General features: G+C 58.1%; 48 protein-coding genes and 1 tRNA gene (1 of these 49 running past the window's edge). 40 read left to right on the forward strand and 9 right to left on the reverse strand.

Translation table 11 applies throughout. The features are described 5' to 3' along the window. Positions 1-211 precede the first annotated feature (211 nt). The 3 genes from RCI20_RS11790 to RCI20_RS11800 all read right to left on the reverse strand — a co-directional run bounded on the left by RCI20_RS11790 (position 212) and on the right by RCI20_RS11800 (position 6,929). Positions 212-2,008 (reverse strand): UvrD-helicase domain-containing protein, encoded by a 1,797-nt coding sequence (locus RCI20_RS11790; RefSeq protein ID WP_306605732.1) that lies wholly within the window; start codon positions 2,006-2,008, stop codon positions 212-214. Positions 2,009-2,010: 2 nt separating this feature from the next. After that, positions 2,011-4,146, reverse strand: a complete 2,136-nt coding sequence (locus RCI20_RS11795) for an ATP-dependent endonuclease (RefSeq protein ID WP_306605734.1) — start codon at positions 4,144-4,146, stop codon at positions 2,011-2,013. Between the two features lie 587 nt (positions 4,147-4,733). Beyond that, complete coding sequence (locus tag RCI20_RS11800; protein ID WP_306605736.1) at positions 4,734-6,929, reverse strand: UvrD-helicase domain-containing protein; 2,196 nt, start codon at positions 6,927-6,929, stop codon at positions 4,734-4,736. Positions 6,930-7,288: 359 nt separating this feature from the next. Here RCI20_RS11800 and RCI20_RS11805 point away from each other — a divergent pair, with 359 nt between their 5' ends. Beyond that, positions 7,289-7,639, forward strand: a complete 351-nt coding sequence (locus RCI20_RS11805) for a hypothetical protein (protein WP_306605738.1) — start codon at positions 7,289-7,291, stop codon at positions 7,637-7,639. An 8-nt stretch (positions 7,640-7,647) separates the two neighbouring features. Here RCI20_RS11805 and RCI20_RS11810 read toward each other — a convergent pair whose 3' ends face one another. After that, the gene (locus RCI20_RS11810; protein ID WP_306605740.1) at positions 7,648-8,535 is read right to left on the reverse strand and encodes a FecR family protein; all 888 of its coding nucleotides are present in this window, start codon (positions 8,533-8,535) and stop codon (positions 7,648-7,650) included. Between the two features lie 79 nt (positions 8,536-8,614). On the opposite strand from RCI20_RS11810, the gene leuS reads away from it, so the two are divergent. Genes leuS through RCI20_RS11845 form a run of 7 tightly spaced genes read left to right on the forward strand, consistent with a single transcriptional unit; the run spans position 8,615 to position 19,039 of the window. Then, positions 8,615-11,236: a leucine--tRNA ligase gene (gene leuS, locus RCI20_RS11815; RefSeq protein ID WP_306605742.1), complete on the forward strand. Its 2,622-nt coding sequence runs from the start codon at positions 8,615-8,617 to the stop codon at positions 11,234-11,236. 11 nt (positions 11,237-11,247) lie between these two features. Next, a complete protein-coding gene (gene lptE, locus RCI20_RS11820; RefSeq protein WP_306605743.1) occupies positions 11,248-11,757 on the forward strand; it encodes an LPS assembly lipoprotein LptE in 510 nt (169 codons plus the stop codon). Then, positions 11,757-12,788: a DNA polymerase III subunit delta gene (holA, locus tag RCI20_RS11825; RefSeq protein WP_306605745.1), complete on the forward strand. Its 1,032-nt coding sequence runs from the start codon at positions 11,757-11,759 to the stop codon at positions 12,786-12,788. The genes lptE and holA overlap by 1 nt, the downstream gene beginning before the upstream one ends. A gap of 32 nt (positions 12,789-12,820) precedes the next feature. Then, complete coding sequence (locus RCI20_RS11830) at positions 12,821-14,962, forward strand: TonB-dependent siderophore receptor (RefSeq protein WP_306605748.1); 2,142 nt, start codon at positions 12,821-12,823, stop codon at positions 14,960-14,962. Between the two features lie 8 nt (positions 14,963-14,970). Then, a complete protein-coding gene (locus tag RCI20_RS11835) occupies positions 14,971-15,480 on the forward strand; it encodes a YfiR family protein (protein ID WP_306605750.1) in 510 nt (169 codons plus the stop codon). Beyond that, complete coding sequence (locus RCI20_RS11840) at positions 15,477-18,107, forward strand: ATP-binding protein (protein ID WP_306605752.1); 2,631 nt, start codon at positions 15,477-15,479, stop codon at positions 18,105-18,107. The genes RCI20_RS11835 and RCI20_RS11840 overlap by 4 nt, the downstream gene beginning before the upstream one ends. Further along, a complete protein-coding gene (locus RCI20_RS11845) occupies positions 18,104-19,039 on the forward strand; it encodes a diguanylate cyclase (protein ID WP_306605754.1) in 936 nt (311 codons plus the stop codon). Before RCI20_RS11840 ends, RCI20_RS11845 begins: the two co-directional genes overlap by 4 nt. Before the next feature lie 54 nt (positions 19,040-19,093). Here the strand turns inward: RCI20_RS11845 and RCI20_RS11850 are convergent, their stop codons facing one another. Continuing rightward, positions 19,094-19,321: a hypothetical protein gene (locus RCI20_RS11850; RefSeq protein ID WP_306605756.1), complete on the reverse strand. Its 228-nt coding sequence runs from the start codon at positions 19,319-19,321 to the stop codon at positions 19,094-19,096. 115 nt (positions 19,322-19,436) lie between these two features. Between RCI20_RS11850 and RCI20_RS11855 the strand changes: the two genes are divergently transcribed. The 8 genes from RCI20_RS11855 (at position 19,437) to RCI20_RS11890 (ending at position 28,134) form a co-directional block, all read left to right on the forward strand. Beyond that, the gene (locus RCI20_RS11855) at positions 19,437-20,693 is read left to right on the forward strand and encodes a glutamate-5-semialdehyde dehydrogenase (protein WP_306605758.1); all 1,257 of its coding nucleotides are present in this window, start codon (positions 19,437-19,439) and stop codon (positions 20,691-20,693) included. Next, positions 20,686-21,858: an acyl-CoA dehydrogenase gene (locus RCI20_RS11860; RefSeq protein ID WP_306605759.1), complete on the forward strand. Its 1,173-nt coding sequence runs from the start codon at positions 20,686-20,688 to the stop codon at positions 21,856-21,858. The genes RCI20_RS11855 and RCI20_RS11860 overlap by 8 nt, the downstream gene beginning before the upstream one ends. A 75-nt stretch (positions 21,859-21,933) precedes the next feature. Further along, positions 21,934-22,440 carry a methylated-DNA--[protein]-cysteine S-methyltransferase gene (locus RCI20_RS11865; RefSeq protein ID WP_306605761.1) on the forward strand — a complete coding sequence of 169 codons (507 nt, stop codon included), beginning with the start codon at positions 21,934-21,936 and terminating at the stop codon, positions 22,438-22,440. Further along, positions 22,403-23,359 (forward strand): site-specific tyrosine recombinase XerD, encoded by a 957-nt coding sequence (xerD, locus tag RCI20_RS11870; protein WP_306605763.1) that lies wholly within the window; start codon positions 22,403-22,405, stop codon positions 23,357-23,359. The genes RCI20_RS11865 and xerD overlap by 38 nt, the downstream gene beginning before the upstream one ends. Positions 23,360-23,368: 9 nt before the next feature. Beyond that, positions 23,369-23,860 (forward strand): Cys-tRNA(Pro) deacylase, encoded by a 492-nt coding sequence (gene ybaK, locus RCI20_RS11875; protein WP_306605765.1) that lies wholly within the window; start codon positions 23,369-23,371, stop codon positions 23,858-23,860. A 137-nt stretch (positions 23,861-23,997) separates the two neighbouring features. Then, positions 23,998-24,825: a phosphate/phosphite/phosphonate ABC transporter substrate-binding protein gene (locus tag RCI20_RS11880; protein ID WP_306605767.1), complete on the forward strand. Its 828-nt coding sequence runs from the start codon at positions 23,998-24,000 to the stop codon at positions 24,823-24,825. After that, positions 24,822-27,170: an ATP-binding protein gene (locus tag RCI20_RS11885; RefSeq protein WP_306605769.1), complete on the forward strand. Its 2,349-nt coding sequence runs from the start codon at positions 24,822-24,824 to the stop codon at positions 27,168-27,170. Before RCI20_RS11880 ends, RCI20_RS11885 begins: the two co-directional genes overlap by 4 nt. An 88-nt stretch (positions 27,171-27,258) precedes the next feature. Then, positions 27,259-28,134: a ZIP family metal transporter gene (locus RCI20_RS11890; protein WP_306605771.1), complete on the forward strand. Its 876-nt coding sequence runs from the start codon at positions 27,259-27,261 to the stop codon at positions 28,132-28,134. On the opposite strand, the gene RCI20_RS11895 is transcribed toward RCI20_RS11890, so the two are convergent. Continuing rightward, complete coding sequence (locus RCI20_RS11895; protein ID WP_306605773.1) at positions 28,131-28,481, reverse strand: dihydroneopterin aldolase; 351 nt, start codon at positions 28,479-28,481, stop codon at positions 28,131-28,133. The two genes, RCI20_RS11890 and RCI20_RS11895, sit on opposite strands and share 4 nt — an antisense overlap. A gap of 67 nt (positions 28,482-28,548) precedes the next feature. On the opposite strand from RCI20_RS11895, the gene plsY reads away from it, so the two are divergent. After that, positions 28,549-29,145 (forward strand): glycerol-3-phosphate 1-O-acyltransferase PlsY, encoded by a 597-nt coding sequence (gene plsY / locus RCI20_RS11900; RefSeq protein WP_306605774.1) that lies wholly within the window; start codon positions 28,549-28,551, stop codon positions 29,143-29,145. Positions 29,146-29,410: 265 nt separating this feature from the next. After that, positions 29,411-30,853, forward strand: coding sequence for a catalase (locus RCI20_RS11905; RefSeq protein WP_306605775.1), 1,443 nt, complete (start codon positions 29,411-29,413; stop codon positions 30,851-30,853). A 156-nt stretch (positions 30,854-31,009) separates the two neighbouring features. Here the strand turns inward: RCI20_RS11905 and RCI20_RS11910 are convergent, their stop codons facing one another. Together RCI20_RS11910 and tsaD are read right to left on the reverse strand one after the other, a co-directional pair. Continuing rightward, positions 31,010-33,217 carry a SulP family inorganic anion transporter gene (locus RCI20_RS11910; RefSeq protein WP_306605777.1) on the reverse strand — a complete coding sequence of 736 codons (2,208 nt, stop codon included), beginning with the start codon at positions 33,215-33,217 and terminating at the stop codon, positions 31,010-31,012. A 121-nt stretch (positions 33,218-33,338) separates the two neighbouring features. Further along, complete coding sequence (tsaD, locus tag RCI20_RS11915; protein WP_306605842.1) at positions 33,339-34,382, reverse strand: tRNA (adenosine(37)-N6)-threonylcarbamoyltransferase complex transferase subunit TsaD; 1,044 nt, start codon at positions 34,380-34,382, stop codon at positions 33,339-33,341. 139 nt (positions 34,383-34,521) lie between these two features. On the opposite strand from tsaD, the gene rpsU reads away from it, so the two are divergent. From rpsU to RCI20_RS12025, 22 genes are all read left to right on the forward strand, one after another. Further along, a complete protein-coding gene (gene rpsU, locus RCI20_RS11920) occupies positions 34,522-34,734 on the forward strand; it encodes a 30S ribosomal protein S21 (RefSeq protein WP_028995140.1) in 213 nt (70 codons plus the stop codon). Between the two features lie 102 nt (positions 34,735-34,836). After that, on the forward strand, positions 34,837-35,283 hold the full coding sequence (locus RCI20_RS11925) for a GatB/YqeY domain-containing protein (RefSeq protein WP_306605781.1): 447 nt from the start codon (positions 34,837-34,839) through the stop codon (positions 35,281-35,283). Between the two features lie 90 nt (positions 35,284-35,373). Then, positions 35,374-37,110 (forward strand): DNA primase, encoded by a 1,737-nt coding sequence (gene dnaG / locus RCI20_RS11930; protein ID WP_306605783.1) that lies wholly within the window; start codon positions 35,374-35,376, stop codon positions 37,108-37,110. Between the two features lie 46 nt (positions 37,111-37,156). After that, positions 37,157-39,133, forward strand: coding sequence for an RNA polymerase sigma factor RpoD (gene rpoD, locus RCI20_RS11935; protein WP_373691519.1), 1,977 nt, complete (start codon positions 37,157-37,159; stop codon positions 39,131-39,133). Positions 39,134-39,140: 7 nt separating this feature from the next. Beyond that, positions 39,141-39,217: transfer RNA gene (locus tag RCI20_RS11940), tRNA-Ile, on the forward strand. A 58-nt stretch (positions 39,218-39,275) separates the two neighbouring features. Then, positions 39,276-40,397: a peptidylprolyl isomerase gene (locus tag RCI20_RS11945; protein WP_306605787.1), complete on the forward strand. Its 1,122-nt coding sequence runs from the start codon at positions 39,276-39,278 to the stop codon at positions 40,395-40,397. 280 nt (positions 40,398-40,677) lie between these two features. Beyond that, positions 40,678-40,896 carry a YdcH family protein gene (locus RCI20_RS11950; protein WP_306605789.1) on the forward strand — a complete coding sequence of 73 codons (219 nt, stop codon included), beginning with the start codon at positions 40,678-40,680 and terminating at the stop codon, positions 40,894-40,896. Between the two features lie 61 nt (positions 40,897-40,957). Then, positions 40,958-41,845, forward strand: coding sequence for a lysophospholipid acyltransferase family protein (locus RCI20_RS11955; protein ID WP_306605791.1), 888 nt, complete (start codon positions 40,958-40,960; stop codon positions 41,843-41,845). A gap of 19 nt (positions 41,846-41,864) precedes the next feature. Beyond that, the gene (locus RCI20_RS11960) at positions 41,865-42,527 is read left to right on the forward strand and encodes a lipopolysaccharide kinase InaA family protein (RefSeq protein WP_306605793.1); all 663 of its coding nucleotides are present in this window, start codon (positions 41,865-41,867) and stop codon (positions 42,525-42,527) included. A gap of 81 nt (positions 42,528-42,608) precedes the next feature. Then, positions 42,609-44,366 carry a carbamoyltransferase gene (locus RCI20_RS11965; RefSeq protein WP_306605796.1) on the forward strand — a complete coding sequence of 586 codons (1,758 nt, stop codon included), beginning with the start codon at positions 42,609-42,611 and terminating at the stop codon, positions 44,364-44,366. Positions 44,367-44,369: 3 nt separating this feature from the next. Then, positions 44,370-45,488, forward strand: a complete 1,119-nt coding sequence (locus tag RCI20_RS11970) for a glycosyltransferase (RefSeq protein WP_306605798.1) — start codon at positions 44,370-44,372, stop codon at positions 45,486-45,488. A 30-nt stretch (positions 45,489-45,518) separates the two neighbouring features. After that, positions 45,519-46,310, forward strand: a complete 792-nt coding sequence (locus RCI20_RS11975; protein WP_306605801.1) for a glycosyltransferase family 2 protein — start codon at positions 45,519-45,521, stop codon at positions 46,308-46,310. Further along, positions 46,307-46,930, forward strand: coding sequence for a CatB-related O-acetyltransferase (locus tag RCI20_RS11980; RefSeq protein WP_306605803.1), 624 nt, complete (start codon positions 46,307-46,309; stop codon positions 46,928-46,930). Before RCI20_RS11975 ends, RCI20_RS11980 begins: the two co-directional genes overlap by 4 nt. Before the next feature lie 8 nt (positions 46,931-46,938). Beyond that, positions 46,939-47,655 carry a CatB-related O-acetyltransferase gene (locus RCI20_RS11985; RefSeq protein WP_306605806.1) on the forward strand — a complete coding sequence of 239 codons (717 nt, stop codon included), beginning with the start codon at positions 46,939-46,941 and terminating at the stop codon, positions 47,653-47,655. Further along, positions 47,652-48,608, forward strand: coding sequence for a glycosyltransferase (locus tag RCI20_RS11990; RefSeq protein ID WP_306605807.1), 957 nt, complete (start codon positions 47,652-47,654; stop codon positions 48,606-48,608). Before RCI20_RS11985 ends, RCI20_RS11990 begins: the two co-directional genes overlap by 4 nt. A gap of 1 nt (position 48,609) precedes the next feature. Then, complete coding sequence (locus RCI20_RS11995) at positions 48,610-49,491, forward strand: DUF6625 family protein (protein WP_306605808.1); 882 nt, start codon at positions 48,610-48,612, stop codon at positions 49,489-49,491. Beyond that, positions 49,488-50,246: a glycosyltransferase family 2 protein gene (locus RCI20_RS12000; protein ID WP_306605810.1), complete on the forward strand. Its 759-nt coding sequence runs from the start codon at positions 49,488-49,490 to the stop codon at positions 50,244-50,246. The genes RCI20_RS11995 and RCI20_RS12000 overlap by 4 nt, the downstream gene beginning before the upstream one ends. Then, positions 50,243-51,409 carry an O-antigen ligase family protein gene (locus RCI20_RS12005; RefSeq protein ID WP_306605812.1) on the forward strand — a complete coding sequence of 389 codons (1,167 nt, stop codon included), beginning with the start codon at positions 50,243-50,245 and terminating at the stop codon, positions 51,407-51,409. The genes RCI20_RS12000 and RCI20_RS12005 overlap by 4 nt, the downstream gene beginning before the upstream one ends. Next, positions 51,406-52,311, forward strand: coding sequence for a GNAT family N-acetyltransferase (locus RCI20_RS12010; RefSeq protein ID WP_306605815.1), 906 nt, complete (start codon positions 51,406-51,408; stop codon positions 52,309-52,311). Before RCI20_RS12005 ends, RCI20_RS12010 begins: the two co-directional genes overlap by 4 nt. Before the next feature lie 2 nt (positions 52,312-52,313). Continuing rightward, the gene (locus RCI20_RS12015; RefSeq protein WP_306605817.1) at positions 52,314-53,717 is read left to right on the forward strand and encodes a PIG-L deacetylase family protein; all 1,404 of its coding nucleotides are present in this window, start codon (positions 52,314-52,316) and stop codon (positions 53,715-53,717) included. Beyond that, positions 53,714-54,313 (forward strand): toluene tolerance protein, encoded by a 600-nt coding sequence (locus tag RCI20_RS12020; RefSeq protein ID WP_306605819.1) that lies wholly within the window; start codon positions 53,714-53,716, stop codon positions 54,311-54,313. The genes RCI20_RS12015 and RCI20_RS12020 overlap by 4 nt, the downstream gene beginning before the upstream one ends. A 37-nt stretch (positions 54,314-54,350) precedes the next feature. Beyond that, positions 54,351-56,354, forward strand: coding sequence for an acyltransferase family protein (locus tag RCI20_RS12025; protein WP_306605821.1), 2,004 nt, complete (start codon positions 54,351-54,353; stop codon positions 56,352-56,354). A 69-nt stretch (positions 56,355-56,423) separates the two neighbouring features. Here RCI20_RS12025 and RCI20_RS12030 read toward each other — a convergent pair whose 3' ends face one another. Further along, a protein-coding gene (locus RCI20_RS12030; RefSeq protein ID WP_306605823.1) for a lipopolysaccharide kinase InaA family protein crosses the window boundary here: on the reverse strand, positions 56,424-57,671 show its 3' portion. Its footprint extends 975 nt past the window's final position; 1,248 of the gene's 2,223 nt are visible here — the last part of the coding sequence; its start codon lies off the right edge, out of view; it ends in the stop codon at positions 56,424-56,426.

A 57,671-nucleotide genomic window follows, 5' to 3' on the forward strand; every position in this document is an offset into this window, starting at 1 on the left:
TCGCGGCCGAACACAGGGCAAACACCTCCGCCCAACCGGTCACCGAAGAATGTCTTTAATGGTGCAACCTAAGGACTTTTACTAAAACGCCCTTGGCACTAAAACCGGGGGCACCTCAGTAGGTCGTATGATATCTGTGGCCTTTTTGACTACGAAGCTGGTACAAATTCAAGGGGCAGCCTTGCCTGTGTCCATCTGATGCGAATAAAGGCTACGGGATTTGGTCGTAGCTAAATTTGCACTGGGCGAGTTTTATGGTCGCGACGTAGTCATCACCAGAAAATTGCTTGCGGCCTCGCTCTGAAATTAGGTGCAAGTGTTTTCTGGCGCGTGATCCGATGACATAGAGCATCTTCATCGCACTCTCTTGACCATTCGGATCATTGAAGTGAGGAACCATTTTCTCCAAGAGCGCGTAGGCAATCACGGTGTCAAACTCTGCGCCTTTCACGCCATGGATTGTTGAAATCGTAATTCCAGTCCTGGTCTGAAATACCTTCCTGAAAGCATCAATATCTGCGATGAACGCTGTTCCTTCTTTCGTTAAACGGTCAATTCTGGCTTGGGAGCTTTCAAAGAAGGCGTTGTGATGTTCTTGGAGCAGTGGGAATAATTTGTAATCAATGGACAGCCTGGAGAATATAGTCTCAAAAAATGTCCGAAGGTAGGCTAGGCCGTCTTGCTCATCAATTTGAATGGCATTGCATTCCCTGAGTAAGGACTTGCGAGTCAAGCCTGAGGTACTTGCGCCGACCATCTCCAGATCCTTCAAGATATCTCCTGCCCAGCGAAGTCTGCGGACATACATGCTGGGCGATGCTTGCGTCAGAGCAACTTTTGAGAGCTTGTACCAGAAGTTCTCGGTGTCCCTGGCGAAAGGAACCATGCCTGGGCCATCGAAGGAGTATTCAGGCATGCTGGCTACTAGGCGGCGAGTCATGCTGGCAAGATGCACCCATTGCGGAGCAAGAACACAAATTTCGTTTGGCGAAATTCCGGCTGTTTCAATGCTGAATCGGATGAGTCGAATCAGTTCATCCTCTAGATCGTCTTTGCTGACCGCAGCGTTGAATGTGATCAGACTTTCGTAGGTTTTGTCCTTGGAAGCCGATTCAATCTTTGTCGCGTGAACGTTGAAGTTTCCGAAGTAGTCGATGATGCGTTCTGATGAACGATAGTTTTTTGAGAGTTCAAGTTCGTCAATCTCGATTCCGGCTAACATCTTGAATTCGTTGTAGGCCATCGGATACCCGCCAAGCGTTTGATAGATTGCCTGGTTGGGGTCTCCAACAATGAATGCCTTGGTCGTACCTTGGCTAGCTTTCAGAATGGACGTTATGATCGAGTACTGAATCTGCTTGGTGTCTTGGTACTCGTCCACCAGCACAAACGCGAACAATTGACTCAGAATTTTACTAATGACAGGACGATCAGTAATCAGTTGATAGGCATAGAACAGGATGAATTCAAAGTCGATGGCCCTGTTCTCCTGCAGTATAGTGAAATACTTCTCAAGTATTTCGTGCAGGCCATCATGCTTCCATTCTTGCTGGCAGCCAAGTATGTATCTGGTTGCAGTGAAATAGAAATCGCAGTCCCAGAAAGTGATCTTGGGCTTTTTGTAAGGCGCGCATAACTGCTCTAGGATTTTCTCGCGCTCATGTTGGTCAATTACGCGAAAGCCGTTCTTCAGGGCATCGTGATAGATGCCATACGGTTTTATGATCCATTCCAAACAGAAGGAGTGGATGGTCCCAATCCAAAGTTGGGATGTGTCGACTCCTAAATCCTCGATGCGCTCGTGAATCTCATCAGCCGCACGGTGTGTATAGGTTATGGCGACGACAAACTGTTTTTTTGACGCCAATCTGGATAGCTCATAGGCTATCTTGTAGGTCAGGGTTCGCGTTTTACCACTTCCAGGGCAGGCGACAAGAAAGACGCTGCCGGGGCGCAAGATCGCCGTCTCCTGTTCAGGATTCAGCTCGTCCTTATCCCAAGGGAACATGGTCAGAAGACCTTGAGAACGTCGTTGATACGATCGTCGGGGAATGCGGAAAGCATTTCGTTGCGGATGCCAACGAAATCGATTTCCCCCTTCATGAAGGCAGTCAGCTTCTGCCGAAACTCGTTGCACTGCTCAGTGGTTGTAACGAGGTCGTCTTCCAAAAGTTTCAACCGATAATCTAGAACGTTGAACCAGACTTCCTTTTTGACCGTTGGGTGCGCAAAAGCAATAGCACGCAGAATATATTCAGGGATGGCTATGTCAGGGTCAATTTTCTTGCCCAGCAGGATCGCCAGCCAGCCTTTCCCGTAGTTGTTGGCGATCGTCAAGGCTCTCTGGCCGTAAAGAGCCACATCGGCGGATTCGAGTTCCGCCTTAGCTGTCGCAATTGTGGCTTTGTTCTTATATACGTCAGGAAGAATGCCGACCATCTTTCGGGCGTTGCCCGCTGAGACGAAGTCAACCTCAAACGTGTGGGGCGCAAAGAACGATGAAATCCATTGATTTCCATTGAACGCCGCCTCCAAGTACGCCTTTCTTGCAATCCCCTTTTCCTGTGAGCCTAAATACTTCTTCTTGCGATTTTGTACGTCTTCGGTATCGCCGGCCAAGATTGCTGTGTCGATAATAGACTTGTCGAGATCGGTAACGATACTGCACCGCTTCCGAATTCGATCATCGTGAAAAAGGACTGCAACATTCTGAAATCCAGTGCTCCGAATGTTGATGAGGCTAATGCCGAGTTCATCCAGGCTGACGCCCAGTACTTTCTTCACAAGCGTCGGGATGAGGATTTCTTCGGCATCGCCTTCAACCAATATCACACTCTTGGCGAAAAGCAGATTGCTGCGTACCGCATCCAGGTAGCGTTGAACGTTCCCGATCTCTTCTTCGCTGAGGCCAATAGAGGGTTGGTAGGCTTCGCAGCGGTTAGCCTCCCGCCCAAGAATGTTTACGTTCTGAACATTGCTGACCTCTGAAATATGGGTTGAATGAGTCGAATAAATGATCTGCGTTTCGTCGTACTGGAGCTTGTCGAATAACGTTTTTTGAATGTGCGTGTGAATATGGGCTTCCGGCTCTTCAATCAAAAGGAAATTCGCGATTGACTGCTTGGCCTTCTGGTACTTGAACTCCAGCAATTTCAGGGTAAGGAAAATCAGGTTGGCTCCGCCCAAACTTAGTTCGTGAATTGGGCCTTCATAGCCTTCGCCTGACTCCCCGACAAACAGTTTGAGCGATTGGAAAAGCTTGTCGGCTTCATCGGGCAAATCAGACTTGATCGACAATGAAGCAGGGGAGTACGCCTCACCGGCCGCATCCTTGATCGTGTCCCTAATGTCAGATCGAACAGCCTGAACATCCTGCAGAGCTTCAATCGAATCGTTCAAAGCCTTCACACCGTCGGTGATGGACTGAAAGGCGACGGGGTCAATATCACCACTCTTCCCTTTCAATAGGGAGAAGAGAGGGTTAGTCCTGTTGTTGTGAAACTCCGATACGACATCGCGTAGCGCTTGAACAAAGGTAAAGGAAATTTCCTTTGAAACCGAAAGGACGCTCGGGATCTTGGCACCGATAATGGGAAATTCAATTTCCTCACTGAATCTGACGTTGTCAAAATCGCCGACCACTTCTTTGTAGAAGTTTTCGTCGCTAAAGTCAGCTTCACTGCGCCCTGTGAAGATCGTTTCGTAGTCTTCGATGGAAATGTCTTTTTGGATTGCAGCAAGTCCTGCATGGTCGCCGTCATCCAGTTCGGATAGACGAAGACGGATGTCTTTCTTGGGACGAAAAATAAGGTTGTAGGTGGCCTTGCCTACCGCGTCGTCATCAACGATACCCGTTCCATGCCGAAACAGCGCTTGCACTGCTTCATCCGCCGAAATTTCCTCGAATTCAAGGCTGATGATGATCCAGTGCCCTTGCCATTTTGCCAATCCACGGTGGAAGTCAGTCGTATCCAGTCGATAAGCCGAGCGGATCATGTTGTCATCGAGGAGCAGTCTGATCGCGCGAAACACGTTGGTTTTTCCAGAACCGTTTTCACCGATGATGGTGTTAATTCCCTTCTGGAATAGCAGTTTGGTATTCGCGAAGTTTCTGTAGTTGACCAAACTGAGTTTTGAAATGTGCATGAAGGGTCCCGATTCTGTCGAAGTAAGCGCGTTAGTGGTTTGATTCCCCTAGATACTTGTCATGTTACAAGGTGTCGCTTTTTCTGGACACTTGGTTGGCCAGAATTTCGTGGTGGTTTCGTCGTTTGCGCGTCTCAGGCTTCAACGTCAGCAACTTGCACGACAACTGCCATTAAACTGTCGTGGCGCCAGCGGCTGTTTTGGCCGATGAGCACGAATTGCCGTTTCGGCCAGTATCGGAGCGGAACAGCCGTTTGAGCGTCAGCGTCAAGAAGCGCTCAATGGCTTCGCCTTCGTCTCATCCCCTCTGAAACCTCCAGAACCCGGCGGCACTGGTCTCGGAGGTGGGGCCGGACATGCTGAGTACGGCCCCGCCCTGGTGAGGGTTCTTGACCTTGTAATCGCTCATGGACACCAGATCGGCGAGACCTTCAAGCTCGGTCGGGCTTTTCGACTGAAGTGCATTGATGCTTCTCCGCCGCACAGCGTAGCCGAGGAAGCGGGCGTCCCCTGCGGAGAGGTAACGGGGTCAGACGGTCAAATTCGTCGATATTTTGCGGTCGACCGCAGAATTTCGGCAAAAACCCTCAAAGCGGCGTCAGCTTGGCGTATTCCAGCGCCAGCCACTTCATGCCGCAGCCGCCAAAATTGACTTGTACCCGCGCATCACCGCCCCGCCCTTCGGTCGCCACGATGACGCCGATCCCGAACTTGGCATGCTCGACATTCTGGCCGATGCGCAGCCCGCCCGGCATCGGCTCGGCGGCGTATCCAGCACTGGCGCGGCCCGAAGAAGCCGTGCCAGTGCCTGCACCGCGCCCCCCGGCGCGTCCGCTCCAAGCCGGCTCGGGCGCTGCCCGCTTGTTCAGTTTCAGCAACAGCTCGGCCGGAATCTCGTCGAGGAAAGACGACGGCGCGCAATAACGCGTCTGGCCGTGCAGCATGCGCGTCTGCGCACACGACAGATACAGCCGCTGGCGGGCGCGGGTAATCGCCACATACATCAGCCGCCGTTCTTCCTCCAGACCTTCGCGCCCTTCATTCACTGAATTCTCGTGCGGAAACAGCCCCTGCTCGAGGCCGCTGATGAAGACCACGTCGAATTCCAGCCCCTTGGCCGCGTGGACGCTCATCAACTGCACCGCCTCCTGGCCTTCGCCGGCCTGATGCTCGCCGGACTCCAGCGACGCGTGGGCAAGGAATGAAGCCAGCGCACCGCCCTCACCTTCGACGCTCATCACCACGCCATCGTCGTCGACGAAGGTCGCGGCGGCGTTGATCAGTTCATCCAGATTCTCCAGGCGCTCCTGGCCTTCCTTCTCGGTCCGGTAATGCTGGGCCAGCCCGGATTTCTCGATGACATGTTCGATGATCTCGGGCAGACGCAGATTGGCCGTTTCCTGGCGTAGCGCCTCGATCAACCGGATGAAGGCACCGACCGTCTGGCCGGCCTTGCCGGTCAGCGATGCCGCCGCGTTGTACAGACTGGAATTCATCTGGTGCGCGCTGGCTTGCAGATTTTCCAGCGAACGGGCGCCGATGCCGCGCGTCGGGAAATTGACCACGCGGAGAAATGCCGTGTCGTCGTCCGGGTTGCCCAACAGGCGCAGGTAAGCCATGGCGTGCTTGATTTCCTGCCGCTCGAAGAAGCGCAGGCCGCCATAGACCTTGTACGGCACGCCCTTGGTGAACAACTCATGCTCAAGCACCCGTGACTGCGCATTCGAGCGGTAAAGAATGGCGCACTGCGTGGCCGGCACGCCGTCGCGGATCAATTCACGGATTTCATCGATGATGAAGCGCGCCTCATCGAGATCGGAATAGGCCTCGAAAGCCCGGATCGGCTCGCCCTCGCCGGCATCGGTCCACAGGTTCTTGCCCAGGCGTTCGCGGTTATTCTTGATGATGGCGTTGGCGGCGGCCAGGATGTTGCCGTGCGAGCGGTAGTTCTGCTCCAGCCGGATGATGTTGTTGCCGCAGTAGTCGCGCTCGAAATCGCGCATGTTGCCGACCTCGGCGCCGCGAAAACGGTAGATCGACTGGTCGTCGTCGCCCACCGCCAGCACCTTGGCGCCGCCACCGGCCAGCAGTTGCAGCCAGGCGTATTGCAGCGTGTTGGTGTCCTGGAACTCGTCGACCAGAATGTGCCGGAAACGCTGCTGGTAATGGGCGCGCAGGGGTTCGTTGCGCTGTAACAATTCGTAGCAACGGAGCAGCAATTCGGCAAAATCGGCGACACCTTCACGATTGCATTGCGCTTCGTACTCGGCATACAACTCGACGCGCTTCTGCGTGTAATTGTCGTAAGCCTCGGCCTGCGCTGCCCGCACGCCCTGTTCCTTGTGCGCGTTGATGAAATGGCACAGTTCACGCGGCGGATACTTCTCATCGTCGATATTCAGGTTCTTCAGCAAGCGCTTGACCATCGACAACTGGTCGGCCGAATCGAGAATCTGGAAGGATTGCGGCAAGCCGGCTTCGCGGTAATGCGCCCGCAACAAGCGGTTGCACAGGCCGTGGAAAGTGCCGATCCACATGCCACGCACGTTGATCGGCACCAGCGAGGCCAGGCGCGCCGTCATTTCCTTGGCCGCCTTGTTGGTAAAGGTCACGGCCAGAATGCCATGCGGCCCGACCTGCCCGGTGGAAATCAGCCAGGCGATGCGGGTCGTCAGCACCCGCGTCTTGCCGCTGCCGGCGCCAGCCAGGATCAGTGCGTGGACCGGGGGCAGCGTGACGGCCTGCAATTGGGGGGAATTCAGATTGGCGAGCAGATCAGACATGTTTGTTGACTTCAATCCACGCCCGTGACCGGGCAAAACAGCCGGGAAGCGCTTGCAACGCGCCCTGGCAAATTAACAAGGCGTCAGTTTACCTTGCCGACAGGATACGGCGGGGCAGGACAAGTGATAGCGCAGGTGCCGGCGCAGGAAAAATGAGCGGGAGACGAGAAAAGCAGCCGGCCAGCAAGCCGCCGTTGTTATTGTGCAACGCAACATTCGACATCGTACAATTCGTTACACACAGCGCCAGCACTCAAAAGTATACTGAACACAAATATATTGCAGTGCACAAAACTTTTTGCCCACAAGGCAGTCTATCGAACAGGTGGTTACCGCCACTGGCCATGAGGAGTAACAGCATGAACAGCATGAAATCCCCAAAGATCCTCCCCTGGATCGCCAAAAAAGCCGGCATCAGCGATGAACTGGCACTCAAGCTCTGGCGTCGCGCCGTCGGCGAAGCCGAATATCTGACCGGCAAGACCGAAGGTTCGGAATTCTGGGGCCTGGCTATCGAACGCTTCCTGTTTATCGTCGAAGACGAAGTCGGCAGCATTCCGAGCAATACGCTCAGCCCGGCACCACAGCTGACCTGGATGTGGCGCCATCAGACCCGGATGTCCCTGCTCTCGCTGATGGCGGCACAGAATGCCTACCGCTACTGGCAAAGCACCTGGGGCAGCATGGTCGGGCCAAAGAAAGCCGCCTGATTCACCTGCTATTGCCGGCGCACCGCTGGTGTCGGGACGTGCAGGTCCCGCACCAGCCGGTCTGCCAGTGATTGAGCCGCAAACTGGCTGACCAGCTTCGACAAATGCAGCTCGTACCAGTAAACGCCATCAACCATCACAGGCCTGATGCGCACCGGGTAACCGGCATCCGACAACCGATCGTACAGTCCAAGCACGCCGTCCTTGTCCATCCGCTCGAAGCGCAAGGACCAGCGACCACCCGCCTGCAAGCTGGCACCGCCTGGCTGCAGTTCGGTTTCTTGGGCCCATTGCGCCAACTGGACGGGATCGACCTGCCCGACCGGATTGGGTAATTGCCCCTTGTCCGCCGTGTAAAACTGCAGCGGCTCGTTCAGTTCCGCCGCCCCGCCTTCCGGATGATGCAGGCTGATTCGTCCTTCGATCAGGCACACCAGATCCTGCGCCTCATTCGAACGCCCCCACAAATCGGTGCCACGAATCCCGATGGTGACCACACCGGTACGGACATTGATCGCCCGCTGCGTCGTGTATTGCCGAAACACCCCGGTAGTCAGGCGAAACGCCCCCTTGGCGAGGTCGAGCGCGGCAGTGAATAGTTGATTGTCGTCGCGCGAATTTTGCGCTTTCAAGGCGTTGACCGCGACATTTGCCCCTTCGCCAAACTTCACGGCGCTGCCATCGGCCAGTTTGACGATGGCGCGGGCGCCTTGCCCGGTCAGCAAGCGATCCCGGTTCTCCAGCACCATGCCCGGTGCCAGGGGCAAGCGACGTTCCCCGCGCTCCAGCCAGGCCGGCGCCTGCACCACTTCCACCACGGCACTGGGCACGGCGGCTGCGGTCAACGTCGAAAACAGCCCCAAAACCGCCAAGACACTTGTTAGCTTCGCCCGCATAGCCTCTCCAAAGTAGTTCAACCGGTATAATTTCGCGCTTGATAACGATTCGTCAGCCAGATAGGTCAGCCCAATAGCCATGCAGGACAAATACACCCCAGCCGATATCGAACGTGCCGCCCAGCAACACTGGGAACAAGCCGGTGCCGACCGCGCCGTTGAAGACCTCGATGGTCAAAACGCGAAACCGAAATACTACTGCCTTTCGATGTTCCCGTATCCGTCGGGCAAGCTGCACATGGGCCACGTGCGCAATTACACCATCGGCGACGTGCTATCGCGCTTCCACAAAATGCAGGGCTACAACGTCCTGCAACCGATGGGCTGGGACGCTTTCGGCATGCCGGCGGAAAACGCTGCACTAGCCAACAACGTGCCGCCGGCCGGCTGGACTTACGAAAACATCGCTTACATGAAGAAGCAGCTCAAGTCGCTCGGCTTCGCCATCGACTGGGAACGCGAATTCGCCACCTGCACGCCCGAGTACTACCGCTGGGAACAATGGCTGTTCACCCGCCTCTATGAAAAGGGCCTGGTGTACAAGAAGCTCGGCACCGTGAACTGGGACCCGGTGGACCACACCGTACTCGCCAACGAGCAGGTCATCGACGGCCGCGGCTGGCGTTCCGGCGCGCTGATCGAAAAGCGCGAGATCCCCATGTACTACATGAAGATCACCGCCTACGCCGAAGAGTTGTTGAGCGAACTGGACAACCTGCCGGGCTGGCCGGAACAGGTTCGCCTGATGCAGAAGAACTGGATCGGCAAGAGCACCGGCGTCCGCTTCGCCTTCCCGCTGGCCGACAATGCTGACGAAAAATTGTGGGTATTCACCACCCGCGCCGACACCATCATGGGCGTCACCTTCGTCGCCGTCGCTGCCGAACACCCGCTGGCGACCAAGGCTGCGGTCAACAACCCGGAACTGGCCAATTTCATCGAAGAGTGCAAGAAGGGCGGCGTTGCCGAAGCCGACATTGCGACGATGGAAAAGAAAGGCATGCCGACCGGCATCTTCGTGACCCATCCGCTGACCGGCGAAAAAGTCGAAGTCTGGGTTGGTAACTATGTACTGATGAGCTACGGTGACGGTGCAGTGATGGCCGTGCCGGCGCATGACGAACGCGATTTCGCCTTTGCACTGAAATACAACTTGCCGATCAAACAGGTCGTCGCCGTTGAAGGCGAGACTTTCAGCGACCAGGCCTGGGCCGAGTCGTATGCCGACAAGGTCAAGGGCAAGCTGGTCAATTCCGGCAAATACGACGGCCTCGGCTACGAAGCCGCGGTCGACGCCATCGCTGCCGATCTTTCCGCCAAGGGCCTGGGCGACAAGAAGGTGCAGTTCCGCCTGCGCGACTGGGGCATTTCCCGCCAGCGCTACTGGGGCTGCCCGATCCCGATCATCCACTGCCCGACCTGCGGCGACGTGCCGGTGCCCGACGACCAGTTGCCGGTCGTCCTGCCAGAGAACGTCGAGATCACCGGCGCCGGCTCCCCCCTTGCCAAGATGCCCGAATTCTACGAGTGCAAGTGTCCGAAGTGCGGCGGCGACGCCCGCCGTGAAACCGACACCATGGACACCTTCTTCGAGTCGTCCTGGTATTTCCTGCGCTACGCCTGCCCGGACAACACCACGGCCATGGTCGATGAGCGCGTCCAGTACTGGTGCAAGGGCGGCATCGACCAGTACATCGGCGGCATCGAGCACGCCATCCTGCATCTGCTCTATTCGCGCTTCTTCACCAAGCTGATGCGCGACGTCGGGCTGATCGGCGACTTGGGCGAACCCTTCGCCAACCTGCTGACCCAGGGCATGGTCGTCGCCCCGACCTTCTACCGCGATGGCGAAAACGGCAAAAAGCTGTGGATCAACCCAGCCGAGGTCGATGTCGTCACCGACGAACGCGGCCGCCCGACCGGCGCGACGCTGAAGACCGACGGCCAGCCAGTGATCATCGGCGGCACCGAAAAGATGTCGAAGTCGAAGAACAACGGCGTCGATCCGCAATCGCTGATCGAGCAATACGGCGCTGACACCGCCCGCCTGTTCATGATGTTCGCAGCCCCGCCCGACCAGTCGCTGGAATGGTCCGATGCCGGCGTCGAAGGCGCCTACCGCTTCCTGCGTCGCCTGTGGAAGCTGGTGCATGACCACGTCGCCAATGGTAGGGTCGACGCCAAACTTGACCCGAATTCGCTGTCGACCGCACAAGCCGATCTACGCCGCAAGCTGCATCAAACGATGCAGAAGGTGGCCGACGACTATGGCCGGCGCAAGCAGTTCAACACGGCCATCGCCGCCGTCATGGAATTGCTCAATGCCTACGACAAGACCGAGCTGAGCGACGCGACGGGCCGTGCCTTGGCGCAGGAAGTACTGGAAACGGCTGCCCTGCTGCTCTTCCCCATCGTCCCGCACATTGGCCAGGCCGTTTATGGCGAATTGAAGCCGGGCGCTGATGCCGGCCTCGCTGCCTTCCCGAAGGCCGACCCGGCCGCCCTGAAGCAGGACGAAATCGAACTGATGGTGCAGGTCAACGGCAAGCTGCGCGGTTCCATCCGTGTGGCTGCCGAAGCCGACAAGGCAAGCATCGAAGCTGCTGCGCTGGCTTCCGAAGGCGCCATCAAGTTCATGGAAGGCAAGCCGGCGAAAAAAGTGGTCGTCGTACCGGGCCGCCTGGTCAACATCGTCGTCTGAGAAAGCTTGCCATGCGCCTCCTGCCTGCCCTGATCCTCGCTGCAGCCCTTGCCGGTTGCGGTTTCCACCTGCGCGGCTCGGGCAGCAGCACGCTGCCTTACAAGACGATGTACATCGCCTTGCCGGAAACCGCCGAAGTCCGCGTCTGGCTGGAGCGTTACATCAAGGGCAGCGGAGAGACGCAAATCGTTGGCGACGGCAAGCTGGCCGAAGCTGTTTTCCAGCAACTGGAAGACAGCCGCCAGAAAACCATTCTCAGCGTCAATGCCCAGGGCCGCGTGCGCGAGTACCGGCTGCAGTTGAATTACCGCTTCCGGCTGGTCAATGGCAAGGGAGAGGAAATCGTCGCCCCGACTGAAGTCGCTCTGAGCCGCGACATCAGCTTCGACGACTCGAACGTACTGGCCAAGGATCTGGAAGAAGGCCTGCTCTGGCGCGACATGAACAATGACCTGGTCAACCAGTTGATGCGGCGTCTGACCATCATCAAACCCAAAGACCCGGCACTGGAAGAAGACTGATGCTGCTCAAGGCAGAACAGTTGGCGGCGCACCTCGAACGCGAGTTGCGCCCGCTTTACCTGCTGTACGGCGACGAGCCGCTGCTGGTCATCGAAGCGGCCGACGCCATCCGGAAAAAAGCGCGCAGCAGCGGCTATGCCGAGCGTGAAGTGCTCACCGTATTGCCGCAATTCGACTGGGGAAGCTTGCTTGCCGCCGGCAGCAACATGTCATTGTTTGGCGACCGCAAGCTGATCGACCTGCGCATTCCCAACGGCAAACCGGGCAAGGACGGCAGCGCGGCGCTGCAGCAATGGAGCAAGCATCCATCAGCCGACAACCTGTTGCTGATCACGCTGCCGGAACTCGACTGGCGCGAGGAAAAAGCCGCCTGGTTTACCGCGCTGGCCAATGCCGGCGTGGTGATCAAGCTGAATGCCCCGCCGCTGGCCGAGTTGCCGGGCTGGATCGCCGGCCGCCTGCGTCGGCAGCAACAAAGCGCCGACGACGAAAGTCTGAAATTCATCGCCGAACGGGTCGAAGGCAACCTGCTTGCTGCACACCAGGAAATCCAGAAACTGGCCTTGCTTTACCCGGCCGGCAAATTGTCGGCCACACAGATCCGGGATGCCGTGCTCAACGTCGCCCGCTACGATATCGACGGTTTGCGCGAAGCCCTGCTGGCCGGCGACGTGGCGCGCCTGGTGCGGACGCTGGACGGCCTGATGCAGGAAGGCGAAGCACCGCCGCTGATCCTGTGGGCGATGAGCGAGGAAATCCGCGCGCTCGCCGTCATCCGCAGCGGCCTTGATGCCGGCCGGCCAATCGATATGCTGCTCAAGGATGCCAAGGTCTGGGGCCCGCGCGCCAATCCCGTGAAAAAAGCCCTGCAACGCCTGTCGACCGCACAATTGGAAGCCGCCCTGCAGCACGCCGGCAAAATCGACCGACTGGCCAAGGGCATTGGCCAGGGCAATCTGTGGGAAGAATTCCTCCACCTGGGGCTGGGCTTGTGCCCGGCGGGTAAGCCTGGAGCAAGGATTAACAGGTAGACTGCCCCAAAACATAAGTGGGGAGATCCTTGATGCATTGCATACGTCCTGTGGCTGCCGCCTTGGCACTGGCCTTCTGTGCAGCAACACCGCTTCAGGCAGCCGACGATGTCTCACCCTTGCTGCCGTTATCACTCGATGAACTGATCGCCACGCCGGTCACCACGGCATCAAGACGGGCCGAAGCACGCGAGCAGACGCCGGCCCACATCATGGTGATTACCCGTGAACAAATGCGCAACCGGCGCTACAAGAACCTGGCCGACCTGCTGGAAGACCTGCCCGGCGTCGATTTCCAGCGTGGCACCCGCTCTTCCCAGTACAACAATTTTGCCTTCCAGGGCCATCTCGGCAACAACAAGCTGCTGATCCTGCTCGACGGGGTGCGCATCGACCATCCTGCCGGCGGCAAGATTCCCATCGCCGAAAACTTCTCGCTCTACTTCGCCAAGCAGGTGGAAGTACTCTACGGACCTGCCGCCGCCCTCTATGGCGCAGATGCCTTCGCCGGGGTGATCAACATCATCACGGAAAAAGCCGGCGATCAGACCGCCGGGAAAATCGCCCTCGGTGCCGGCAGCTACGGTTCACTGGAAGGTGACTTCCTGGCCAGCGGCAAGCTGGGGGAATCGCTCGGCATCACCGTGGGCGCCCATTACCAGAAAAGCGACCGGGCACCGCTCGATGATTACTATCCGAACGAATTCCGCAAAGTTGCAGCAGGCGGCAAGAGCGCCGAACAACGCGAGAATTATGTCGGCGAGATCAGCAGCCAGAGCCAGTATGCCCGCCTGGATGCCGGTGAACGGCTGAGTGTCGGCTTCTATCGCAACCGCTTTCGCAGCCTGACCAGTACCGGGGATCGACCCAGCGCCGCCTTTTACCTGGCCGATGCCTTTTGGGACACCACCATCGACACGCTCAGCGCCAAGTATCGCTTCGACATCAACCCGTCGCTGAGCAGCGAAACGGTCGTCGACTACTCGCGCTATGAAGTTGATCCGCACAGCCGCTACGTCAACGTCTTCACCGATTTCAAGGACCATGGCTACGACTATTCCTACGGTCGACGCATGGGCATCGAACAAAACCTGAACTGGCAGGCCAACGACGCTCACTCGGTACTGGCCGGCCTCGGTTACCGCAATTACCACGCGATCGAAACGCCGGATCTGCCAAGTCCATACGACACGGCAAAATCGCCCGGCAATCAGGGCTTGTTCTATCCGAACACCAGCGTACCGGTAGAAATCAACGAGGCCCGCTATCACAGCTGGTCCGGCTACCTGCAGTGGCAGGCCCAATGGAATAGCCGCATCTCGACCGTGGCTGGCCTGCGTCATGACTGGTATTCGACCTACGGCGGCAGCACCAACCCGCGCCTGGGGATCGTGCTGCAACCCAGCCAGGGCAATTTCATCAAGCTGCTCTACGGCGAGGCCTTCCGCGCCCCATCGCCGGAAGAAAGCTACGGCGCATTCGGCAGTTACAACCCGGATGGCTCACGCAAGGGCACGCACCGCATCACCAACCCCGGCCTCGAACCGGAAAAATCGAAGACCTGGTCGGTCACCTGGGATTGGCGCCCGACCCGCGGCTTCAATCTGGTGACCAACGCCTACCTGACCAGAGCCAGCCAGATCATCATCACCAGAACCATCGCCAGCAATCTCGAAACCAAGGAAAACAGCGGCAACGACCGCTACCAGGGCATCGACATCATGCCGCAATGGCAGGTTCATCTCGGCGGCCCGTGGACGGCCGATCTGTGGGGTAGCTACAGTTATGTCAAAGGTCGTTTCCGGGAAACCGAAAGCGGCCCCGAACTCAGACAGGTCAACATCACCGCTCACAAGGTCAAGCTTGGCGTCACCCTGCGCTACCAGGACTGGCTGACTATTACGCCCCGCCTGCAGTGGATCGGCGACACCAGCACCGGCGCCATCAACCGCGTGCAGAATGACCGGATCAAGGAAACCGACGCCTATACGCAGGCCAGCCTGCATGTCGGTGTGCACAAACTGGCCGGCGAACGACTGTCGCTGTATTTCGATGTCTACAACTTGTTCGACAGCCGTTACTACGCAGCCCACACTTCGTCATCCAGCGCCGTGATGCAGGCCATGCCGCAGCAACCCAGAACGTTCATGGGCACGGTCGAGTACCGTTTCTGAGACGCGCCGTGCCCCGCTCCGCTTTCCTCGCCCTGCTGCTGTGCTGCACCCTGCAGCCCGGACGGCTGCAGGCTCAGGATGTCTCGGAGTACGGCATGAAGGCGGTGCTGTTCTATCGTCTGGCGCAGTTCATTTACTGGCCCGGCGAAGCCCCCGCACCCAAGCCGACCGTCCTGTGCGTCGGCGGAAAAAATCCGTTCGGCAGCGCCCTCACCCAGGCTGACCGGAACAGCGGCACGGTCGAAATCAGGGTCGCACCGAACGAACTGTCCGGCTGCCATTTGCTGTTCATTCCACGCAGCGAATCGAGCCACCTTACACAATGGCTGGAACGGGCGGCTGCCCGCAATCTGGTCACGGTTTCCGACATCAACGGATTTGCCCGCGCCGGCGGCATGCTGGAATTGCCACTGGAAGGAGAACGGATCGGCATCGTGCTGAACCGACGCGTCGCCAACCGGCAAGGTTTTGAATTCAGCGCCCAGTTACTGCGCCTGGCCCGCGTCATCGAACCATGAAACGACCTGCCTGCCTGAAACGCCTGACGCCGGAACCCACCATCCGCAACAAGCTGGTGACGCTCTCTTTCGCTTTCCTGTTGATCATCGTCGGCATGGTATTCGCGCTGGTTTTCACCCAGCAGCGCGAGTTGCTGCAGACCCAATGGGCCGAATCGATGACCTCGCAGGCGCGCCTGCTGGCCAGAAACATGCAGGCAGCCATCGCCTTTTCCGATGAGCGCGAAGCTCGGCAGTTGCTCGCATCGCTTGCAGTCAATCCGGCCATCCTGCACAGCCGGACGATCAAGGCAGACGGCCGGATACTGGCCGAATATCAACGTCACAATACCCCCGTCGAAGCTTATCCGGATGGCGATACCAGCCCCATCTTCCTCGACGGTCACCTGATCATCCGCGAGCCGATACAGCTCGACGATCAGCAGCAGGCAGCTGGCCGCATCGAACTGCTGGTATCGCTTGAGCAGTACCACACGACGATGCAGCAAACGATCAAGGAAACCGCGCTGTTGCTGTTGCTGGCCCTGACGGTTTCGCTGTTGCTCATCCGTTATCTGGTTGGTCGCCTGACCGCCCCACTGGAACAACTCGACAATCTGGCCAACCAGATTTCGCAGGACGCCCGGCTCGACGCCCGGATCGCCACCGAACGCCAGGATGAAATCGGCAGTCTGGGCCAGAGCTTCGACCGCATGCTGGACTCCCTGCAGGCACGCGACCGCGAACTGGCCGGTTATCGAGAATCACTCGAAAGCATGGTGCAGGAACGTACCGAAGCGCTGCAGGAAGCGATTGCCGAAGCGCAGCAGGCCAACCGCGCGAAATCCGATTTCCTGGCCCGCATGAGCCACGAGATCCGCACCCCGATGAATGCCATCGTCGGTCTGAGCCACATGGTTCTCGACTCACCGCTGCCGCCCCAGCAACGCGAATACATCGAACAAGTCGTGCAATCCTCCGATGCCCTGCTCGGCCTGATCAACGACATTCTCGATTACTCCAAGGTCGAAGCCGGCAGCCTGACACTGGAAAATGCCCCGTTCGAAATCGACTCGGTATTCCGCTCGATTGCCGGGCTGTTCACTTTCAAGGCCAGCAGCAAGGGCTTGATGCTCACCTTCAAGCGCGCCGACGACGTCCCGGCGCAAGTCCAGGGCGATGCCCTGCGGCTCGGCCAGATATTGATCAACCTGGTTGGTAACTCGCTCAAGTTTACCGAGCACGGCCAGATTGAAGTCGCCGTGCGCAAGCTGGGTCAAGCGGCAGAAAATCGCATCCGCCTGGAATTCTCGGTCAGCGACAGCGGCATGGGTATTTCTCCCGAGCAGCAGGAAAAACTGTTCGCCCCGTTCTCGCAGGCCGACAGCAGCATTACCCGCCGCTTCGGCGGTACCGGCCTCGGCCTGGCAATATGTCGTCAGCTGGCCCATCTGATGGATGGTGAAATCGAGGTCGAAAGCTGTCCGGAAAAAGGCAGTACCTTCCGCTTCAACACGCTGTTCGACTTGCCGGCAACCCTTTTGCCAAGCGCGCAAGAAAACGTCGTTTCTGCGGTCGACCGCAAAAAAACCAGGATTTTGCCCCGCTGGTCAGGCGAACGCGTTCTGCTGGTCGAGGATATTCCGGTCAACCGGACAATCGCCATTGCCCTGTTGCAAAAAGTCGGACTAAGTGTCGGCATCGCCACCAACGGTCAGGAAGCCATCGAACGACTCGACCAGGAAAACTTCAAGCTGGTCCTGATGGATATCCAGATGCCCGTGCTGGACGGTCTGAGCACCTGCCGTCAGATTCGCCAGGATGCACGATTCAGCGACCTGCCGATCATCGCGATGACAGCGCATGCAACGCACGAAGACCAGAAACAGTCCTTCCTGGCCGGCATGAATGGTCACGTCAGCAAGCCCGTCATGCCGGAGGTTCTGTACGAGGAAATTGCCCGCTGGCTAGCACCATTATCGACAACGGAAGACGAAGACGAAGCGGAAACCGAAGCAACGCCATCCGACTGGCCGGCCCTGCACGGCATCGATATCCAGCGCGGGCTGCTGCTGCACATGCATCGACCAGCCTTTTATCTCAAATCGCTGCACGCTTTCCGCAAGGATTTTGCCAACATTGACAGCGAGATCCAGCAGGCACTGGCCAGCGGAAATACCGCCGAAGCCCGGCGCCTGGCACACTCGACCAAATCGGTCGGCGGCTCGCTGGGCGCCACCACGCTGGCCGAGCATGCCCGGCAAATGGAACAAACCCTGAGCCAGCCGGGCAATGGCACAGAAAATCTGGAAAAACAGTTTTACGACTTCGCCAACGAACTGCATCTGGTATTTGGCGGACTGGATACCCTGCCGTCGACGCACACCAGCGACGCCGCCCCCAGCAGCCCGCCAGTCCCGCTGGCAGAGATGTTCAGCGAGTTGTTGAGCGATCTGCAAGGCGCCAGGGCAAGCAGTGAGGCAAACTTTGCAGCATTGCGCCGGGTGCTTGCCGGGCAAGCGACAACAGCAGACGATTATGAGAATATGCTCGCGGAAATCGCCAGCCTGATCGAAGACCTCGAATACAAGGCGGCGCACGATAAATTGCAGGTATTGCACAAGCGATGGAAAGACAGTCAGGCATGAGTTCCACCCCCACCGTGCTCGTCGTCGATGATGAAAAGCAGAACCGGGAACTATTGACCGAACTGCTCAAGGACGACTGCCGGGTCATTCTGGCAAAAAACGGCAAACAGGCACTTGAACGCGCACACGAACTACAGCCCGACCTGATCCTGCTCGACGTCATGATGCCGGAAGTGGACGGCCACGAAGTCATCCAGAGTCTGAAAACCGACGACACCACCCGACACATTCCGGTGATTTTTGTCTCTGCACTCGACTCCCCCGACGATGAAGAACGCGGCCTTGACCTGGGGGCCGTCGATTACATCACCAAGCCTTTCCATCCATCGATTGTCCGCAAACGGGTACGCAACCACCTGCAATCGGTACACCATCGGCACCTGCTGGAAAATCTGGCGATGATCGACAGCCTGACGGAAATCGCCAATCGCCGGCGTTACGATGAGTCACTGGAAAAGGAATGGCGACGCTGTGCGCGGATGAATGTCCCTCTATCGCTGGCGATCATCGACGTCGATCACTTCAAGGCCTACAACGACCACCTCGGCCACGCCTCGGGCGACCGCGTGCTGCGCGCCATCGCGCTTGCACTGAACAGTTTTGTCCGCCGCGCCGGCGATCTTGCCGCACGCTACGGTGGCGAAGAATTCGTTCTGCTCTTGCCGGACACCAACGCCGCAGCCGCCAGTACGCTAGCTGACGAAATCCGCATCGCCATCGAACAGTTGGGCTTGCCCCACCCGGCATCGCAACTCAGCCAAGTCGTCACAATCAGTCTGGGCGGAATCACTACCTGCCCCCAAGGCGGCCAGGTAGACCCGCAGTTTTTCCTGGAAGCCGACGCCGCGCTTTATGCGGCCAAAGCCGCAGGCCGAAACCGGACGTTCTGGCGCTACGCAGAGTTGAAGCAGGCCATCGAGATCGGCCAATAAGCAAGCAATACGCGGCCAATAAACCAACCGAACCAACCGAACCAACCGGTTTGGTTATTTCCCGGATGGTTCGTCCGGCTCAAGGTCTTCCCACAGACAGGCGCACTCGCTGCGAATATCATGCAGCCCCGGCTTGGTGACTTCGGTTACCAGGCATTCCCCTTCGCAGGTTTCGGAAACCACCACCAGTTTCATTTCGGCATCTACCTGGCGTTCGCCATCCCAGTAGCTGCAAGTTGCGCAGACCTTGACTTCAGTCGGCAGTATGAGTTTTTCGGCCATCTGATCCCCGATGAAAAGCCCTGTTTTCGATGCGGATAAGAGTTTATCCGCTTCCGGAAGTTCCCGCTGATTTTGCTGGCTATAATGTTCTTTTACCCTAACGCCTGACAAAGCCATGGATATCAAGGACTACATGCAGACTGTCGGCCGCCAGGCCCGCACTGCCTCGCGCCGCCTCGCCACCGCAACGACTGCAGAAAAGAACGCCGCCCTGCTGCACATTGCCACCGCCATCCGCCGGGAAAAGGCCGCACTGGTCGCGGCCAATGCCGAAGACCTGGCCGCCGCCCGTGCTGCCGGCCTCGAACCCGCCATGCTCGACCGCCTGACGCTGTCCGAAAAAGGCGTCGACAACATGGCTGAAGGTGTCGAACAGGTAGCCAAACTGCCCGACCCGATCGGCGAGATGGGCGAGTTCAAGTTCCGTCCGTCCGGCATCCAGGTCGGCAAGATGCGCGTCCCGCTCGGCGTCATCGGCATCATCTACGAAGCGCGGCCGAACGTCACCGCCGACGCCGCCGCGCTGTGCCTGAAGTCCGGCAACGCGGCCATCCTGCGCGGCGGCTCGGAAGCGATCCGCTCCAACCGCGCCATCGCCGCACTGATCCAGGAAGGCCTGCAGGCCGCCGGCCTGCCCGCCGAATGCGTCCAGGTCATCGACACCACCGACCGCGCTGCGGTCGGCGAACTGATCACCATGCGCGAGTTTGTCGACGTCATCGTACCGCGCGGCGGCAAGGGCCTGATTGCGCGGCTCTTGGCCGAATCGCGCGTCCCGATGATCCAGCACCTGGACGGCAACTGCCACGTCTACCTGGAAGAGGAAGCCGACCCGAACAAGGCGCTGAAGATCGTCGAGAACGCCAAGACCCAGCGTTACGGCACTTGCAACACAGCCGAGTCGCTGCTCGTCGACCGTTCGGTCGCCGCCATGCTGCTGCCGCCGATTGCCCACATGCTGAGTGAAAAGGGCGTTGAAATCCGCGGCTGTGCGGAAACCCGCGCCATCGTGCCGAATGCCGTCGCGGCCACGGAAGAGGATTACTACACCGAGTTCCTCGCGCCGATCATCTCGGTCAAGATCGTCGCCGACATTGACGAGGCCATCGCGCACATCAACCAGTATTCGTCGCACCATACCGAATCGATCGTCACCGATAACCATCCGAAGGCAATGCGCTTCCTGCGCGAAGTCGATTCGGCGTCAGTGATGATCAACGCGTCGACGCGTTTCGCCGATGGTTTCGAATACGGTCTGGGCGCCGAAATCGGCATCTCGACCGACAAGATCCACGCGCGCGGGCCGGTCGGTCTGGAAGGCCTGACCAGCCAGAAGTGGATCGTCCTCGGCGACGGGCACGTCCGTGGCTAAGGCGAGCTTCAACTGGGAAGACCCGCTGCTGCTGGATTCGCAGCTGGCCGCCGACGAGCGTCAGGTGCGCAACGCGGCGCACACGTTTGCTCAGAAGGCGCTGGCGCCGCGGGTGCGCGACGCCTTCCGCAACGAGTACACCGATCCGGCGATCTTCCGCGAGATGGGCGAAATGGGTCTGCTCGGCGCGACGCTGCCGCCGCAGTACGGCGGTGCCGGGCTAAATTATGTGTCCTACGGGCTGATCGCCCGCGAGGTGGAGTACGTCGATTCCGGCTACCGCTCGATGCTCAGCGTGCAATCCTCGCTGGTCATGCTGCCGATTTTCGCCTTCGGCAGCGAGGCACAGAAACAGAAGTACCTGCCCGGCCTCGGGCGTGGCGAACTGATCGGCTGCTTCGGGCTGACCGAACCGAATTCCGGCTCCGACCCCGGCAGCCTGAGCACCCGCGCACGCGCCGTACCCGGCGGCTGGAAGCTCTCCGGCAGCAAGATGTGGATCACCAATGCGCCCATCGCCGACGTGTTTGTCGTCTGGGCCAAGGACGACGAAAACATCATCCGCGGCTTCATCCTCGACAAGGGCATGCCCGGCCTGAGCGCTCCGGTCATCCACGGCAAGGTCGGTCTGCGCGCGTCGGTGACCGGCGAGATCGTCATGGACGAAGTCTTCGTGCCGAGCGAAAACCGCCTCGACGTCGCCGGCCTGAAAGGCCCGTTCACCTGCCTGAATTCAGCCCGCTTCGGCATCGCCTGGGGCGCCCTCGGCGCGGCCGAGGCGTGCTGGCACACCGCCCGCCAATACACGCTGGACCGCAAACAGTTCGACCGGCCGCTGGCCGCCAACCAGCTGGTGCAGAAAAAACTGGCCGACATGCAGACCGAAATCACGCTCGGCATCCAGGGCGTACTGCGCCTGGGCCGGATGATGGACGACGGCAGCGCGACGCCGGAAATCGTCTCGATGATGAAGCGCAATTCCTGCGGCAAGGCGCTCGACATCGCCCGCACGGCGCGCGACATGCTCGGCGGCAACGGCATTTCGGACGAATTCGGCGTGATCCGCCATCTGGTCAACCTGGAAGTGGTGAATACCTACGAGGGTACGCACGATGTGCACGCACTGATCCTCGGCCGGGCACAAACCGGGATTTCCGCTTTCTAATCCGTCGACCGGTTTTCCCCAACGGTTTTTGTCCATTTCCGGCGGTCGACCGCAATAAATCGCCCAGGAGCTCACATGAACGCAAGAAACTATCAGGCCGTCGTCACCGCCCCCGGTTTTGCGCTGGGCGTTTGCTGTAACGACGACGAAGTGACCCACATCGACTTCCTCGAACCCCGCCCGGAACAAGCGCCGACCACGGCACTGGCGGCGGAAACGGTACGCCAGTTGCAAGCCTACCTGGCCGATCCAGACTTCGTTTTCAGCCTGCCCTTACAGCCTGCCGGCACGCATTTCCAGCGGCGCGTCTGGGAACAGATTGCGGCAATTCCCGGCGGACGGACGGAAACCTACGGTCAACTGGCGAAAAACCTGAAAAATGCCCCGCGCGCCGTCGGCCAGGCCTGCGGCGCCAATCCTTACCCGGTCGTCGTGCCCTGTCATCGCGTCATCGCCAGCAGTGGTGCGGGCGACAAGAAACTCGGTGGCTTCGCCCGTGAGCGCGGCGGCTTCCTGCTCGAGGTCAAGCGCTGGCTGCTCACCCATGAAAACGCCGATTGTGTCACCGCGTCTGAGCACTGATTTCCCCCCACGCGCAACCGATCTCGCCGAGATCGACAATTTCTGCGACGCGCTGTGGCTGGAAGACGGACTGGCCAAAGCCACGCTCGACAGCTACCGCTCAGACCTCGGCCGACTCGCCGGCTGGCTGGCCGCCCAGGCCAAAACCGCCCCCCCCGAAGCCCTGCTCGACCTGCGCGAAAGCACACTGACCGCCTTCATCGCGCAACTGTCGCGCAGTACCCGCGCCAGTTCGCAGGCGCGCTACCTGTCCACGCTGCGCCGCTTTTATCGCTGGCAAGTCGGGCGCGGACGCATTGTCGTCGATCCGACCCTGAAACTGGCCAACCCCAGCCTGCCCTCACGCCTGCCCAAGGTGATGTCGGAAAAACAGGTCGCGGCGCTGCTCGCCGCGCCCGATCTGGAAACGCCGCTCGGCCTGCGCGACCGGGCCATGCTGGAAACCCTGTACGCCACCGGCTTGCGCGTTTCCGAACTGGTCAATCTGAAACTGCATGAAGTCAGCCTGATCGACGGCGTGCTGCGCGCCTTCGGCAAAGGTAGCAAGGAACGCCTGGTGCCGCTCGGCGAACTGGCCATCGACTGGCTTACCCGCTACCTGAACGAAGCCCGCAGCGCGCTGCTGCACGGCCAGCCCAGCGACGATCTGTTCGTCACCACGCGCGGCGGCGCGATGACCCGCCAGGCTTTCTGGCACCTGATCAAGCGTTACGCGCTGCTGGCAGAAATCGACCCGGCCAAACTGTCACCGCACGTCCTGCGCCACGCCTTCGCCACGCATTTGCTGAACCACGGCGCCGACCTGCGTGTCGTGCAACTGCTGCTCGGCCATGCCGATATCTCGACCACCCAGATTTACACGCATGTTGCCCGCGAACGGCTGAAATCGCTGCATGCGGTCCACCATCCTCGCGGCTAAAATTCTCCCATGAGCAAAATCGAACACGCCCCCGAAACCCAGGCCACGAAATTCCTGAAAGCGCACAAGGTGCCCTTCTCCAACCACCTGTATGCCTACGAGGAACACGGCGGCACCAAGGTTTCCGCCCGCGAACTGAATGTGGACGAGCATCACGTGGTGAAAACGCTGGTTTTCGAGGATGAAAACGCCAAGCCGCTGATCGTGCTGATGCACGGCGACTGCAAGGTATCGACCAAGGAACTGGCGCGACAAATTCCGTGCAAGAAGGTCGAGCCATGCAAACCCGAAGTCGCCAACCGCCACACCGGTTTTCTGGTCGGCGGCACCAGCCCGTTCGGCACCAAGAAGGCCATGCCGGTATTCATCGAGAAAAGCATTCTCGATCTGCCGCTGATCTACATCAACGGCGGCCGGCGCGGCTATCTGGTCGGCGTCCACCCGCACGACATCCTGCGCACGCTGCAGCCGAAAGCCGTCGACGCCGCCTTGCAATCGTGATGCCCGCGTCCTCGACGTCCAGGAAACCTCGTCCGAGCAGTCTCGTCTGCGCATTGCGCAGCAGGGTAATCCTGCTATTCGGCATCCTGTTTGGCACAATGCTGAGCGCTTGTGATCGATACCCTGACGAACAGCCATTGCAGTATCGCAACGCCCCAAGTGCATCGGCCAATCCGGTTTACCGTTTTGCGGTCCACCCGCTGCACAATCCGAAAAAGCTTGGCGCAGCTTATCAACCGCTGATCGACTTGCTGAATGCCCGCATCCCGGGGAGCCACTTTGAACTTGAGGCATCCCGCGACTATCGGGCCTACGAAGAGAAATATCGCGGCCGGGGACCGGAATTCCTGCTGCCCAACCCCTGGCAGACGACCAAGGCCATCCAGCTTGGCTATCGGGTCATTGCCATGGCTGGCGATGCGGAAGATTTCCGCGGGATTTTCGTTGTGCGGCGGGACAGCGGGATAAAACACCCTGCCGACCTCCGCGGCAAAACCGTCAGTTATCCCTCGCCAACCGCGCTCGCGGCCTGTGTCATGCCACAATACTTTCTGCACGCACAGGGCATCGATATTCACAAGGACATTACCAATGCCTACGTCGGTTCGCAGGAGTCTTCGATCATGAACGCTTATCTTGGTCAATCGGCGGCAGGTGCCACCTGGCCACTACCCTGGCGGCTCTTTCAGCAGGACCACCCGGCCGAAGCTGCGCAACTTGAAGTCATCTGGGAAACGCCGCCGTTACTGAACAACTCGGTAATGGTGCGCAACGATGTCCCCGTCGCACTGGCCGGAGAAGTACAGGCACTGCTGCTTCAACTTCATAACGATGAGACCGGTCGGCGCATCCTCGCCGGCATGGCCACAAGCCGCTTTCATCCGGCCGACAACAATAGCTACGCCAAGGTCGAACGTTACATCCAGACCTTCGAAAGGGATGTTCGTCCGGTGGAGCAGCGATGATTCAGGGACAATTGAAAGACTGGCTATTCGGTACGCTGCGCCGGCAACTCAGCGTCGGCATGGCGCTGGTTGTCGCCGTAACGATGGTCCTGTTCATCCTGGACACCATGCGCGTTCAGGAAGCACAAGTCATGAAACAGCAGTCGGCCCAAGCCACTGCGCTGGCCGAAAGCGTTGCCACATCGGCCGCGATCTGGGTCGCCGCCAGAGACTATGCCGGTCTGCAGGAAATCGTCGACAGCCTGAAAAGCTATCCCGATCTGCGCCACGCCATCGTTCTCGACATGCAGGGGAAAATACTCGCACACAGCGACATCAGCCGGCGCGGCCTTTATCTCGACGATCTGCCAAGCGAAGCCACGGCAAAAACCCTGCAGCGCAGCCAACAACTCGTCGATGTCGCCAGCCCGATCATGCTCGAGAAGACGCCGATCGGCTGGCTACGCATCGGACTGGGCGACGGCAACCTGCAAGCAGAACTGGCACAAATCGGCCGCAACGGCATGCTCTATGCGCTGCTTGCCGTCTCCCTGAGCGGACTATTTGCCCTGCTCGCCGGCCGCTACCTGACGCGCCGGCTGGATGTCATCCAGCGCGTCGCCGATACCGTACAGGCCGGCGACAACAGCTTGCGCGTCAACCTTGCAGGCAACGACGAGGCGAGCCATCTCGGCCGTGCCGTCAATGCCATGCTCGACGCATTGGCCCAACGCGAAACGGATTTGCGCAATAGCGAGATCCGCCACACCACCATCCTCGACAACGTCAGCGCTTATATCTACCTGAAGGACACCAATGGACGCTACCTCTATGCCAACCGGCAAGTCCGCGAACTCTTTCGTTGCAGCCTTGAAGCGCTGATCGGCCAGGACGATAGCCGGTTTTTCAGTGCCGCCAGCTTCCGGCAGTTGCAGCTGAACGATGCCCGCGTACTGACCCAGGGTGAAACCATTCACCTGGAAGAAAACAACATCGATTCCTGGAACGGCGATCTGCACACCTACTGGACTGTGAAGCTGCCCCTGCGCAACGAGGCAAGCGGCGAAATTTACGCGCTGTGCGGCATTTCCACCGACATTACCGAACGCAAACAGGCCGAATTGCAGCTCTCCCACCACAAGGATGAACTGGAACACGAAGTCCGGCTGCGCACACTCGATCTGTTGCAGGCCCGCGATACGGCCGAAGCGGCCAACCGGGCGAAGAGCGCTTTCCTGGCCAACATGAGCCACGAACTACGCACGCCGATGAATGCGATCATGGGCATGACCGGCATACTGCTGCGCCACGCCGAAGACGACAGACTGCGTGAGCAACTGGGCAAAATCGACCAGGCATCGAAGCACCTGCTCTCTGTCATCAATGACATCCTCGATCTGTCCAAGATCGAGGCCGAACGCATGGAACTGGCGCAAATTGCCTTCCGGCTGGGCGAAGTGATCGAGAACGTCACCAGCCTGCTGGGCAGCCGCGCACGCGACAAACAACTCGAACTGCTTGTCGACCGCCCGGCCGAACTCGACCATCTCGCACTGCTCGGCGATCCGCTGCGACTGGGACAAATCCTGCTCAATCTCGTCGGCAACGCCATCAAGTTCACCGAACAGGGCAGTGTCACGCTGCGCATTCGTCGCCAGGAAACCAAAGACAATTCGCTGATGCTGCGCTTCGAGGTGTCCGATACCGGCATCGGTATTGCACCCGAGGCACAGCGCCGCCTGTTCACCGCTTTCGAACAGGCCGACAACTCGATGACCCGGAAATACGGCGGCACCGGCCTGGGGCTGGCCATCAGCAAGCGACTGATCCGGCTGATGGGCGGGGAAATCGGCGTGGACAGCGAAGTCGGTCGCGGCAGCACCTTCTGGTTCACCATCCGCACCCGGGAAAACCGGCAGCCCGCTGCCATGCCGGAGAACCCCGGCGCAAGCGCAGGCTACCCGACGCCACTGCTCGAACATGCCGGAGCCCGCGTGCTGCTGGTTGAAGACGAGCCGATCAATCGCGAGGTCTCGCTGGCGCTGCTCGAGGAAGTCAAACTCTCCGTGGACCTGGCCGAAGATGGCCTGCAAGCCATCGCCCTGGCCGAGAAAAATGCCTACGACCTGATTTTGATGGACGTCCAGATGCCGCATCTCAACGGACTCGATGCGACACAGCAAATCCGGCAGTTACCCGGCCATGCAAACACGCCGATCCTGGCGATGACCGCCAATGCCTTCGATGAAGATCGCCGCGCCTGTCTGGATGCAGGCATGAACGATCACATCGGCAAACCCATCGCCCCAGAAACCTTGTTTGCCGCACTGGCACGCTGGCTGCCGAAGCACAAACGCCCGACGTGATTAAATAAAACAATCATAGCAATTCAATCAATCGATTGGAGCTATCAACCATCTCGGCATAAAGTTTCTCCAGCACAAGGAGAACACCATGACCCAAATCGTCATCCGTCATTACGCCAGACCCGCCAACCACAAACATTTGTGGCTCGGCATCAGCATGGCCATCATCGCCATCGGCTTTGGCATCGACCAGGCCGCGCAGTGGCTGGCGGCACACCCGATGGCGGCCAAGGGCTTGCAAGCCAGTTTGTTCGCCGGCCTCGCCACCGGCTTGGGCGCAATTCCGGTGCTTTTCCTGCGTCGACCGCAAGAATCCTTGATGGCACCGATGCTCGGTCTCGCCGGCGGCATGATGCTCGCCGCCAGCCTTTTTTCGCTCCTCGTCCCGGCCATCCAGAACGTAGCCGCCAGCGGCGCACCGCTGGTCCTCGGTAGCGCGACGGCCATTGCCTTGCTGATCGGTGCCGCGATCATGCAGCGGATGGATCAGCGCACGCCGCACGCACATGTCGAAGGCCTCGAAGCAAGCGGCCTGCAACCGCAAGTCGGTTTGGTCGTTGCCGCCATCGCCTTGCACAATCTGCCGGAAGGCCTGGCCGTCGGCGTAGCAGTCGCCGCTGGCGCCGATCACGGTATGAGCCTCGGGATTGCCATGCAGAACATTCCGGAAGGCTGGATCGTAGCCAGCGCCATGATTGCGCTCGGCGCCGGCCCGTTGCGCGCCGCCTTGACCGCCCTCGGTACTGGCCTGGTCGAACCGCTCGGCGGCTTGTTCGGCGTCCTCGCCAGCACACTCGCCGGCGCCGCCTTGCCGCTTGCCCTGGCTGCAGCGGCCGGCGCCATGCTCTGGGTGGTCAGCCATGAATTGATTCCGGCCTCGCACCGTCCGGGACGCGAAACGGCGGCGACCGCCGGCTTGCTCAGCGGCTTCGCGCTGATGACGGCGTTGGCGGTCGTCGTTTAAACCGAGCGTTCGATGAGCACGCCGACGCGCTTGACGCCCGGCATCATGCCCAGTTTGGCGACGGATACCCGGACCCACTGGGCAGCAAAATTTTCCAGCAGCCAGGTGGCGATATGTTCGGCCAGTTTTTCCAGCAGGTTGAAATGGCTGGCCGACAAATCCTTGCGCAGGCGCTCGACGACAACGGCGTAGTCCACAGTGTCGCGAATGTCGTCGCTGGCCCCGGCCGATGCGGTCGACACCCCGATGTGCAGAGAAATCTCAACCGTCTGCGACATGGCTTTTTCACGCGGATAGATGCCTATCCACGTTTCGGCGCGCAGTTCTTCGATGAAAATGATGTCCATTTGACGGTCGACCGTGACACGGGGTGTAAAATTTGCCGCGATTGTACCCCCACAGGCCAGAACCGCCATGCAAACCCTCATCATCATTGTTGCCGCCTACCTGCTCGGCTCCGTTCCCTTTGCCATGATCTCCTCCCGAGTCTTCGGACTGGCCGATCCACGCACCTATGGCTCGGGCAATCCGGGCGCCACCAACGTGCTGCGCAGCGGCAATAAAAAGGCCGCACTGTTCACGCTGATCGGCGATGCGCTGAAAGGCTGGGTCGCGGTGTTCATCGCCCAGCAGTTGGAAATGTCGTCCGGCCTGATTGGTCTTGTCGCGCTGGCGGTCTTCTTCGGCCACCTGTTTCCCGTCTTCCTCAAGTTCAAGGGGGGTAAAGGCGTAGCCACGGCAGCCGGCGTATTGCTCGCCCTCGATCCACTGCTTGGCTTCGCCGTACTGGCCACCTGGTTGCTGGTCGCCTTTGTTTCACGCTACTCCTCGTTGGCCGCATTGATCGCCGCCGCCAGCGCACCGCTGTACTCCGCCCTGATGCACGGTGCCGATACGCAATTTGCCGTCGTCGGCCTGCTGGGGTTTGCCTTGATCATCAAGCACTGGCAGAACCTGCAGCGCTTGATGGCCGGCCAGGAAAGCAAGATCGGCAGCAAGAAAAAAGCCTGATCATCCGCAAGGCGGAACTATAGCTTTAACCAATCGATAGAATAATCACAATCGATTAGCCTAATCACCATGACTCCCCTACACTGAATTCATCAGGTCAGATTCGACCTGCATTCAGCGACCGGAGGCCATCATGATTGCTCGACTCATCCAGCGTTTCATTCAGGAAGAACAAGCCTGGGATCGCTACGTCGACGTGCTGGCCGGCATCCCGGAAAATTTCTGATATCCCGCGTATTGCAAGTCAACACAGGAGAGAAGACTCATGGACAACAAGAAACTCACCACTGCCGCCGGTTGCCCGGTCGTCGACAACCAGAACATCATGACCGCCGGCCCACGCGGGCCGCAATTGCTGCAGGACGTCTGGTTCCTCGAGAAGCTCGCCCACTTCGACCGCGAAGTGATTCCCGAGCGGCGCATGCACGCCAAGGGCTCCGGCGCCTACGGCACGTTCACCGTGACCAACGACATCACGAAATACAGCCGCGCCAAGATTTTCAGCCAGGTCGGCAAGAAGACCGACCTCTTCGTCCGCTTCTCGACGGTGGCCGGCGAACGCGGCGCGGCCGACGCCGAACGCGACATTCGCGGCTTCGCCATCAAGTTTTACACCGAGGAAGGCAACTGGGATCTGGTCGGCAACAACACCCCGGTGTTCTTCCTGCGCGACCCGCTGAAATTTCCCGACCTCAACCACGCGGTCAAGCGCGATCCACGGACCAATCTACGCAGCGCGAAAAACAACTGGGATTTCTGGACGCTGTTGCCGGAAGCCCTGCACCAGATCACCATCGTCATGTCCGACCGCGGCATCCCGGCCAGCTATCGCCACATGCATGGCTTCGGGTCGCACACTTTCAGCTTCATCAACGCCAACAACGAGCGTTTCTGGGTCAAGTTCCACCTGAAAACCCAGCAGGGCATCAAGAACCTGAGCGACGCCGAAGCCGAAGCCTTGGTCGGTAAAGATCGTGAAACCCACCAGCGTGATCTGTACGACGCCATCGAAGCCGGTAACTTCCCGAAATGGACATTGGCCGTCCAGATCATGCCGGAAGCCGATGCCGAGAAAGTCCCCTACCACCCGTTCGACCTGACCAAGATCTGGCCGCACAAGGATTACCCGCTGATCGAAGTGGGGGTCATGGAACTGAACCGCAACCCGGCCAACTACTTTGCCGAAGTTGAGCAAGCAGCGTTCAATCCGGCCAACATCGTGCCCGGCATCAGCTTCTCGCCGGACAAGATGCTGCAGGGGCGCTTGTTCTCCTACGGGGATGCACAACGTTACCGACTGGGGGTCAATCATGGCCATATTCCGGTCAACGCACCGCGCTGCCCGGTACACAGCTACCACCGCGACGGTGCCATGCGTACCGACGGCAACTTCGGCAGCACGCTGGGCTACGAGCCGAATGGCTACAGCGAATGGCAGGAACAACCGGATTACCGCGAACCGCCGCTGGCAATCAACGGCGCGGCCGATCACTGGAATTTCCGCGAAGACGATGACGACTACTACAGCCAGCCGCGCGCCCTGTTCCGCCTGATGACGCCGGAACAGCAACAGACGCTGTTCGACAACACCGCCCGGGCGATGAGCGATGCACCGGAAGAAATCAAGCGCCGGCACATCGGCAATTGCAGCAAATGCGATCCGGCCTACGGTGCAGGTGTCGCCAAAGCACTCGGTCTGTCGGTGTAATTAACGCGGCAATCAGGCACAGCCCGGAGCAACCCGGGCTGTTTTGCGGAGCAGATGGGATGAGCCACAAAAAGTGCTGCAAACGCAGGCCACGCTGCAAAAACTGTCCAAATAAAGGGTGACTTTGGCGGCCATGGCAAGCAGCGCCTGAGCGGATCAATACTCCTGCAACATCGCCATTTCCTTGTCGGCACGACGCAAGCGCAGGGCCAGAGAATGCGAAAGCGCCCCCAGAAGCGTCAGGGCAAGACGCTTGTGCTCTTCGGAAATGCTGTGGAATTGCTCCGAAGACAGGACAAAAACTTCTGTTTCAACCTCGGCCAGAGCATCGTCCCCACGCGGTCGGCCATCGAGAAATGCCAAACCACCAAAGAAGTCGCCGCGCCCATAGGTGCCAACATGGCGTTCATGCCCGGCCCCCAGAGGTAGAAAGACTTTTACCAGGCCCCGACGAATCAGGTAAATCGCGTTCCCTTGTTCACCACGCGAATAAATTACCTCGCCAACGCCGTAAACCCGGGTGACCAGGCGTGACTCGAGATCGGCCAGGGTTTCATCCTTGCGATTCTTGAACAGTTCCATTTCCTGGAGCTGCAAGGGTGTTTCAGGCTCGACGATCAGCGTTTCCCGCTCGCCGAGCAACCTGTCCTCAACCCACTCGATCGCGCTATCCAGTTCGTCAAACAAGCGAACGGTTTCCGGATTTTCGGTCACCCCCGTTTGTGCCAGGAACTCGCGCAGGTTGCGATTATTCGACGAATGCTCCCGAACGCTGGACAGCAACAGCAGCGCCCCGCGTTCCGCCAGCGCATCGCGTATCTGCGACAACAGGTGCGCCGCAGTCACGTCGACGGACTGAACGCGCTTCATGTCGAGAATGATGAAATTGCGACTTTTGATTTCCGCATCAAGCTGGCCGAACAACTGCTGGGTCGTACCAAAAAACAAACTGCCCTGCAATTCGAAAATAACCGCCTGCTCCCCTTTGCTCTCAAGTATCCGGGTCTCTCTCTCCGGGCGATAGCAATTGGACGACATCTGGTTAACGTAAAACTTGTGGCGCACCACGGAGCCGCCAATTTGTTCGCGCAGGAACAGAATGATCGCCATCGCCACGCCGACACCGGAGGCAGCAAGCAAACCCACGGTCAGCGCTACGATCACGACGGCGACTACCACACCAAAATCGAGGACGGTGGCGGACGACTCGATGAAGCGCAGCGGCGCGCGATCAATCATCCGCACACCAACCACCAGCAGGATGCCAGCCAGTGCAGCAAAGGGAATCCAGGCGATGAAGCTGCTCAGCACCAAGGCGAAGATCAGGGCAGAAATCCCTTCGATCAAGCCCGAAGCCCGCGTTTGCGCGCCGCTCGACAGGTTGACCATGGTTGCCCCCATCGTACCGGCCCCGGGAATGCCGCCGACGGACGAAGAAGCCACGTTGGCAATGCCCTGGGCAATCAGTTCGCGGTTGGGATTGTGCTGGGTTCGGGTCATCTGGTCGACCACCACGCAGGTTTTCAGGGTGTCGATCGACAACAGCACGGCCAGCGTCAGGGCGCTGCCGGTCAGCGAGGCAATCTGCGCCAGACGTAGATCACCCAATTCGTGCCAACGCCCGGTAATGGACGTGAAGTAGCCGTCGCCACTGACCCCGAGCGGACCAATCAGCAAGGCATTGTCGGTTAGCTGCAATAGACTGGCATCCTGAATCGCCAGTCCAAAGTAAGTCAGCAAGCCGGCGATGATCGCCAGGATGGTGCCGGGTACGGCGCGCGTCCACATACTACCCAGCGTCATCGCCAGGATGCTGGCACCACCGACCGCCATGGCTCGCCAATCCCACAGATGCGGCGCCAGCAGCACTTGATACCAGGTTGAATTCCCGGTCACCCCGAGCAATGCCGGCACCTGGCTGCCAATGATGATCAGCCCGACACCGGTCATGTAACCGCTGACCACCGGATAGGGGATGTATTTGATCAAACGCCCCAAGCCGACAAAACCGAACAATACCTGGAAGAGCCCAGCCAGAATGCCCAGCATCAACAGCATCAGGATGACATTGCCGGCCGATACGCCTTCTCCGAGAAACTGGATGGCAAAAGCCGATAACAGCGCAGCAGCCGGCGCACAGGGCGCGCTGATCAGACGTTCGGTACCGCCCAAGAGCGAGGCCAGCAGCCCGATGATCGTGGCCCCGACAATGCCGGCCAGCGCCCCGAGCGCCGCATGCGATGGCGAAATGGCCGCATAGACGGTGACGCCGAAAGCAATCGATGCGGGCAACGCGACCAGCATGGCCGCCAGCCCGCCCCAGAAGTCACCGATTTGGTAGAGCCGTTTGAACACCCCTTGCATCGCGCCCTCTGTCTGAGTGGAGTTTTACAAAGATGTTACTGCTTTTTGCCGCGGGAAAAATACGCAAAAGGGAAAAGCGCCGATTTTTGCGGTCGACCGCAAAAATCGGCGCTTTTACAGCTTATTTACCGCTAACCGACATCTCCATCAGCGGCCAGCGCGGCTGAACCGCAAAATCGCCGGCCAGTTTAGCCGGCGTACCAGCCTGCAAGCGCAGACAGCCAGCCAGCGCGATCATCGCGCCGTTGTCGGTACAAAACTCCAGTTCCGGGTAATGGACGCGGAAACGTTTACGCCGAGCTTCGTCGTTCAAAGTCGCCCGCAATTGCTTGTTGGCCCCGACGCCGCCCGCCACGACCAATTGTTTCAGACCGGTCTGTTTCATCGCCTTCAGCGATTTCTTCACCAGCACCTCGACAATGGCTTCCTGAAAGGCGCGCGCCGCATCGGCCTTGAAAACCTCGTCAAGCACTTCTCCGGCAACAGCCTGCCGCTCGCGCACCAGCGTCAGAACCGCCGTCTTCAAGCCGGAAAAACTGAAGCTCAGATCACCGGAATGCAACATCGGACGCGGCAAGGTGTACTTTTCGGGATCGCCCTGCTCCGCCAGTTTCGACAACAGCGCGCCGCCCGGATACGGCAGGCCAAGCAACTTGGCGCTCTTGTCGAAGGCTTCACCAGCCGCATCGTCCAGTGTTTCGCCGAGCAACTCATAACGGCCGACACCGTCCACCCGCATCAACTGCGTATGCCCGCCGGAAACCAGCAGGGCAACGAACGGGAAGGTCGGTGGATCGCTCGACAGCAACGGCGACAACAAATGGCCTTCGAGGTGATGCACCGGGATGGTCGGCTTGTCGAGCGCCAGCGCCAGGGCTTCGGCAAAAGCACAGCCGACCAGCAAGGCACCGGATAAACCCGGACCACGGGTATAGGCGATGGCATCGACCTCGGCCAGCGATTTTCCGGCATTTTCCAGGGTCGACCGCAATAAAGGCACAACGCGCCGGATATGATCGCGCGACGCCAGCTCGGGCACCACACCGCCGTACTCGGCATGCATCGCCACCTGAGAATGGAGGGCGTGCGACAACAGGCCAGATGCGCTGTCGTAAAGCGCAATACCGGTTTCGTCGCAGGAGGATTCAATGCCGAGGATCAACATGGGCACGAATTTTAACACTTGGCGATAGCCCTTCCCTTGCAATATAATCATCGGCTTTCCGCAACTGTGCGGACACAAATTTTGCGCGCACTGTCGTTTACTTGACCTGACAGGCGCCTAACGGGAGGGGGTGATTTATATGCCGAACATTCGTGTCAAGGAAAACGAGCCGTTCGAAGTGGCCATTCGTCGCTTCAAGCGCACTGTCGAAAAGACGGGTCTTCTGACCGAACTGCGTGCCCGTGAGTTTTACGAAAAGCCCACCGCCGAACGCAAACGCAAGGCCGCTGCTGCCGTCAAACGCCAGAACAAGCGCCTCCGTAGCCTGACCCTGCCGCCGAAGATGTACTGATCCAGTACAGCTTTGCAGCAAAAAAATGAGCCGCCCGCCCTCAAAAGCTGGCGGCTTTTTCCTTCCTGCTTTTCCCCCACCTTTCCTGAGCAAGTCAGCAAAATGAGCCTCAAAGCCCGCATTACCGAAGACATGAAAACGGCCATGAAGGCCAAGGAAGCCGCCCGCCTGGCCGCCATTCGCCTGCTGCTCGCCGCCATCAAACAAAAGGAAGTCGACGAGCGCGTCGAACTCGACGATGCGGCCGTCGCTGCAGTCATCGAAAAGCTGGTCAAGCAGCGCAAGGACAGCGTAACCCAATACGAAGCCGCCAACCGTCAAGACCTGGCCGATGTGGAAAAGGCGGAAATCGCCATTCTCGCCACCTACCTGCCGGAAAAAATGAGCGCCGAGGAAACCGCTGCTGCCGTCGCCGCTGCCGTTGCCGAAACCGGCGCCAAAGGCCCGGCCGACATGGGCAAGCTGATGGCCGTACTGAAGCCGCAACTGGCCGGCAAAGCCGACATGGCGGAAGTCTCCAAACTGGTCAAGGCGGCACTTGCCGGCTAACACCATGCAAACCTTGCGCAACGCGAAGACGAGTATCGGAAGCCCCTGCGGGACACGCCGTCGTCTGCAGCGCAGCGCAACGAAAAATCCATGATCCCGGAGAGTTTCATCCAGGATCTGCTGGCCCGGGTCGACATCGTCGACCTGGTGGACAGCTACGTGCCGCTGAAAAAAGCAGGCGCCAACTACGCTGCCTGCTGCCCCTTCCATAACGAAAAATCCCCGTCCTTCACGGTCAGCCCGACCAAGCAGTTCTACCACTGCTTCGGCTGCGGCGCCCACGGCACGGCCATCGGCTTCGTCATGGAATACCAGGGCATCGGCTTTGTCGACGCCATCAAGGACCTGGCCAGCCGTGCCGGCATGCAGGTACCGGAAAGCGAAGGCCGTTCCTTTGCCGACGAAAAACCCGGACAAACCCGAGCGCTGATCGAAATCATGGCGCAGGCCACCCAGTACTACAAGGACCAGCTCAAGCGCTCGCCGAAAGCCATCGAATATTGCAAGAAACGCGGGTTGACCGGAGAAATCGCCGCCCGCTACGGCATGGGCTACGCACCCGATGGATGGCAGAACCTGCAGGAAATTTTCCCGGATTACAACGCCGAAGAATTGAAGGTAGCCGGCCTGGTCATCGAGAACGAAGCCGGCCGGCGCTACGACCGTTTCCGCGATCGCCTGATGATCCCGATCATCAACCCGAAAGGCGACATCATCGCCTTCGGCGGGCGCGTCATCGACCAGGGCGAGCCAAAGTACCTGAACTCACCGGAAACCCCGCTCTTCGAAAAAGGCCGCGAACTCTTCGGCCTGCCCCAGGCTCGCCAGAGCCTGCGCGAGACCAATACAGTCATCGTCACCGAAGGCTACATGGACGTCATCGCGCTGGCGCAGAATGGCGTCGGCAACGCCGTCGCTACGCTCGGCACGGCCACCACCGCAACGCATGTGCAAAAACTGCTGCGCCAGGTCGACCGCATCGTCTTCTGCTTCGACGGCGACAATGCCGGCCGAAAAGCCGCCTGGCGCGCGCTGGAAAACGCACTGGAAGCGCTGGTCGACAACAAGCAGATCGGTTTCATCTTCCTGCCCGCCGAGCACGACCCGGACAGCTTCATCCGCGAATTCGGCAAAGCGGAATTCGACCGCCAGGTCATCCAGGCCATGCCGCTATCGGATTTCCTGCTGCGCGAACTGGCCCAGCGCTGCGACCTGACCAGCTCCGAAGGCAAGGCCAAGCTGATCTACGAAGCCAAACCCCTGCTGCTCAAGCTGCCGACGCCATTGCTACGCCTGCAACTGGTCAAACGCCTGGCCGAAGCCAGCGGTTTCGTTCAAACCGAAGTCGAACGCCTGTGCGAACTGAAATCCTACGCACCCGCCGCCCCGGTCCGCGCCAAACGCAGCGCACCGTCGCTGACCAAAAACCTGCTGCGCATCGTGCTGCACAAACCCGTACTTGCTGCCGAACTTCCCGGCGAACTTTTGCCGGACACCCCGGAGCGGCCAGCCCTGCTGCGTTTGCAGCAACTGGTCCGGGCCGGCTCTGGGATTCAGAACTACGCCGCCTTGCGCGAACAGTTACGCGGGCTGCCGGAAGAACAAATGATCGAATCTGCCGCATCGGAACTTCTCAGCCTGCCGTTTGACGAAGGTGAAGCCGATGCCGAATTTCACGCAACGGTAGGAAAGCTGCGCGATAGTGGGCAGATGCGCGTATTTGCCGACCTGCAGGCAAAAGCACAACAATTCGGCGTAGCCGGCCTGTCGGCCGCTGAAAAACAGGCCTACATCCAGCTACTCTCCAGCCGGGGAAATCGTAGCTAAGCTGTGGTAAAATTTATGGTTTTCTCCAATTACATGGATCGTGTTCATGGCTAAGGCAAAAGACATCGCTAAGGAAGCACCCAAGGCTCGCATCAGCAAAGCCAAGGAAAAGGCTGCCGAAAAGGCGCTGCTCGAAGGCGCGATGGCAGAAACCCCGCAACCGCTCGACGCCGAAGCGCGCAAGATGCGCCTGAAGGCGCTGATCAAGCTGGGCAAGGAACGCGGTTACCTGACCTACGCTGAAATCAACGACCACCTGCCCGATGACGTGGTCGATGCGGAGAGTATCGAAGCGATCATCTCCACCTTCAGCGAAATGAGTATCCAGGTCTTCGACGAAGCCCCGGCTGCCGAAGACCTGCTGATGTCGGACACCGCCGCTGCCGCCACCGACGATGAAGAAGTCGAAGCGCAAGCCGAACAGGCCCTGTCCACGGTCGACTCCGAATTTGGTCGCACCACCGACCCGGTGCGCATGTACATGCGTGAAATGGGTTCGGTCGAGTTGCTGACCCGCGAAGGCGAAATCGAAATCGCCAAGCGTATCGAAGAAGGCCTGAAACACATGATCCAGGCCATTTCGGCCTGCCCGACCACGATCACTGACATTCTCGAAGTCGCCGCCAAGGTTGAAGCCGATGAAATGCGCATCGATGAACTGATCGACGGCCTGATCGATCCGAATGCCGTCGAGCAGGAACCGGCACCGGAAGTAGCCAGTTCAGGCGACGAAGACGAAGAGGACGAAGAGGACGAAGAAGATGCCGACGAAGGTGGCGGTGCCGCAGCCGCTTCCTTGCTACAACTGAAGACCGAAGGCATCGAACGCTTCCAGGCCATCCGGGCAATTCACGCCAAGATGCAAAAAATGCTGGGCAGCAAGGGCTCGCAGGACAAGGCCTACCTCAAGTTGCAGCAGCAACTGTCCGACGAACTGATGAACATCCGTTTCACGTCGCGCAGCATCGAACGCCTGTGCGACAGCGTCCGCAGCATGGTTGAGGAAGTCCGCGGCTGTGAACGAAAAATCCAGCAAATCTGCGTTGACCGCGTGCGTATGCCGCGTCCGCACTTTATTCAGTCGTTCCCGGGCAACGAAATCAATATCGACTGGGTCGATGCGGAAATCGCCGCTGCGCCGAAGACCTACGTCGCCATCCTGACGCGCTGCGCACCGGACATCCAGGAAGAACAGCGCAAGCTGCTCGCCCTGCAGGAACGCATCGGCATTCCCTTGAAGGAACTCAAGGAAATCAACAAGCAGATGTCCACCGGCGAAGCCAAGGCCCGCCGCGCCAAACGCGAAATGACCGAAGCCAACCTGCGTCTGGTTATCTCGATTGCCAAGAAATACACCAACCGCGGCCTGCAGTTCCTTGACCTGATCCAGGAAGGCAACATCGGTCTGATGAAGGCGGTGGACAAGTTCGAATACCGTCGCGGCTACAAGTTCTCGACCTACGCCACGTGGTGGATCCGCCAAGCCATCACCCGCTCCATCGCTGACCAGGCGCGGACCATCCGTATCCCGGTGCACATGATCGAGACAATCAACAAGATGAACCGGATCAGCCGCCAGATTCTGCAGGAAACCGGGGCAGAACCCGATCCGGCGACCCTGGCCAAGAAGATGGACATGCCGGAAGACAAGATCCGCAAGATCATGAAGATTTCCAAGGAGCCCATCTCCATGGAAACCCCGATCGGCGACGACGACGACTCCCACCTCGGCGACTTTATCGAAGACTCCGGCACCCTTGCCCCAGCCGATGCAGCAATGTTCTCCAGCCTGCGCGGCGTGACCAAGGACATTCTGGATAGCCTGACCACGAGGGAAGCCAAGGTCCTGCGCATGCGTTTCGGTATTGAAATGAACACTGACCATACGCTGGAAGAAGTCGGCAAACAGTTCGACGTCACCCGCGAACGCATCCGCCAGATCGAAGCCAAGGCCCTGCGCAAGCTGCGTCACCCGAGCCGCTCGGACAAGCTGCGCAGCTTCCTCGACCCGACCGGCAACTAAGCTTTCCGGGCCCGTAGCTCAGTTGGTTAGAGCAGAGGACTCATAATCCTTTGGTCCACGGTTCAAGTCCGTGCGGGCCCACCAATATAAAAGCCATCCTCCGGGGTGGCTTTTGTCTGACTTATTCAACAGTTGAACGTCCATGTCTAATAGCCAGAACCTAGTCCTGATCAATACCAACTTCGGGCCTGTCACGATCGAGCTCTACCCCGATCAGGCGCCGACGACTGTGGCCAATTTCCTGCAATACGTCGACAGCAACTTTTACGACGGAACGCTTTTCCATCGGGTCATTGATCAATTCATGATCCAGGGTGGTGGCCTGACTCAGTCTTTTCAACAAAAGACGACCTACGCGCCCATTTTGCTGGAGTCCAACACCGGACTGGAAAATGACCGGGGCACCGTTGCAATGGCCAGAACCAATACGGCCAACTCTGCGACATCCCAGTTTTTCATCAACACCGTAGACAATCCCTTCCTGAATTATCAAAGCGCCAGCAGCCCCGGCTACGCCGTGTTCGGCACGGTAGTCGATGGCATGGACGTGGTCGACAGCATTTCCGACACGCAAACCATAACGGCAAGAATCAACGGAACGATCTACCAGAACTTTCCTTACCCGACCCTGGTCACGATTTTCAGCGCTGATCGTTACACGCTGGCCGACGCCTTGCTACCGACCACGCACACAACAACGATCAACGAATACGGCGTCACGATAGCGACCTACACAGGAAGCCGCCTCAGCTACGGGATCAAGGCAAAAGACACGGGGCTGACGGTGACCAGGATCGATGGCCTGCACAGCGGAGAAGTCTTGCCTGACATTCACCGGCTGGCATTTACCGACAAAAAAATGGCGTTCGACCTCGCACCCGCAGAAAACGCTGGAAAAGCCGCATTGTTCATCGGTTCAATCGCCGACAATTTTTTGAATGCACCCACTGCGGTCGGCACGATTCTTTCCCTGTTCGATCAAGGCAAAAGCCTGATCGATGTCAGTCAGATGGCGATTGACCTTGGGCTGACCGAGTCACTGGCGGGCTCCAGAAGCAATGCCGATCTGGCAAAGCTGCTGTACAAAAACATCATTGGCGCAGAAGCCAGCAACGAAATCGCCAACGCCCTGGCTGCAAATATGCAGGGAAGCGGCGGCTCGCTGAGCCAGGCTGAGTTTCTCGCCAGTGCCGCCATGCTGGATCTGAATCAGCAACAGATTGGACTGATCGGGCTGCAAAGCACGGGTCTGGAATACGCATGAACATCCGTCTTGCTGCCGAGAAAAACCTGAATTCGCCGCAGCAATAGCCAGAAAGCAAAGCTCGCGGGCCCGGATTTTGGCTTCGGTATATAATCACGGGTTACCGGCTATCAATAAAAACACTACAGAAGTGTTGGAGTTTTGAACGCGCACACACGCTTTTTTCGCTCCGGCAATCCTTTAGACCACGGCCAAAACCCGTGCGGCCTCACCAATTCAATCCATGCGCCAGCCCGAAACAGCCGGGAATGCAGGTGCATTAACCTGATGGAGACTCACCATGTTCCCTGAATACCGTGATCTGATTACCCAACTCAAAACAAGCGACCGCCATTTCGTGACCGTTTTCGACAAGCACAACGAACTGGATCAGAAGATCAAGAATATCGAAGCGCACATTGAACCAGGCACGCACGACGAGATCGAGCGTCTGAAAAAAGAAAAGCTGGCACTCAAGGACGAGGTGTACAACTTGCTCAAAAAAGCCGCTACCGCCTGACTTCCACTGCCGCACGGTGTTGCACCGTGCGGCGTGAATACCACTTGCAGAACCGCCTGAGATGCTGACCCGACCACTCGGCCTGCTGGCTGTCGCACTGCTCTGGCTGCTGCACTTTCTCCCACTGCCGCTGCTGGCCACCATCGGCCGAGGCTTGGGCGCCCTGCTTTACCTGCTAGCCCGGCAGCGACGAAAAGTCGTCGACATCAATCTCGGCCTGTGTTTTCCCGAGATTTCTGCGGTCGACCGCAAAATTCTGGCAAAAACCCATTTTTCCCTGCTCGGCCGTAGCCTGATCGAGCGCAGCATATTCTGGTGGTCCAGCCCGCAACGGATCCAGCGCATCGTCAAGATTTCCGGTGAAGAGCGAATCACCGCAGCACTTGCCGCCGATCGCCCGGTAATCCTGCTGGCACCGCATTTTCTCGGGCTCGATGCCGGCGGCAGCGCGATCACCATGCGCTTCGACATCGTCAGCATTTATTCCGAGCAAACCAACCCGATATTCAATCGCGTCCTGTTCAAGGGACGTAGCCGCTTCGGCAATCAATTACTGCTGTCGCGCCAGGATGGCGTACGGGCAACCATCAAGGCGATGAAGTCGGGGCGCCCTTTCTATTACCTGCCCGATCTCAACCCGAGACGGCGCGATGCCGTGTTTGTCCCGTTCTTCGGCATCCAGACTGCCACGATTACCGGCCTGCCCCGCCTGGCCAAGGCGGCTGACGCGTTGGTCCTGCCATGCATCACCCGCATGCTGCCAGGTAGCGAAGGTTATGCGGTTTCGATTGGTGAGGCCTGGGAAGCGTTTCCCGGCAGCGACCCGGTCGCGGATGCCGCCCGGATGAATGCCTGGATCGAAGCCGAAATACGCAAGATGCCCAGCCAGTATTATTGGGTGCACCGCCGCTTCAAGACCCGGCCACCCGGCCAGAGCAAGCTCTACTGACTACACCAGGGACCCGACCATGCTTGAGCCGATCAGCACACCAATTTCCAGCATTCCGAATGACTTTGACGGATGGTGGAATGCGCCCGGCACATGGGTAGAGGAACCCAACCAGAGGCGCTCAGGCTGGAGCGGCATGATTACCTCGCGTTTTGCTGATGCGCTGTTCTATATCAAAAGACAGAACAACCACCTCTACCGCAGCTTGCAACATCCGTTTGGCATGCCAACCACCAGCCGGGAATACGCCAACCTTCTCCTGCTGGCATCCTTGGGCATCAAGGTTCCTGAACCGGTTTTTCATGGCTGGAGAAAAACCCCGGACGGGTTTGCCGGCATCCTGGTCACCCGCGAACTGACCGGTTTCCGGGCAATCTCCGAAGCGGCAGATTTTTCAGCCGAGAGAAAAAAATCCCTCGCCAGCGCTACCGGCAAAACACTCGGGAAAATGCACCGAAAATATTTGCAACACAGTTGCCTCTACCCCCAGCACATCATGTTTCGCTGGCAGGACGAGACGCCTGAAATTGCCTTGATCGATCTGGAAAAGCTGCACCGGGCCTACCTGCCCTGGCGGGCTGCCGGACACGATCTTGATCAGCTTTATCGCCACCAGAAGCTCTGGAACCAGGAAGCCTGGGACGATCTTCTCAAGGCCCATGCAGCCACGTCCGGCACCTAAGAAATCCCGAGCAGGTATACTCCCGAATTCGGCTGAACGTCGCCTGCCCTCAGCCAGGCTTCCACACAAGAGATAATCACTTTGGCTCTGACCATACTTGGACTTTCCGGCGCACTGACCCATGACCCGTCAGCCGCCCTCTACATCGATGGCAAACTCGTTGCCGCGGCGGAAGAAGAACGCTTCGTCCGCGACAAGCATGCGAAAAACCGCATGCCTTATGAATCGGCGCGTTTCTGCCTGGACTTCGCCGGCATCAAGCCGAAGGATGTCACTGCCGTCGCCATTCCCTTCGCCCCGATCAGTCTGGCCGACAAGGCCCGCTGGCAATATGCCAAGCGCTACTGGTATGCACCGGATCGCGCCCTCGACGCCCTGCTCGATGGCAACCGCCGCTTCAAGCGCTACAAAAAACGCATCGAGTGGTGTCTGCAGCAGCTCGGTTTCGACCTCACCAAGACCGAGATCATTCCGGTCGAACACCACCTGACGCACGCCTCCAGCGCCTACCACTGCTCCGGCTTCACGGAAAAAACGGCGATCCTCGGCATCGACGGCAAGGGCGAATACGCCACCACCTTCTTCGGCTATGGCGAGAACGGCAAGATCCACAAGATCAAGGAGTTCTACGATCCGGATTCGCTCGGCGGCCTGTACGGCGCGATCACCGAATACCTCGGCTTCGAGATGCTCGACGGCGAATACAAGGTGATGGGCATGGCGCCCTACGGCGACCCGACGAAATACGACTTCTCGCGTCTGGCGAAATTCGAGAATGGCGAACTGATCGTCAATACCGACTACGCCAACGTAATCGGTTTCCGCCGTTACAAGGAAAAGGGCAAGGGTTACTACTTCTCGCCCAAGCTGATCGAATGGCTGGGCCCGATGCGCCACGGCGATATCGCCGATGACCCGTACATCCACTACGCGGCGAGCATGCAGAAGCTGTTCGAGGATCTGGCACTGCAAATGATGGATTACTACCTCGGCGACATCCTCAAGGAAACCGGCAAGCTGGCCTTCGCCGGCGGCGGTGCGTTGAACGTCAAGCTGAACCAGAAGATCATCGCCCGCCCGGAATTGAAGGAACTGTTCGTCCAGCCGGCCTCCGGCGACGCCGGCACCGCCATCGGTGCCGCCGCCTACGTCTCGGTCGAGCGCGGCGTGCCGGTCGAGAAGATGGAACACGTCTACCTCGGCCCGCAATACAGCAACGAGGACGTCATCGCTGCCTGTGCCCGCCATCCGGCCAAGCCGAAATACGAAGTCATCGCCAATGGGGATAGCGCCGTCCCCGAACGCATCGCGCAAATTCTCGCCGATGGGAATCCGGTTGCCTGGTTCCAGGGCCGGATGGAATTCGGCCCGCGCGCCTTGGGTGGCCGCTCCATCGTCGGCTGCCCGAGCGCCCCCGGCGTCGCCGACCGGATTAACGAGCAGATCAAGTTCCGTGAGCGCTGGCGCCCTTTCTGCCCGAGCATGCTCGACACCGTCGGCCCGCAAATGCTCGGCAAGGATCACCCAGCCCCGTTCATGACCTTCACCTTCGAAGTGGCCGAAGAATGGAAAACCCGCGTGCCAGAAGTCGTCCATGAAGACGGCACCTCACGCGCCCAGGTGCTCAAGCGCGAATACAACCCGCGTTACTACGACCTGATGAAGGAAATGGAAAAACTCACTGGCAATGGCGTCGTGCTCAACACCTCGCTGAACCGCCGCGGCGAACCGATGATCTGCTCGCCGACCGATGCGCTGAACATGTTCTTCGGCTCGGATCTTGAATACCTGGTAATGCAGGACATTCTGGTCTGCAAAAATGCGGTTTCAGCAGGGTAGACCGTGGAAAAACGCTGGATTCTGCAATTCTGCCACTGCCATTACGGGCCTTTTCTGGACGTTGCGCGTCAATACGCCGCACTGTTCAAAGACCGCCCGTACAAGGTGCTGACAGTTTATCTGACGGGAGAAGACACCCCGGAAGCCCGCGCCGGATCAGCCTCGGATGACGTGATTTTCCTCGGTTTCAAAAGTCGCCAGGTCAGCGGGCTGAAATGGCAAGCCATCCAGGCGCTGCGCAAAATCCTGCAATCCCGCGATTTTTCACTGATCATCGCCCACCGTTTCAAGCCCATCTATATCGCCTGCCTGGCCGGCAAACTGCCGGTCATTGGCGTACACCACGCGTTCGGCGACTACGACCGCGCACCACGACGCTGGTTTGCCCATGCCTTCCGCCAAAGATTGATGCTGCTTGGCGTCTCCGATGCCGTGCGGGACGACCTTCGCCGCTGCCTGCCAAACTGGCCGGCCGAGCGCATTGCAACGCTCTACAACCGAATCGACATCGCCGCCGTACAAGGCGAACAAATATCCAGAGAAGCCGCACGTGCCACGCTGGGGCTGGCACTGGATGCTTTCGTCGTGGGTAACGTCGGACGCCTGCACCCGGACAAGGATCAGGCCACCTTGATTCGTGGCTTTGCCCAAGCCTTGCCCCGACTCCCGGCCAACGCCAGGCTGGTCATCGTGGGCGAGGGTGAGCTTGAGTCCGAACTGAAAGCGCTCGCCCACCAACTCGGGATCACGGAACACGTAGATTTCCTCGGTCAGGTGGCTCATGCCAGGCGCTATTTCCGGGCTTTCGACATCTTTGCCTTGAGTTCGGATCACGAACCGTTCGGCATGGTCTTGCTGGAAGCCATGGCGGCAAACGTTCCGCTGGTTTCAACAAACTGCGGCGGCGCCCGCGAAATCGTCGAGGGATTGGGACAGCTATTTACTCTCGGCAACGCCGAGCAACTGGCTGAAGCGTTGACCACCACAGCGAACACCCGCCAAACCAAGTTGCACGACGCCGGCGAGCGCTTGCAGACGCTGTTCAGCGACCAGGCGGCAGCAAGCTCTTTCTGGCTGCGCCTTGCTGCCGCCAGACTGCCAAATCTGGCGCAAGCCGTCTGAGCAAAAGTCCCGGAATTCAAGCCATCATCCATGTCGAACACACCCCAGCAGTCCACCACGATTGACCTCATCATTCTGAGCCTGGCCAGTAACCCAGCGTTGCGCCAGGTCACCGAGAATTGCCTGGTCAGCTTGCGGGCATCGGAAACGCAGCATCCAGATATTGTCTTGAATATTGTCGTTATCGAATCCTGCCCGGATGCCCCGCCATACGAAGGGGCCAATGTTCAAACCATTTATCCGGGCATTCCGTTTGGTTACCACACCTACATGAATCTGGGCATCAAGATGACACATGCCCCGTACATCTGTCTGTGCAACAACGATCTGATCTTTCACCCCGACTGGGCGAAAGAACTCCTGGATGCCTTTGCTCAAGACGAAAAATTGCAGAGTGCCAGCCCGCTCTGTTCAATCCACCATCCGACGGTTGGCCTCTTGCCCGCTTCCGGTTTGCACTACGGCTATGGCATTCGCCGCGAAATCGCCGGCTGGTGTTTATGCTTCAAGCGCAGCATGCTGGAAATCACAGGACCGCTGGATGAGCAATTTCGCTTCTGGTTTGCCGATAATGACTACGCAAAAACGCTGGAAAAACATGCCTTGCCCCATGCGTTGGTCACTTCATCCATCGTCGATCACGTAGAGAGCAAAACACTGAAGACCCAGAGTCGCGTACGGCAACGCTTGTTGACCAAGAAAGCAAAACTCGACTTTGACCGGAAATGGAATGGTCTGCATGGCTTGCGCTACGCCCGCAAGCTGATTTCGTTCTACCTCAAACTGTGCTTGCTGCCCTTCAAGGCAAAAAAAGACTCATGAGCTGGTTAAAACGTTTTTTAAGAAAGCATCGGCGACGCTCGCCGGCAGACCCGTCGAAACCGCTGGTCTATCGCCGAGGCAACAGCCCCATTGAAATTGGGCGCTACACCTATGGTCATGAGCAACTGAAAATCCGTCAGTGGAAGGAAGGTGCCGCCCTGAGCATCGGCAGCTTTTGCTCGATTGCCGATGCAATACAGATATTTCTTGGTGGCAATCACCGGACCGACTGGATGAGCACCTTTCCTTTCGGCCATGTCTTCCCGGAAGCCTTCGGCGCCGACAAGGTTGCCGGCAATCCGGCAACCCGTGGCGACGTCAGGATCGGCCACGATGTCTGGATAGGCTCAGGGGCCACCATCATGTCGGGCGTGACGATTGGCGATGGTGCGGTCATTGGCGCCAATGCAATGATCGTCAAGGACGTTCCCCCTTACCATATCGCACTGGGTTGCCCGGCAGACAGGATCAAACCCCGTTTCGAGCAGGGCATCATCGATCTGTTACTGCAACTGAAATGGTGGGAGCTGGAAGAATCCGCCATCCGCGAGATCAAAGACACACTGTGCACACCGCCCAGCCATGAGGTACTGGCTGAATTGATTCGCAAATTTCGCTGATCTGCGCCATGTGGTCACCTTTCGCCAGTTTTCAACGTAAACACCAACTGAAAATACACGGCATCAAGCTAGGGTTTGCCGTATCACGCCTGCGCGCGGGAAAAATGTGGCTGGAGCCAGGGGTTTCCATCAGCAATGCGACACTTGCCATACAAACGCTATGTATCGGCACCCGAACCTATCTGCGCAGCGGGTGCGACTTGTCGAATATTGCGTCGATTGGCCGTTTCTGTTCAATCGGCAACGACGTGATTCTCGGGCAGGAACGCAGCGGCCATCCGCTGGACTGGGTGAGTACGCATCCTTTTCAGCACGAACGGCCGGAACGTCATTACCAGCACGTCGCCTCGGCAACCGAAATCGGCAACGATGTCTGGATTGGCCGCGAAGCCATCGTGATGGAAGGTGTACGGATTGGCAGCGGCGCGGTCATTGGCGCCCGCGCCGTCGTAACCCGCGATGTCCCGCCCTATGCCGTGGTCGTCGGGATGCCCGCCCGTATCATTCGCTATCGACACTCGGCCGAAATCATCGACAAATTACTCAAAAGTGAATGGTGGACCCTGCCAATCGAATTTCTGCAATCCGCCCCGCTTGAATCACCGACGCTTTTTCTCGAATACCTCAGCAAACACCCCGGGATCGAAACGGCACAATATCCATGCATCGAACTGACCAAAACCCGGTGCCGACTTCTTTCTCCCAGCGAGCGAATAGCCAAATGAAAGTCCTGTTTCTGGTACAAAAAGAACAGCGGGTCATTCTGGATCGACTCTACAACAGCATTCAGCAACACTCGGAGTGCGACATTCGCTGGCTGGATCGCGACGAACAGGCCAATCTGCGGCGCTACTTTGCCAAGCACGTCGATACCAGTGCATACGACCGGATTCTGTTTTTCCTGCGCTTCAAACAGGAAATCAGGCAAGTCAGTTTCATTCGCAGCGTGCCCAACCTGGTCATTCTCGAACACGATGCCTATCAGAACTACATCACCTGCAAATACACAGGCCGCTTCTCCGGGCATTATCGGCAACTTCCCTGGGCACGCATCATCAGTTCGGGATTCGATGTCACCGAACGACTACGCCATGAAGGTTTCGATGCCGTATTTGTCCCCAAAGGCTACGACCAGACCCTGCTGCGGGACCTCGGTCAACCGCGCGATATCGAACTGGCCTTCGTCGGCAGCGTCAACAGCGTCGCCTACAGTGGCCGCAAAGCCCTGCTGGACGAACTCTCCCAAGTCGAAAACCTGCTGGTCACGCGGACGAAATCCGGGGACGACTACCTGAACACATTGAATCGCATTCGCTTTTTTGTCAGTGCAGATGTCGGCATGGGCGAGTACATGATCAAGAACTTTGAAGCCATGGCCTGCGGCTGCGTTCTTTTTGCCTTCAATCAGGGTGAGTCCGAGAATCAAGCACTGGGCTTTATCGACATGCAAAATATCGTGCTCTATCGCGATATTGCCGAACTGCGCAGCAAGCTCGATATTTTGCGCAAAGCCCCGGAGACAGCACACCAAATCGCCCAAAGCGGACGAGCGCTGGCTGAATCAAGCTACAGTTTTTACCAACTGGGCCAGGAAATCGTCAAGGCCATGGCGCCACCGCTTCGCCCCCATCCCGCCCCGGGGTGGTTGACGACACTGCGCAATCGTTGGGGCATTTGAGATGGCCCAGCCGAGCATCATCTTTTTGATTCCTTATTTTGGGAAATGGCCTTTCTGGATGCCATTTTTCCTCGAAAGCTGCCGCCACAATCCCGATATCGACTGGCTGTTTTTCACTGACTGCGGCATTCCTCCAGAAGCCCCTGCCAATGTCCGTTTTAGCGAAATGAGCTTTACCGACTATTGCAAGAACGTCTCGCAACAACTCGGCATTCCCTTCTCGCCAGAAAGCCCCTATAAACTGTGCGACCTGAAACCCGCACTCGGGCTGGTCCATGCGAAAGAGATCGAAACGTACGACTTCTGGGGCTTTAGCGACATTGACCTGATTTACGGTGACTTGCGCGCCTATTTCACTCCAGAACGACTAGCTCGTCACAAACTGCTTTCGACGCATGAACGTCGTGTTTCAGGACATCTCTGTCTGCTCAGAAACACCCCGGAACTCCTGAATGCCTTCAAGAATGTCCCACAATGGCAGGCAATGCTCTCGAGCAATCAACACTTCGGCTTTGACGAAGTGGCTTACAGTCGCTTGTTCATCCGTTTCAAAAAATGGCCCGGCCTGCTCAGGAAACTGCTCTCGCTGACCAACCCGCTGTGGCGGCAAAGTGAATTCGTCGAAGCCTACAGTACGCCCTACGGCCGTCTGGCCTGGCATGACGGAAGTTTCAACTTCCCGGAATACTGGCAATGGCGCCAAGGGAAACTGACCAATAGCCAGGATGGGGAACGCGCTTTCCCGTACTTTCATTTCATCGGCTGGAAACAGCGGGACGACTGGTGTGCAGAAGCATACAAAAACTCGACCAGCGATCCTGCCTTGCCCAAGGCAGATGCCTGGGTCATCACGACCTCTGGTTTCAAAAGGTGCCCCCCATGATTTTTTCCGAACAGAGCGACATTTCGATTGTGGTCACCAGCTGCGGTCGTTTCGATCTGCTGCGCGATACGCTGGCCAGCCTGGACAAATTCAATACGGCACCGATCCGTGCCGTTTTCATCACCGAGGATTCGGGCGATGCGACGGTCGAAACCTGTATTCCCGCCCACTGGAAACCCTGGACGCGCTTCTTCATCAATCAACCGCGACTGGGGCAACTGAAATCCATCGACTTGGCCTATGCCGAGGTAGCAACCCCATGGATTTTCCATTGCGAAGATGACTGGGCATTTTACCGCCCGGGTTTTATCGAAGACTCCCGAAAGCTGCTGGAAGACGATCCGCAAGCCCTGCAGGTATGGCTACGCAGCCACCCGCACGACCTGGCCATCCACAGCCCTTACGTGCATCAGGGAGAGCGACGCATCGTTGAACACATACCTTGCTACAAACTCGAATCGGACAAAGCGGATTGGCAAGGCTTTTCCTTCAACCCCGGTTTGCGCCGTAAAGCCGATTACCTGACGTTTTCCCCCTACGCGCAATACACCGGGGAAAAAGACCTCTCCCGGCTTTATGCCGCGAATGATCGCTATGCACTGATCCTCGAAAATGATGCCGTCTTGCATACCGGCTTCGGAGAACATGTGATCGTTCCCGAGGAGCGCCAATCCAAGGCTCGCCGGAAAAAAATGGAGAAAATCCGCATCGCTCTGGCATTGCTCGCCGGGTTCATTCTTGGAGCGATGATTTGACCTTCTCTCTCGACAATGCGGGCAGAAAGTCGATTCAGACCTACTTTACCGTGAGTACTTTGTTATTCATGGTCAGTTTCCTGCTCCTCCCAACGGCCAAGATGGTCAATAATGTCTATTACCTGTTGACTGCCTTGCCGGCGCTGCTGCTCATCGTTTTCATGCGCGGCAGAACGCTCTCCATCACCCCCAGCACGCTCGGTTGGTCGCTGCTCCTCGGCTGGTTTGTATTTGTCGGTGCCCTAGAAGGTGATTTGCAGTTTCTCAAGCACGTCTTGTACGTAGCGCTGTTTCTTGTTGTGATCAGCCAGTTTGTCGACCCGCGCTTTTTCAACTCCCCCTTGTTTTCTCGCGTCCTGTTCTGGTCGGTCGCACTATACGTACTGAGTTCCTCGGTATTTTATTGGCTGACTGGTCACTATGCTTTTGGCGAAAGGGTGCTATGGCTCCCTGCCCGTATGACCGGGCCGATCTATACCAGCATGTGGATCACCAGTTGTTTCGCGCTGGCTTTACCTACCTGGTTTTCACAACGGCGTTTTGTCGAGCTTGGCATCGGCTTGCTGATCGCCATTTTCTTGATGGGTTTCGCATTGCAAAGTCGCTCAGGACTGGCTGCACTTGTGGTTTTAGTCGCCGCCTGCAGCATCCTGCTAGCCGTTGCCAACAAAAAAGCCGGACTCCTGACATTTGCCCTGTTCGTTGTCGGCATTGGTATTTTGTGGTTTTTGACCAGGGACATCCCGCAAATTGGCCAGCTGCTCGCCCGTGGCGATGCACTGCGCTTTGAAATATGGAGCACGCTGATCAGCGAATGGAATGAATGCGGGATATGGCGGGGCTGCGGGCTAGCCCACCAGAGCCAGCATATCCTGACTGGCGGCGGGGGCATTCTTCATCCCCACAATATTTTTCTCGCACTCGGCGTGTACACCGGGCTGGTTTCCCTGCTGATCTTTGCCACCCTGATGTGCCTGGCCCTTTACCAAGCCTGGCGGCAACGCAATCCCTGGGGGCTGTATCTCTTTGCTTCGCTCGTCGGCCTGAACTTTGATGGCAGCATGCTGATCGGCAATCCAGACGAATTGTGGTTGCTGGTCTTGTTGCCAGCAGCCTTGATCATCCATCGCCACAACCATCCTTCAGGCAGACAATTTTCTTGATTCCTTTCCTGCAACTTTTCCAGGCCTGGCGCGAACGCGGATGGCAGCCCATAGAATCCAGCGAATATGCAGCAACCTGGTTTTGTCACGGGGGCAGCGTCGCAACACACCCCGATGTCGTGGCAGGACTATCGCAACTCGCCGGGCTACCGGTGCGCTACCTGGGCCATAGACAGGATGGCGAAATCGTCGGCGCCATCGCCACATGGGACCGGCATTTGGCCTTGTCCCGACAAGCCCTCAAGCGCTTCCAGAAAAGGGATTTTTTCGATCTGGGAAATGCCGAAATCATTCTACCCATCTCGCCCGGCTTATCCATCCCGGTGAATTTTGAAATGCGCTATGTGTCCGCGTTGCACCAGGAAAACATCGGCAACCTAAAGCAGCAAAAGGAATCCTTGGCCCTGGCCCGCCCCCCCGAGGACTACAGCAAAAAATTTCTTTATAACCAGCGACGGGAGTTGCGCCTGTTTGAAGAACGGGGAGGAACGGTCTGCAACATTCTGGATTTTTCACCAGAACAGATCGCCCAAATGTACGCCGATCTCTTCTTTCGCCGCTGGGGTTTCCCGGTACCAGCCAAATCGCATCTTCCCGCAGCGCTGGAAATCATGCGCCCCCACATGTTTGGCTCGGTGCTGAAGCATGAGTCACGGCCTATCGCCATTCAACTGCTTTACCGCGTCGAATCACCGGCATGGATCAGTGTCGAGTACATCAATGGCGGCGTTGATCCCGATTTTCAGGAATTCAGTCCAGGCAGCATCCTCTCCTACCTGAATACGCAGGCCGCCTGGTCCCATGCCCGCTCGGCAGGCAAACCGCTGCGTTATTCCTTTGGCCGGGCTGACCGCGATTATAAAAACCGCTGGTGCCATCCCGTACCCGTCTTCAGGACTTGAGGATGAAACAAGAGAAACAGCAACTCCTCAAACAACACCGGCGGAAAAAACGCGTACTGCTCGGCTGCCTGCTGCTTGCCACATTGATGCTGGGCGCCCTCGTTTCCTGGTGGCTGATCCTGGCGCTGCCGCTTGCCGCCTGGATGGCTCATGAAGCCTGGTTTTCCGACCACCTTTTCTATCGCGCCAAGAGTAACTACGACTACCATTTTGACGCCGCCAGAGAAACTGAGCTGGCGATATGCCAGGGCAAACTGCTAGCCCACGAACCTGAGGTTGGCGACGCAGACACCTGGATCATCGAATTTCATGTCAAGGGTAGCTGGCTCAGTCACTTCATCGACCCTTACCTGAAAATCAGCGGCGAACGTTTCGACTTTGAACACGGCGTCGATGGCCGGCGTTTTGTCAGTCTGAGTCCCCGTGGCGAACATTCGCTGTCCGCCGGCTTGCCGCTCGAAACCCGGCACTGCCGAATCATCGGGAATCCACGGCTGCACGCATTCAACAATCCACCTTATGCCGAAAAACGTGTGCTGATCATTGCCCCGCACGCCGACGATGCAGAACTTGCTGCCTTCGGCCTGTATCGGCAAGCCCCCGAAGCCATGATCGTCACGCTGACGCAAGGCGAGATCGAAGCCGAAGATTATGAAAGGCATGGTCTCGACAAGACACAGGCCGGCATCCTGAAAGGTCGCTTGCGCACCTGGGACAGCATGGCGATCCCGCTCTGGGGCAATGTCCCCCAAGCCAATTGCGTACAACTCGGGTATTACTGCATGCAGTTGAAAGCCATGCATGACAATCCGGAACAATCGCATGGGTCAAAACTGACCGGGCACTCGGATACCCGCGAAGCACGCCTGTGGAATCAGCGAGCCTTGCCTTCCGATCTCGATGGTGCGCCGACATGGAAAAACCTGGTCAGCGATCTTGTAACGCTGCTCGAAACATTTCAGCCGGAAGTGGTGGTCACCCCGCATCCCCGGATCGATCCACACCCCGATCACCAAGCCGCAACGCAAGCACTCGACGCCGCACTTGAGCAATCCAGCCACCGGCCGATGGCCCTGCTCTGCTATGCCAATCACCTGCATGACAATGACCGCTGGCCGATGGGTCCGGCCGGCGAAGGAATCGGCCTGCCCCCGTCTTTTGACAGCACGTCGACCGCAACATTCTGGAGTTTCCCTATCCCGCCGGAAGTTCAGCGCGACAAGGCGATGGCACTGGCCATGCAGCACGACCTGCAAACCCCGCTGCCCTGGAAAAAACGACTGCGCCGCCACCTGCAATACTGGCTGGCCGGACGGACATGGCCCCAAACAGGGGACAGTGAATTTTTCCGGAAAGCCGTTCGTTCCACTGAACTGTTTCATATTCGCAAGCTGACATCCCAATGACCTTTCAAACAATGAGCCTGGCGCAATATCAAGCCTTGCGCGGCACACCGGAAATTCTCGAGGCCGATGGGCATGGGGAAAAAGTCCTCCGCCTCGCCGATGACAGCATCCTCAAGCTGTTTCGCCGCAAGCGATTGATTTCGTCCAATATTTTTTATCCATATGCACAACGCTTTGCCGATAACGCGGAAATACTGTTGCGCAAGGGCATTCCCGCGCCGCAGGTCATTGCCTTGTACCGGATTCCGGAAATCAGCCGCGATGTCGTGCATTACGCACCAGTCCCCGGCATCACCTTGCGGCAAAAATTCCGGGAGAACCCAAGCCCCCCTGACCTGGAAAACATGCGCAGCAAAATATGCCGCTTTGCCCAATTCCTGTTCGATGAAGGTATTTACTTCCGGTCACTGCATCTGGGCAATATCGTCGAGCTGCCGGATGGCAAGTTCGGCCTGATCGATCTTTCAGACATGAAAGCTCACCGAAAATCATTGAGCAAATATCTGCGCAAAAGGAACGTCGACCGCATGCTGGTCAAATCGGAACCTGGCGAAACTGCATGGATTGACGCAGCATCGATATTGATGGTGCGCTAAAAAAAACAACAAAATTTCGGCCAGAAGCCAACAGAAAATGACGACAGCCCAGCATCTTAACTATCGCCCGGACATTGACGGCCTGCGTGCAATCGCCGTTGCTGCGGTGGTCATATTTCATGCGTATCCCTCGGCCTTTCCCGGTGGGTTTGTTGGCGTCGATATCTTTTTTGTCATCTCTGGCTACTTGATCTCATCGATCATTTTCAAATCGTTAAGCCAGGGAGAATTTTCGTTTAGCGACTTTTATGGGCGAAGGGTTCGGCGCATATTCCCGCCGCTGCTTGCCGTGCTGTTTGCCAGCCTGATTGCCGGCTGGTGGATATTGCTCCCCGATGAATACGAACAGTTGGCGAAACACGCCTTGGGTGGACTGGGCTTTGTTGCCAACATGATTTTCTGGAGTGAGTCGGGATATTTCGATAACGCAGCCCACACCAAGGCACTCCTCCATTTATGGTCGCTCGGCGTTGAAGAACAGTTTTACATCCTCTGGCCAGCGGTCGTTTTTGCCGTCTGGAAGACAAGGAAAAATCTCTGGCTGGCACTGGGCATCCTGGGAGCCGGATCTTTCATCAGCAATATCGTTTCCATTCACACCGACCCAAGTAGCAGTTATTTTCTGTTGCCGACACGTGCTTGGGAAATCATCTTGGGCGCTGCTCTGGCACTAAAACAACACACCAAACCGGCCCTCCTTGATAAAAAACGGGCCAACGCGCTTGGTATCGCCGGCCTTGGTCTGATTTTTACTGCGCTTGCCTTGATCGACAAGAACTCTCTTTTCCCCGGATGGTGGGCGTTGCTCCCAAGCATGGGCGCCGTTTTCATTATTGCCGCCGGGGAAAACTCACTGATCAACCAAAAGCTGCTCGCTACACGCCCAATGGTGGCCGCAGGACTGATCAGTTTTCCGCTCTACCTGTGGCATTGGCCGCTACTGTCATTCCTTCGCACCCTGCAAGGAGAGTCTGCCTCGAATCAGGCCATTGCGATCACCCTGTTCATTGCACTGCTCCTGGCATCCATGAGTTACTGGATGATCGAAAAACCATCGCGCCAGTCCAGAGGAGTTTGGTCAATCATCCTGATATTGATCGCGACCCTCCTGGTTGCCACCGCTGCCACCAACATATACATTCGCGACGGTTTAAGTTTTCGATTTAAAAGAGCCCTTTCCGATGCCGAAGTTGCAGCGCTGCAATGGGGCGACAAACGCAGAAAGTCCGACACTTGCAATCCCCTGATAAGCCCCGAGGATGGGGAGGACTGTCTGATTTCACAGCCAAACCGGAAGCCGGACGCAATCATTATTGGTGACAGCCACGCCAACCACTATTACTGGGGATTGAGCGAAGTGCTGAAAGAGCGCGACATCAACTTGATGCAACTTGCAAAGTCTTCGTGCGGCCCGCTGTACGGTGTCGATTTCTTTACTGAAGGCAAACTGGCCAATTGCCAGCGATTTACCGAAAGAGCAATTGAATTCGCCATCAACACCCCGGAAATTCACACAGTTTTTCTTGGTGGACGGTGGATGGTCTATGTCACGGGACGAGATCTGAACACGCAAGTCAGCGATGCTGAAAATGGAAAGCTGTTTCTGGCCGACATTCCCGGCAAAGATCAGCCAGACCGCCAAACGGTGTTTTCCCGAGGCTTGGATGAGACGCTGAAGCGACTTACCTCCGCCGGCAAAAAAGTCGTGTTCATGCATGCGGTTCCTGAACTGAACTTCAACATCAGGGAATGCATTGCCTGGAATCCAAGCACACTCATAAACCGCTTGCCTCGTCCAGAATGCAGCATCCGTCGTACAGTGACGGAAAATCGCAACAATGAATACCGGCCGGTGCTTGAAACGATCCTGAGTCGATTTCCGAATATTGAAGTGATCGACCCGGTACCCATCATGTGCGACACCAAGAACTGCTGGGGACGCCGGGATGCTCAATTACTGTACAGAGACGACGATCACTTGTCGCTTGGCGGATCAATATGGTTGGCCAAACGCATGCTCCCTGCCGGGCTGGACAAGTAGAAACCCTTTCGGCCGAAAATCCGTAACCAGCCAACCATTACTGCGGAATTTCTGACGCCGTGAAATGCGTCAACGCATCAAGCGTTTGATCGCCTTGCGTCCGATCCGGCGTTTCAGGACGACTTTCCAGTCGTAAACCCAAAATGGAATCCTGTCGGACCAAGTTAATTTGTGGCCGATCCCGGACAGGTAAATTTCAAGAAACTGCGCCCGACCAGGCGGGTCCATCTTGTTGCAGATCCGCACCAGATCGGACAAGCGGCCGGCGAGTGGCAAAGGATGATTGAGAGCGCGCAGGCGTCCGGTATCGATCAGGGAAAATGACAGTTTCCCGTCTGCTGCAGGGGGCTTGATCAGGATATTCCCGCCGGAAAGATCGCGGAAACAGATCCCCTTGCCGTGCATCAACAGCAGGAAACCGGCCAGTTGCTGATAAGCCTCGGCCTTGCCCACACCAAGAAACTCCGTTCCGCCATCATTGAGCGCCGCGACCAGATCACGCGCCGAAAATTCGGTGGCAAGGTGTTCCGACACATAGAAGTTCTGGCATAGGCTGACATCGCCGATACGTTCAAAATACGCCACCGGGGCCGCCGCACTAACGCCCCGGCGCAGCAGTTCGCTTGTACCACTCCAGCTGCGCAAGGCTTTCGATGGTTTGAAACGGTCAAGGAAGCGCTTGTGAATATGCATTTTGACCGGCTGCTTGACGACCAGCCGATCGATGCCATTTCTCGGGTCGACGATCGTCCAGATGGCATTTCTGGCATGCCGTAGCAAGGCTTCTCTGGATTGCGGTGCGAGGCGTTCCGGATGAATTTCACGCCAAAGCAAGGAAGCATCGGCAAGGTTTTCGGCCGAGACGACACCTTGCCATTTTTCATCGCGAAAAAAGAAATGTTTACGCTTGGGCGCATGGCGATGCACGACCAGACCGGCTGCAAGCGATGCCTGCGGGTTGATGTGAACCACGCAGTCGGCTGGCCAGATGATGAAAACGGGCGCCTCACAAAGCAAGGTCGGCTGCCCATCCAGGGGTTCCCCATCGCGCGACAGGAAAGACGCCGCCCGACAGTCATCAGCCGAATACACATCGGCCAGCGCAGTTGCCCGGCCATTGATCGTCCACGCCACATGAACCAGTTGCCCGGCCGACCTGAATGCATGAACCTCCAACCCCTGCCCGCAGTTCAAGCGCCCCTCATAGGTCGCCCCCGGGATCAGTCGATTGAACGCGCTCAAGGCATGGAGTGCGGGGCGAATGCGAAAATCCCCGAGCTTGCCGGTCACGGCGGCGTAATGGGTTATCCGCTCCAG

The sequence above is a fragment of the Azonexus sp. genome (assembly GCF_030824335.1).
Lineage (GTDB): Bacteria > Pseudomonadota > Gammaproteobacteria > Burkholderiales > Rhodocyclaceae > Azonexus.

What these genes read in the sequence shown, in the direction of transcription:
- RCI20_RS11790 (WP_306605732.1), bottom strand. Translation starts at nt 2,008, where the DNA reads ATGTTCCCTTGGGATAAGGACGAGCTGAATCCTGAACAGGAGACGGCG.
- RCI20_RS11795 (WP_306605734.1), bottom strand. Translation starts at nt 4,146, where the DNA reads ATGCACATTTCAAAACTCAGTTTGGTCAACTACAGAAACTTCGCGAAT.
- RCI20_RS11800 (WP_306605736.1), bottom strand. Translation starts at nt 6,929, where the DNA reads ATGTCTGATCTGCTCGCCAATCTGAATTCCCCCCAATTGCAGGCCGTC.
- RCI20_RS11805 (WP_306605738.1), top strand. Translation starts at nt 7,289, where the DNA reads ATGAACAGCATGAAATCCCCAAAGATCCTCCCCTGGATCGCCAAAAAA.
- RCI20_RS11810 (WP_306605740.1), bottom strand. Translation starts at nt 8,535, where the DNA reads ATGCGGGCGAAGCTAACAAGTGTCTTGGCGGTTTTGGGGCTGTTTTCG.
- leuS (WP_306605742.1), top strand. Translation starts at nt 8,615, where the DNA reads ATGCAGGACAAATACACCCCAGCCGATATCGAACGTGCCGCCCAGCAA.
- lptE (WP_306605743.1), top strand. Translation starts at nt 11,248, where the DNA reads ATGCGCCTCCTGCCTGCCCTGATCCTCGCTGCAGCCCTTGCCGGTTGC.
- holA (WP_306605745.1), top strand. Translation starts at nt 11,757, where the DNA reads ATGCTGCTCAAGGCAGAACAGTTGGCGGCGCACCTCGAACGCGAGTTG.
- RCI20_RS11830 (WP_306605748.1), top strand. Translation starts at nt 12,821, where the DNA reads ATGCATTGCATACGTCCTGTGGCTGCCGCCTTGGCACTGGCCTTCTGT.
- RCI20_RS11840 (WP_306605752.1), top strand. Translation starts at nt 15,477, where the DNA reads ATGAAACGACCTGCCTGCCTGAAACGCCTGACGCCGGAACCCACCATC.
- RCI20_RS11845 (WP_306605754.1), top strand. Translation starts at nt 18,104, where the DNA reads ATGAGTTCCACCCCCACCGTGCTCGTCGTCGATGATGAAAAGCAGAAC.
- RCI20_RS11850 (WP_306605756.1), bottom strand. Translation starts at nt 19,321, where the DNA reads ATGGCCGAAAAACTCATACTGCCGACTGAAGTCAAGGTCTGCGCAACT.
- RCI20_RS11855 (WP_306605758.1), top strand. Translation starts at nt 19,437, where the DNA reads ATGGATATCAAGGACTACATGCAGACTGTCGGCCGCCAGGCCCGCACT.
- RCI20_RS11865 (WP_306605761.1), top strand. Translation starts at nt 21,934, where the DNA reads ATGAACGCAAGAAACTATCAGGCCGTCGTCACCGCCCCCGGTTTTGCG.
- xerD (WP_306605763.1), top strand. Translation starts at nt 22,403, where the DNA reads ATGAAAACGCCGATTGTGTCACCGCGTCTGAGCACTGATTTCCCCCCA.
- ybaK (WP_306605765.1), top strand. Translation starts at nt 23,369, where the DNA reads ATGAGCAAAATCGAACACGCCCCCGAAACCCAGGCCACGAAATTCCTG.
- RCI20_RS11885 (WP_306605769.1), top strand. Translation starts at nt 24,822, where the DNA reads ATGATTCAGGGACAATTGAAAGACTGGCTATTCGGTACGCTGCGCCGG.
- RCI20_RS11890 (WP_306605771.1), top strand. Translation starts at nt 27,259, where the DNA reads ATGACCCAAATCGTCATCCGTCATTACGCCAGACCCGCCAACCACAAA.
- RCI20_RS11895 (WP_306605773.1), bottom strand. Translation starts at nt 28,481, where the DNA reads ATGGACATCATTTTCATCGAAGAACTGCGCGCCGAAACGTGGATAGGC.
- plsY (WP_306605774.1), top strand. Translation starts at nt 28,549, where the DNA reads ATGCAAACCCTCATCATCATTGTTGCCGCCTACCTGCTCGGCTCCGTT.
- RCI20_RS11905 (WP_306605775.1), top strand. Translation starts at nt 29,411, where the DNA reads ATGGACAACAAGAAACTCACCACTGCCGCCGGTTGCCCGGTCGTCGAC.
- RCI20_RS11910 (WP_306605777.1), bottom strand. Translation starts at nt 33,217, where the DNA reads ATGCAAGGGGTGTTCAAACGGCTCTACCAAATCGGTGACTTCTGGGGC.
- tsaD (WP_306605842.1), bottom strand. Translation starts at nt 34,382, where the DNA reads ATGTTGATCCTCGGCATTGAATCCTCCTGCGACGAAACCGGTATTGCG.
- rpsU (WP_028995140.1), top strand. Translation starts at nt 34,522, where the DNA reads ATGCCGAACATTCGTGTCAAGGAAAACGAGCCGTTCGAAGTGGCCATT.
- RCI20_RS11925 (WP_306605781.1), top strand. Translation starts at nt 34,837, where the DNA reads ATGAGCCTCAAAGCCCGCATTACCGAAGACATGAAAACGGCCATGAAG.
- dnaG (WP_306605783.1), top strand. Translation starts at nt 35,374, where the DNA reads ATGATCCCGGAGAGTTTCATCCAGGATCTGCTGGCCCGGGTCGACATC.
- rpoD (WP_373691519.1), top strand. Translation starts at nt 37,157, where the DNA reads ATGGCTAAGGCAAAAGACATCGCTAAGGAAGCACCCAAGGCTCGCATC.
- RCI20_RS11945 (WP_306605787.1), top strand. Translation starts at nt 39,276, where the DNA reads ATGTCTAATAGCCAGAACCTAGTCCTGATCAATACCAACTTCGGGCCT.
- RCI20_RS11950 (WP_306605789.1), top strand. Translation starts at nt 40,678, where the DNA reads ATGTTCCCTGAATACCGTGATCTGATTACCCAACTCAAAACAAGCGAC.
- RCI20_RS11955 (WP_306605791.1), top strand. Translation starts at nt 40,958, where the DNA reads ATGCTGACCCGACCACTCGGCCTGCTGGCTGTCGCACTGCTCTGGCTG.
- RCI20_RS11960 (WP_306605793.1), top strand. Translation starts at nt 41,865, where the DNA reads ATGCTTGAGCCGATCAGCACACCAATTTCCAGCATTCCGAATGACTTT.
- RCI20_RS11975 (WP_306605801.1), top strand. Translation starts at nt 45,519, where the DNA reads ATGTCGAACACACCCCAGCAGTCCACCACGATTGACCTCATCATTCTG.
- RCI20_RS11980 (WP_306605803.1), top strand. Translation starts at nt 46,307, where the DNA reads ATGAGCTGGTTAAAACGTTTTTTAAGAAAGCATCGGCGACGCTCGCCG.
- RCI20_RS11985 (WP_306605806.1), top strand. Translation starts at nt 46,939, where the DNA reads ATGTGGTCACCTTTCGCCAGTTTTCAACGTAAACACCAACTGAAAATA.
- RCI20_RS11990 (WP_306605807.1), top strand. Translation starts at nt 47,652, where the DNA reads ATGAAAGTCCTGTTTCTGGTACAAAAAGAACAGCGGGTCATTCTGGAT.
- RCI20_RS11995 (WP_306605808.1), top strand. Translation starts at nt 48,610, where the DNA reads ATGGCCCAGCCGAGCATCATCTTTTTGATTCCTTATTTTGGGAAATGG.
- RCI20_RS12000 (WP_306605810.1), top strand. Translation starts at nt 49,488, where the DNA reads ATGATTTTTTCCGAACAGAGCGACATTTCGATTGTGGTCACCAGCTGC.
- RCI20_RS12015 (WP_306605817.1), top strand. Translation starts at nt 52,314, where the DNA reads ATGAAACAAGAGAAACAGCAACTCCTCAAACAACACCGGCGGAAAAAA.
- RCI20_RS12020 (WP_306605819.1), top strand. Translation starts at nt 53,714, where the DNA reads ATGACCTTTCAAACAATGAGCCTGGCGCAATATCAAGCCTTGCGCGGC.
- RCI20_RS12025 (WP_306605821.1), top strand. Translation starts at nt 54,351, where the DNA reads ATGACGACAGCCCAGCATCTTAACTATCGCCCGGACATTGACGGCCTG.